This is a genomic window from Streptomyces sp. R818 (assembly GCF_056172735.1).
The window spans coordinates 225,939-282,836 of the sequence record NZ_JAOCNE010000016.1; the positions used below are offsets into that span (position 1 = coordinate 225,939).

49 protein-coding genes (2 of these 49 running past the window's edge) are annotated in these 56,898 nt (G+C 73.2%); 26 read left to right on the forward strand and 23 right to left on the reverse strand.

Annotation, left to right across the window (positions count from 1 at the left end; genetic code table 11):
• Nucleotides 1-325, forward strand: partial view of an acetylornithine transaminase gene (locus tag N5I75_RS39475; RefSeq protein ID WP_476685281.1) — the 3' end only. 872 nt of this gene lie to the left of the window's left edge; only the last 325 of its 1,197 coding nucleotides appear in the window; its start codon lies off the left edge, out of view; the stop codon is at nucleotides 323-325.
• A 230-nt stretch (nucleotides 326-555) separates the two neighbouring features.
• On the opposite strand, the gene N5I75_RS39480 is transcribed toward N5I75_RS39475, so the two are convergent.
• Nucleotides 556-1,563, reverse strand: a complete 1,008-nt coding sequence (locus N5I75_RS39480; protein ID WP_476685282.1) for a ParB N-terminal domain-containing protein — start codon at nucleotides 1,561-1,563, stop codon at nucleotides 556-558.
• Between the two features lie 181 nt (nucleotides 1,564-1,744).
• Complete coding sequence (locus tag N5I75_RS39485; RefSeq protein ID WP_476685283.1) at nucleotides 1,745-2,389, reverse strand: FMN-binding negative transcriptional regulator; 645 nt, start codon at nucleotides 2,387-2,389, stop codon at nucleotides 1,745-1,747.
• A gap of 277 nt (nucleotides 2,390-2,666) precedes the next feature.
• Here N5I75_RS39485 and N5I75_RS39490 point away from each other — a divergent pair, with 277 nt between their 5' ends.
• Both N5I75_RS39490 and argB read left to right on the forward strand, forming a co-directional pair.
• The gene (locus N5I75_RS39490; RefSeq protein ID WP_476685284.1) at nucleotides 2,667-4,043 is read left to right on the forward strand and encodes a lysine N(6)-hydroxylase/L-ornithine N(5)-oxygenase family protein; all 1,377 of its coding nucleotides are present in this window, start codon (nucleotides 2,667-2,669) and stop codon (nucleotides 4,041-4,043) included.
• Nucleotides 4,044-4,308: 265 nt separating this feature from the next.
• Entirely contained in the window at nucleotides 4,309-5,259 is a 951-nt protein-coding gene (argB, locus tag N5I75_RS39495; RefSeq protein ID WP_476685285.1) for an acetylglutamate kinase, read from the forward strand.
• Between the two features lie 35 nt (nucleotides 5,260-5,294).
• Here argB and N5I75_RS39500 read toward each other — a convergent pair whose 3' ends face one another.
• A complete protein-coding gene (locus N5I75_RS39500) occupies nucleotides 5,295-6,047 on the reverse strand; it encodes a thioesterase II family protein (RefSeq protein ID WP_476685286.1) in 753 nt (250 codons plus the stop codon).
• Between the two features lie 277 nt (nucleotides 6,048-6,324).
• Between N5I75_RS39500 and N5I75_RS39505 the strand changes: the two genes are divergently transcribed.
• Nucleotides 6,325-6,813, forward strand: coding sequence for a nuclear transport factor 2 family protein (locus tag N5I75_RS39505; protein WP_476685287.1), 489 nt, complete (start codon nucleotides 6,325-6,327; stop codon nucleotides 6,811-6,813).
• Between the two features lie 332 nt (nucleotides 6,814-7,145).
• Here the strand turns inward: N5I75_RS39505 and N5I75_RS39510 are convergent, their stop codons facing one another.
• Together N5I75_RS39510 and N5I75_RS39515 are read right to left on the reverse strand one after the other, a co-directional pair.
• Nucleotides 7,146-7,742, reverse strand: a complete 597-nt coding sequence (locus N5I75_RS39510) for a ScbR family autoregulator-binding transcription factor (protein ID WP_476685288.1) — start codon at nucleotides 7,740-7,742, stop codon at nucleotides 7,146-7,148.
• 179 nt (nucleotides 7,743-7,921) lie between these two features.
• Nucleotides 7,922-9,205: an aminotransferase class V-fold PLP-dependent enzyme gene (locus N5I75_RS39515; protein ID WP_476685289.1), complete on the reverse strand. Its 1,284-nt coding sequence runs from the start codon at nucleotides 9,203-9,205 to the stop codon at nucleotides 7,922-7,924.
• A 413-nt stretch (nucleotides 9,206-9,618) separates the two neighbouring features.
• Here N5I75_RS39515 and N5I75_RS39520 point away from each other — a divergent pair, with 413 nt between their 5' ends.
• The 6 genes from N5I75_RS39520 to N5I75_RS39545 all read left to right on the forward strand — a co-directional run bounded on the left by N5I75_RS39520 (nucleotide 9,619) and on the right by N5I75_RS39545 (nucleotide 22,046).
• The gene (locus N5I75_RS39520) at nucleotides 9,619-10,110 is read left to right on the forward strand and encodes a hypothetical protein (protein WP_476685290.1); all 492 of its coding nucleotides are present in this window, start codon (nucleotides 9,619-9,621) and stop codon (nucleotides 10,108-10,110) included.
• Nucleotides 10,111-11,206: 1,096 nt separating this feature from the next.
• Nucleotides 11,207-16,498 (forward strand): amino acid adenylation domain-containing protein, encoded by a 5,292-nt coding sequence (locus N5I75_RS39525; protein WP_476685292.1) that lies wholly within the window; start codon nucleotides 11,207-11,209, stop codon nucleotides 16,496-16,498.
• Nucleotides 16,495-17,571 (forward strand): TauD/TfdA family dioxygenase, encoded by a 1,077-nt coding sequence (locus N5I75_RS39530; RefSeq protein WP_476685294.1) that lies wholly within the window; start codon nucleotides 16,495-16,497, stop codon nucleotides 17,569-17,571. The genes N5I75_RS39525 and N5I75_RS39530 overlap by 4 nt, the downstream gene beginning before the upstream one ends.
• 52 nt (nucleotides 17,572-17,623) lie before the next feature.
• On the forward strand, nucleotides 17,624-18,922 hold the full coding sequence (locus N5I75_RS39535; protein ID WP_476685296.1) for an ATP-grasp domain-containing protein: 1,299 nt from the start codon (nucleotides 17,624-17,626) through the stop codon (nucleotides 18,920-18,922).
• On the forward strand, nucleotides 18,919-20,766 hold the full coding sequence (locus tag N5I75_RS39540) for a hypothetical protein (RefSeq protein WP_476685298.1): 1,848 nt from the start codon (nucleotides 18,919-18,921) through the stop codon (nucleotides 20,764-20,766). Before N5I75_RS39535 ends, N5I75_RS39540 begins: the two co-directional genes overlap by 4 nt.
• Entirely contained in the window at nucleotides 20,763-22,046 is a 1,284-nt protein-coding gene (locus N5I75_RS39545) for an MFS transporter (protein ID WP_476685299.1), read from the forward strand. Before N5I75_RS39540 ends, N5I75_RS39545 begins: the two co-directional genes overlap by 4 nt.
• A 61-nt stretch (nucleotides 22,047-22,107) precedes the next feature.
• Here the strand turns inward: N5I75_RS39545 and N5I75_RS39550 are convergent, their stop codons facing one another.
• The 13 genes from N5I75_RS39550 to N5I75_RS39610 form a co-directional block, all read right to left on the reverse strand.
• On the reverse strand, nucleotides 22,108-22,578 hold the full coding sequence (locus N5I75_RS39550) for a hypothetical protein (protein WP_476685300.1): 471 nt from the start codon (nucleotides 22,576-22,578) through the stop codon (nucleotides 22,108-22,110).
• Nucleotides 22,578-22,793 (reverse strand): hypothetical protein, encoded by a 216-nt coding sequence (locus N5I75_RS39555; RefSeq protein ID WP_476685301.1) that lies wholly within the window; start codon nucleotides 22,791-22,793, stop codon nucleotides 22,578-22,580. Before N5I75_RS39555 ends, N5I75_RS39550 begins: the two co-directional genes overlap by 1 nt.
• Before the next feature lie 14 nt (nucleotides 22,794-22,807).
• Nucleotides 22,808-24,073, reverse strand: coding sequence for a helix-turn-helix domain-containing protein (locus tag N5I75_RS39560; RefSeq protein WP_476685302.1), 1,266 nt, complete (start codon nucleotides 24,071-24,073; stop codon nucleotides 22,808-22,810).
• A gap of 413 nt (nucleotides 24,074-24,486) precedes the next feature.
• The gene (locus N5I75_RS39565; RefSeq protein ID WP_476685303.1) at nucleotides 24,487-25,308 is read right to left on the reverse strand and encodes an AfsR/SARP family transcriptional regulator; all 822 of its coding nucleotides are present in this window, start codon (nucleotides 25,306-25,308) and stop codon (nucleotides 24,487-24,489) included.
• A gap of 163 nt (nucleotides 25,309-25,471) precedes the next feature.
• Nucleotides 25,472-26,326 carry a 4'-phosphopantetheinyl transferase family protein gene (locus N5I75_RS39570; RefSeq protein WP_476685304.1) on the reverse strand — a complete coding sequence of 285 codons (855 nt, stop codon included), beginning with the start codon at nucleotides 26,324-26,326 and terminating at the stop codon, nucleotides 25,472-25,474.
• Nucleotides 26,323-28,023: a beta-ketoacyl synthase N-terminal-like domain-containing protein gene (locus tag N5I75_RS39575; protein ID WP_476685305.1), complete on the reverse strand. Its 1,701-nt coding sequence runs from the start codon at nucleotides 28,021-28,023 to the stop codon at nucleotides 26,323-26,325. The genes N5I75_RS39570 and N5I75_RS39575 overlap by 4 nt, the downstream gene beginning before the upstream one ends.
• Nucleotides 28,024-28,046: 23 nt before the next feature.
• Nucleotides 28,047-28,739: a phosphopantetheine-binding protein gene (locus tag N5I75_RS39580; protein WP_476685306.1), complete on the reverse strand. Its 693-nt coding sequence runs from the start codon at nucleotides 28,737-28,739 to the stop codon at nucleotides 28,047-28,049.
• Nucleotides 28,740-28,790: 51 nt separating this feature from the next.
• Nucleotides 28,791-28,985 (reverse strand): acyl-CoA carboxylase subunit epsilon, encoded by a 195-nt coding sequence (locus N5I75_RS39585; protein WP_476685308.1) that lies wholly within the window; start codon nucleotides 28,983-28,985, stop codon nucleotides 28,791-28,793.
• An 86-nt stretch (nucleotides 28,986-29,071) separates the two neighbouring features.
• Nucleotides 29,072-31,099 carry a condensation domain-containing protein gene (locus tag N5I75_RS39590; RefSeq protein ID WP_476685309.1) on the reverse strand — a complete coding sequence of 676 codons (2,028 nt, stop codon included), beginning with the start codon at nucleotides 31,097-31,099 and terminating at the stop codon, nucleotides 29,072-29,074.
• Nucleotides 31,096-31,902 (reverse strand): 4'-phosphopantetheinyl transferase family protein, encoded by an 807-nt coding sequence (locus N5I75_RS39595; protein WP_476685310.1) that lies wholly within the window; start codon nucleotides 31,900-31,902, stop codon nucleotides 31,096-31,098. Before N5I75_RS39595 ends, N5I75_RS39590 begins: the two co-directional genes overlap by 4 nt.
• A gap of 30 nt (nucleotides 31,903-31,932) precedes the next feature.
• Nucleotides 31,933-33,354, reverse strand: a complete 1,422-nt coding sequence (locus tag N5I75_RS39600; protein ID WP_476685312.1) for a hypothetical protein — start codon at nucleotides 33,352-33,354, stop codon at nucleotides 31,933-31,935.
• Entirely contained in the window at nucleotides 33,351-34,310 is a 960-nt protein-coding gene (locus N5I75_RS39605; RefSeq protein ID WP_476685313.1) for an SRPBCC family protein, read from the reverse strand. Before N5I75_RS39605 ends, N5I75_RS39600 begins: the two co-directional genes overlap by 4 nt.
• 101 nt (nucleotides 34,311-34,411) lie before the next feature.
• On the reverse strand, nucleotides 34,412-35,254 hold the full coding sequence (locus N5I75_RS39610) for an AfsR/SARP family transcriptional regulator (RefSeq protein WP_476685315.1): 843 nt from the start codon (nucleotides 35,252-35,254) through the stop codon (nucleotides 34,412-34,414).
• 385 nt (nucleotides 35,255-35,639) lie between these two features.
• Here N5I75_RS39610 and N5I75_RS39615 point away from each other — a divergent pair, with 385 nt between their 5' ends.
• Nucleotides 35,640-36,317, forward strand: coding sequence for a ScbR family autoregulator-binding transcription factor (locus N5I75_RS39615; protein WP_476685316.1), 678 nt, complete (start codon nucleotides 35,640-35,642; stop codon nucleotides 36,315-36,317).
• Nucleotides 36,318-36,537: 220 nt separating this feature from the next.
• Here N5I75_RS39615 and N5I75_RS39620 read toward each other — a convergent pair whose 3' ends face one another.
• Entirely contained in the window at nucleotides 36,538-37,173 is a 636-nt protein-coding gene (locus N5I75_RS39620; RefSeq protein ID WP_476685318.1) for an ATP-binding protein, read from the reverse strand.
• A 403-nt stretch (nucleotides 37,174-37,576) separates the two neighbouring features.
• Between N5I75_RS39620 and N5I75_RS39625 the strand changes: the two genes are divergently transcribed.
• The gene (locus tag N5I75_RS39625; RefSeq protein ID WP_476685320.1) at nucleotides 37,577-38,449 is read left to right on the forward strand and encodes a helix-turn-helix domain-containing protein; all 873 of its coding nucleotides are present in this window, start codon (nucleotides 37,577-37,579) and stop codon (nucleotides 38,447-38,449) included.
• Nucleotides 38,446-38,652 carry a DUF397 domain-containing protein gene (locus N5I75_RS39630; RefSeq protein WP_476685322.1) on the forward strand — a complete coding sequence of 69 codons (207 nt, stop codon included), beginning with the start codon at nucleotides 38,446-38,448 and terminating at the stop codon, nucleotides 38,650-38,652. The genes N5I75_RS39625 and N5I75_RS39630 overlap by 4 nt, the downstream gene beginning before the upstream one ends.
• Before the next feature lie 537 nt (nucleotides 38,653-39,189).
• On the opposite strand, the gene N5I75_RS39635 is transcribed toward N5I75_RS39630, so the two are convergent.
• Both N5I75_RS39635 and N5I75_RS39640 read right to left on the reverse strand, forming a co-directional pair.
• Entirely contained in the window at nucleotides 39,190-39,609 is a 420-nt protein-coding gene (locus tag N5I75_RS39635) for a hypothetical protein (protein ID WP_476685323.1), read from the reverse strand.
• Nucleotides 39,610-39,661: 52 nt separating this feature from the next.
• On the reverse strand, nucleotides 39,662-40,354 hold the full coding sequence (locus N5I75_RS39640) for a hypothetical protein (RefSeq protein WP_476685324.1): 693 nt from the start codon (nucleotides 40,352-40,354) through the stop codon (nucleotides 39,662-39,664).
• 903 nt (nucleotides 40,355-41,257) lie between these two features.
• Between N5I75_RS39640 and N5I75_RS39645 the strand changes: the two genes are divergently transcribed.
• From N5I75_RS39645 to N5I75_RS39695, 11 genes are all read left to right on the forward strand, one after another.
• Nucleotides 41,258-42,172 carry a LysR family transcriptional regulator gene (locus N5I75_RS39645; protein ID WP_476685326.1) on the forward strand — a complete coding sequence of 305 codons (915 nt, stop codon included), beginning with the start codon at nucleotides 41,258-41,260 and terminating at the stop codon, nucleotides 42,170-42,172.
• Between the two features lie 187 nt (nucleotides 42,173-42,359).
• Nucleotides 42,360-42,827: a cobalamin B12-binding domain-containing protein gene (locus N5I75_RS39650; protein ID WP_476685327.1), complete on the forward strand. Its 468-nt coding sequence runs from the start codon at nucleotides 42,360-42,362 to the stop codon at nucleotides 42,825-42,827.
• A complete protein-coding gene (locus N5I75_RS39655; RefSeq protein ID WP_476685328.1) occupies nucleotides 42,824-44,182 on the forward strand; it encodes a methylaspartate mutase in 1,359 nt (452 codons plus the stop codon). The genes N5I75_RS39650 and N5I75_RS39655 overlap by 4 nt, the downstream gene beginning before the upstream one ends.
• 97 nt (nucleotides 44,183-44,279) lie before the next feature.
• On the forward strand, nucleotides 44,280-45,221 hold the full coding sequence (locus tag N5I75_RS39660; RefSeq protein ID WP_476685330.1) for a transporter substrate-binding domain-containing protein: 942 nt from the start codon (nucleotides 44,280-44,282) through the stop codon (nucleotides 45,219-45,221).
• 62 nt (nucleotides 45,222-45,283) lie between these two features.
• Nucleotides 45,284-46,279, forward strand: coding sequence for a DMT family transporter (locus tag N5I75_RS39665; protein ID WP_476685331.1), 996 nt, complete (start codon nucleotides 45,284-45,286; stop codon nucleotides 46,277-46,279).
• Nucleotides 46,276-47,319: an aspartate-semialdehyde dehydrogenase gene (locus N5I75_RS39670; protein WP_476685333.1), complete on the forward strand. Its 1,044-nt coding sequence runs from the start codon at nucleotides 46,276-46,278 to the stop codon at nucleotides 47,317-47,319. The genes N5I75_RS39665 and N5I75_RS39670 overlap by 4 nt, the downstream gene beginning before the upstream one ends.
• Nucleotides 47,316-48,449: an amino acid kinase family protein gene (locus tag N5I75_RS39675; RefSeq protein ID WP_476685334.1), complete on the forward strand. Its 1,134-nt coding sequence runs from the start codon at nucleotides 47,316-47,318 to the stop codon at nucleotides 48,447-48,449. The genes N5I75_RS39670 and N5I75_RS39675 overlap by 4 nt, the downstream gene beginning before the upstream one ends.
• Nucleotides 48,450-48,451: 2 nt before the next feature.
• Entirely contained in the window at nucleotides 48,452-49,492 is a 1,041-nt protein-coding gene (locus N5I75_RS39680) for a TauD/TfdA family dioxygenase (protein ID WP_476685335.1), read from the forward strand.
• A 238-nt stretch (nucleotides 49,493-49,730) separates the two neighbouring features.
• Nucleotides 49,731-51,131, forward strand: a complete 1,401-nt coding sequence (leuC, locus tag N5I75_RS39685) for a 3-isopropylmalate dehydratase large subunit (protein ID WP_476685336.1) — start codon at nucleotides 49,731-49,733, stop codon at nucleotides 51,129-51,131.
• Nucleotides 51,132-51,170: 39 nt separating this feature from the next.
• Complete coding sequence (leuD, locus tag N5I75_RS39690) at nucleotides 51,171-51,806, forward strand: 3-isopropylmalate dehydratase small subunit (protein ID WP_476685337.1); 636 nt, start codon at nucleotides 51,171-51,173, stop codon at nucleotides 51,804-51,806.
• Nucleotides 51,803-52,702: a LysR family transcriptional regulator gene (locus N5I75_RS39695; protein WP_476685338.1), complete on the forward strand. Its 900-nt coding sequence runs from the start codon at nucleotides 51,803-51,805 to the stop codon at nucleotides 52,700-52,702. The genes leuD and N5I75_RS39695 overlap by 4 nt, the downstream gene beginning before the upstream one ends.
• A 16-nt stretch (nucleotides 52,703-52,718) precedes the next feature.
• On the opposite strand, the gene N5I75_RS39700 is transcribed toward N5I75_RS39695, so the two are convergent.
• Both N5I75_RS39700 and N5I75_RS39705 read right to left on the reverse strand, forming a co-directional pair.
• Complete coding sequence (locus N5I75_RS39700) at nucleotides 52,719-53,135, reverse strand: cupin domain-containing protein (RefSeq protein WP_476685339.1); 417 nt, start codon at nucleotides 53,133-53,135, stop codon at nucleotides 52,719-52,721.
• A gap of 42 nt (nucleotides 53,136-53,177) precedes the next feature.
• Complete coding sequence (locus tag N5I75_RS39705; RefSeq protein WP_476685340.1) at nucleotides 53,178-55,091, reverse strand: FAD/NAD(P)-binding protein; 1,914 nt, start codon at nucleotides 55,089-55,091, stop codon at nucleotides 53,178-53,180.
• A 153-nt stretch (nucleotides 55,092-55,244) separates the two neighbouring features.
• Between N5I75_RS39705 and N5I75_RS39710 the strand changes: the two genes are divergently transcribed.
• Both N5I75_RS39710 and N5I75_RS39715 read left to right on the forward strand, forming a co-directional pair.
• Entirely contained in the window at nucleotides 55,245-55,838 is a 594-nt protein-coding gene (locus N5I75_RS39710) for a cysteine hydrolase family protein (protein ID WP_476685341.1), read from the forward strand.
• Nucleotides 55,839-55,852: 14 nt separating this feature from the next.
• Nucleotides 55,853-56,898, forward strand: partial view of a pyridoxal phosphate-dependent aminotransferase gene (locus tag N5I75_RS39715; RefSeq protein WP_476685343.1) — the 5' portion only. Its footprint extends 133 nt past the window's final position; 1,046 of the gene's 1,179 nt are visible here — the first part of the coding sequence; the start codon lies at nucleotides 55,853-55,855; its stop codon lies beyond the right edge, outside the window.

Genomic DNA, 56,898 nt, shown 5'->3' on the forward strand with positions numbered 1-56,898 from the left:
CGTCCTGGACACCATCGAGCGCGAGGGCCTCCTCGCCCAGGTGGCCCGCATGGGGCAACGCCTGCGACGCGGCCTGGAGGCGCTGGACCACCCCCTGGCCGGCGAGGTCCGCGGCACGGGCCTGCTCCTCGCCCTGGTCCTGCGCGACGCCCTGGCACCCGAGGTCCGCCAGGCACTTCAGAACAGAGGCGTCCTGGTGAACGCGGTATCCCCCACGGTCCTCCGCTTCGCCCCACCCCTGACGGTCACGCCCCAAGAGGTGGACACCTGCCTGACGACCTTGCGAGCAGCATTGCCGGACACGCCCGTCAAAAGGGCCGCCTGACGAGTCCCTCAGGGGCGCGGGGAACTGCGCGCCCAGCCACGACGGCGGCGCACCCGCAGCACACACCAGCCAAGCAGCCCACCAAGCCCCCCGACCGAATCAACTCCCCAGGGGCGCGGGGAACTGCGCGCCCAGCCACGACGGTGGCGCACCCGAAGTACACACATGGGCGGCCTCGGCGCCAGAGGCCCGGCCGCCCCGCGCATACACCCGGGCCCACGGGCAACGCGTCAAACCCTGCGGGCCTCCAGCTCGTTGGCCAGCCGGAGCCAGTGATCGGCGCAGCGGCGGGCCGCCTGGGCGAGCAGATCCGCCCGGTGACCGGGCACGCTGCGGGCGAGGCGGAGCCATTTGGCCTCGTCGCCGATCGAGTGCGCGCTCAGCATCCGCAGCAGGGTGCGTCCGGCCTCGGTGCGCAGCGACGGGTCCTTGCAGACGCTCGGCAGGAGCAGGCTGATGGCGGCCGCGGAGACCCGGGCCGTGGCGCGGGGCGCGCCGGACGGCACCGGCGCGTCGGGCGCCGGCGCACCGGTACGGCCCGGCGTCCGGCCCGCGGGCAGCGGCCCCTCGCCCTGCCGCATCCGGTCCCGTACGTCCTTGGCGGTGGCCGTCGCTATCCCGGCGACCGCGGCGATCTCCCGCAGCGTCGCCGTGGGGTTCGCGGCGATCACCTGGCTCGCCCGGAGCCGCCCCTCGGTCGCGCGCAGCGGGCGCACCCGCCCGTCCCGGCCGATGCGCGCGTTCAACTGTTCGTCCTGAACGGTCGAACGGCGCCGGATGGCGGCGACGGTACCGGCGGAGAGACCGGCGTCGGCGGCGATCCGCCGGTCCGACCAGGAGGGCCGGGCGCGCAGCAGCCGCTCGGCGGCGGCGGCCCGGTCCGCCTGGGTCAGCGGCAGCCCGTGCGCGATGTTCAGTCGGGTCGCGAGGGCGAAGGCGTCGGTGTCGTCGCCGTCGTCGCTGTCGAAGAACTCCGCCTCGATGGTGGCGTCGCCGCGCAGCCGCGCCGCCTTGACCCGGTGCATGCCGTCGATGACGCGCAGCGTCGCGCGGTGCACCAGGATCGGCGGCAACGGCGCGTCCAGCTCGGCCAGTTGCCGCACCCGCGCGTCGTCCTCACCGTCGAGCCTCGGCGAGTCGGCGTCCCGCAGCGTGTGCAGCGCCAGAACGGCCCGCCGCCGGCCGGAGCCGTCCGGAGCCCGAGTGATGTGCGCCGTGACCGTCCGAACCCCCGTCAAGAGACCCTCCTCCGTCGTGGCGCCGGCGGATGCCGGCCCCCGCAGGCCGTCCAGGCGAGAAAAACATACCGGGCCACTGGTTTGCAAAAGATGCCGAGGCCCTCTCCAGCGCGGCTCGGGCGCCCGTGGAGCGGAAGCCGAGCGGCTGGGCTCGGGCGCCCGTGGAGCGGGAGCCGAGCGGCTACGGCAGCCGGCTCATCAGGCCTGCGGTCTCCCGCTTGTACGTGCAGCCGCTCTGGCCGAACGACTCGCGCACCCGCTCGCGCACCTCGCCGGGCTGCTCCTGGCTGAGTTTGAACATGCCCTCGGCGCCGGTCACCGTGAACCGGAACGCGCCCACGGCGGGCACGATCTTGCGGAAGTAGTCCAGCGAGCCGGTCATGTCCCAGCCCGCGCCGAAGTCCCCCTCGAAGGCGCGCACGGTGGACCGCACGACGTCCAGCGTCTCCTCGATCGTGGAGATCTTCTCCACCACGCCGCGTACGTGGACCGAGGTGAAGTTCCAGGTCGGCGCGGCCGGACTCTTCTCGTAGACGGTGGGCGACACGTAGGAGTGGGGGCCCGTGAACGTCAGCAGCAGGACGCCGCCCGTCCGCAGCGCGGCCCAGTGCGGGTTCGCCCGGTTCATGTGCCCGAGCAGGGTGATGCCCGGCAGGTCGCCGGTGACGTCCGAGGACGTCTCCGGGTCGAAGATGACCGGCAGGTGCGTGGCGAACGGGCCGTCCTCCGCGGCGCCGTTGGACACGGCGAGCGCCAGCGGATTCCCGCGTATCAGGTCCACCATCCACGAACTGTCCGGTTCGCGATAAAAGCTGGGAACGAACATCCGGATGCATCCTTTCGGCCGTGCGCTCACGGCACGGCTCTGCCACGGGAAATGACGGATCGCATTCTGTGCGGGCGCCTGTTCCACAGGCCGTGCCACGCGGGGGCCGGAAGGCCCGGGCCGACCATATCGCCGTCGCGCCCGGAAAGCGGTTATTCACCAGGGACTCCAGCGCCGCTCGACCAGCCCTGGATCAACTCTCCGGAATGTGTTGCCACGATCCTGGCAAGGTTTTGCCAAGCCAGTAATTCCACCAACACACATGGGGGAAAATTCCATGGACACACCGGGCAGCCTCAGCCAGGAGATCTACGACGTGGTCGGCATCGGGTTCGGCCCGTCCAACCTGTCGCTCGCGGTCGCCCTGGAGGAGCAGGGGGCGAGCTCCGCGCAGCATCCGGTCACCTCCCACTTCTTCGAGCGGCAGCCCAGGTTCGGCTGGCACCGGAACATGGTGCTGCCGTCGACGACCATGCAGATCTCGTTCCTCAAGGACCTCGCGACCTTCAGGAACCCGCAGTCCCGCTTCAGCTTCATCTCGTTCCTGCACGCCTCGAACAGGCTCGTGCAGTTCGTGAACAACCAGGACTTCTTCCCGACCCGGCAGGAGTTCCACCAGTATCTGGAGTGGGCCGCGGCCGGGCTCGACGACCGTGTCACCTACGGCGCCACGGTCACCGCGGTCCGTCCGGTCACGGAGCCCGGTGCCACCTCGGCCGGCCTCCTGGAGGTCGAGGCGCGCGGCGCCGACGGCACGGTCAGCGTCGTCACCGCCCGCAACGTGGCCATCTCCACCGGCCTCGTCCCGCGCCTGCCCGAGGGCGTCACCTCCGACGCCCACGTCTGGCACAGCTCGGAGTTCCTGAGCAGGTTCAACGCCCGCGACCCGAAGGAACTGCGCAGCGTGGCGGTGGTCGGCGCGGGCCAGAGCGCCGCCGAGATCACCCGCTTCCTGCACGACACGCTGCCGCACGCCCAGGTGAGCGCGATCGTCCCGTCGTACGGCTACACCGTCGCCGACGACACCCCCTTCGCCAACCAGGTGTTCGACCCCGCCGCGGTCGACGACTACTACTACGGCACCCAGACCGCCCAGGACGCCTTCTGGCGCTACCACCGCAACACCAACTACTCGGTGGTCGACTCCGACGTCATCCGCGCCCTCTACCAGCGCTCGTACGACGAGCAGGTCAGCGGCGTCCGTCGGCTGGAGTTCCGCAACCTCACCCGGGTCGCCGAGGTCCGGCGGGCCGGCGACGACACACGGGTGCTGCTGCGCTCGCTCCTGGACGACAGCACCGAGGAACTGGCCGTCGACGCCCTGGTCTTCGCCACCGGGTACGACGGCCTCGACCCCGCCCGCCTGCTGGGCGACTTCGACCGGTACTTCCTGCGCGACGCGGCGGGCCGGCACCGGGTGGAGCGCGACTACCGCCTCGTCAGCACGCCGGAGCTGAGCAGCGGCGTCTACCTCCAGGGCGGCACCGAGCACAGCCACGGCCTGTCCTCGTCCCTGCTGTCGAACATCGCCGTCCGCAGCGGGGAGATAGCCGACTCGATCGTGCTCCGTCGCACCGAGCGCGAACTCGACCGTCCGCTGGCCGGGGACATCACGCAGGACATCACTCAGGACATCACGCCCTCGGTCGTGTGAAAGCGCACGGCTCACCATCCGCTCCCACGCAGCTCGAACTCCGCTCGAACTCCGCTCAAGCCATTCCCTGTTCCTTTCCGAGCGCGTGCCGAGCGAAGGGCGAATTCCGTTCCTGTCGCCGTCCATCGCCGTCTCTCCCCTCCCTTCCCGTCCTTTCACGTACCGCCGGAATTCCCTTCCGCTCGCCCGCGGAAAAGCGCGATGATGCGGCACAGCCGAAGCCCCACACGTCAAAGTCGAACGTTTCGTTCTGAGCGAGGTCCTGATGTCCCTCAGCACACACCCGGCCCTGTTCAAAGCACAGTCCGTCGGCGACGCTTTACCGTGGCTGGCTCAGCACCAGGGGCGCACCGTCGTCGTCAAGCTCGGCGGGCACGCCATGGTCGACGAGGACCTCACGGCCGCCTTCGCCCGCGACATCGCCTTCCTTCGCTACGCCGGGCTGCGCCCCGTGGTGGTGCACGGAGGAGGACCGCAGATCGACGCCGAACTCGCGCGGCGGGGACTCAAGCGCGAGTTCAAGGGCGGCCTGCGGGTCACCACCGAGGCCGCGATGGACGTGGTGCGGATGGTCCTGGCCGGTCAGGTGCAGCGCGAACTGGTGGGCCTGATCAACCGTTCGGGCCCGCTCGCCGTCGGCATGACCGGCGAGGACGCCGACACCGTGCTCGCCGTGCGGCACCGGCCGTGGATCGACGGGGAGCCGGTGGACGTGGGCCGGGTCGGTGACATCACGTCCGTCAACACCGGCGCCCTGGACAGCCTCCTCGCGGACGGGCGGATCCCGGTGGTCTCCCCGCTGGCCCGCAGCGTCGAGGACGGCCGGGTCTACAACGTCAACGCCGACACCGTCGCGGCCGCCCTCGCGACCGCGCTCCGTGCCGAGCGGCTCGTCATGCTGACCGACGTCGCCGGCCTGTACGCGGGCTGGCCCCACAGCGAGGAGGTCATCGCGCGGCTGACCGCAAAGGAGCTGGAGAAGCTGCTGCCCGAGCTGCACGACGGCATGGTCCCCAAGATGACCGGCTGCCTGAACGCCGTGCGCGGCGGGGTGGGCGCGGCCCGGGTGATCGACGGGCGGGTCCCGCACTCCGTACTCCTGGAGATGTTCACGGACGACGGGGTCGGCACCGTGATCCTGCCGGACCCGGACGAGACCCCCGCGGCCGCGGCCGACGAACGCTGGCTGCAGCCTCAGGTCGCCGGCGCGGCATAGGACCTGACGAGGCCGGGCGGTGGCGGTGTGCCGGGTCAGCGCACCGCCGCCGCGGAGCCGGTGAGCGCCTCCGCCCGGAGCACGTCCCGCTGGATGCGGGCGGCCACCTCCGCGAGGCGGTCCTGGAAGTAGAAGTGGCCGCCGTCGAAGAGGTGCCGGCCGAGGAAGTGCTCGCAGACGTCCGCCCAGCCGTCGAGGCGGTGCGGCGGCGCCACCTTGTCGCGGGTGCCGCCGAAGACCGACAGCGGCACCGGCAGCGGCGCGGCGAGCGGCGGGGTGCGCCAGGTCTCACTGATGCGCAGGTCCGCGCGGATGGTCGGGGCGAACAGGTCCCACAGCTCCTGGTGGTCGAGGACCACGGAAGGGGTGCCGCCCATCGCCGCCAGCTCCGCGCGCAGCTCGTCGTCGGAGAGCAGGTGCCTGCGGTGGGCGTCGCCGTCCGGGTGCAGGGTGCCGCGCGCGGACACCCCGAGCCAGACCGGCGGGGTCCGGCCCGCGTCGAGGAGGCGGCGCGTCAGCTCGTAGGCGACCATCCCGCCCATGCTGTGCCCGAAGAACGCGAAACGGCCGGTCAGTTCACCGTCCAGCTCGCGCAGGTGGTGGTCGAGCAGGGCGTCGGTGCTCGACAGCGCGGGGCTCCCGTCGCGCGGCCCGCGGCCCGGCGCGTCGGGGCAGCGCACCTCCCAGCCGGCCGGGAAGTGAGCGGGCCAGTCCCGGTACGCCAGATGCGATCCACCGGAGTGGTGGAACACGAACAGACGCAGCTCCGGCTCTTCCGCCCTGTGCATGGCGACTCCCTGGCTGAGGCACTTCGGTGATGTCCCACGGCCTCGGCCGCGACGTTCGGACGATAGCCGGGCGTACGGGTGCCGGGCGCCCGGCACCAGCGAACCTCGACCGGTTCTCGTCGCGTTCTCTCCGCGGCCTCATCGCTCCTCGTCGCGGTGCGCGGGGCCGGGCGCGCTCAAGGAGGACTGGACGGGGGCGCGATGCCGGTCCCGGATGCTGTGCGGACCCAGTCCGGTCGCCCGGAGCGCTCCGGACGGACTCCTTCTGGCAGTTCCGGTGACGGACGAGAGCGAGGGCCGGACCATGACCGTCGAGTTGGCGAGCGCCGCCCGACGCACGCTCGGCGGCGGGGAGTTCGCCGCCCTGTACGCGCAGGCGCAGGACTTCTACTCGGAGCAGATGCGGATCCTGGACGCGCACGACACCGGGGCCTGGGCCGAGATCTTCACGGACGACGCGCTCCTGGAGCTGCCGTTCCTGCCCGGACCGATGCCGGTCCGCACCGGACTCGCCCTCTGGACGCGCGAGCAGGCGGCGGCGCGACGGTCGGCCGGCGACCGGCTCGCCCATTGGATCGGCATGCTGGACGTGCGCCCCCAGGCCGACGCGACGTTGCGGACGCGCTGTTCGGCACTGGCGTACGCGGTGCCGCCCGGCGCGGACTCCAGAGTCCTGCACGTGTGCGTGCTCGAGGACCTCCTCAGGCGCGAAGGCGACACGTGGCGCATCGCACACCGCCGGGTGACCCGCGACGACCTGGCCTGAGAGCCGGGCCGAGAGACCGAGGAGAACTGTCATGGCACACCCCGCGCCCTCGCCCTCCCCCTCGCCGTCATCCGCGCCGTCATCCGCGCCGTCGCCCGCGCCTTCGTGCGGTGAGGCGCCTCTCCCCCTCGGCGCGCTGGTCGCCGCCGCTCTGGAGACACATCGCGCGCTGTCGCGCGGCTTCGGTACGCACGTGCCGCTCACCGCCCTCGAACCGGCCTGCGGCAGCCGGCAGTTCGCCGCGTTCGTGACGGTGTACGCCGCGCAGCCCAGACAGCCCGCAGCGGAAACCGACCGGTCGCGCTGCATTGCGGTCGCGCCTGGTCCCGAGGTCACCCGCGAGTCGGGACCCCGCTCGTCAGCCGGGGCAGCAGCAGCTCCCAGAAACGGTCGATCTTCCGGCGCGTGAGCCAGGCCGGGTCCCGGCAGCCGAGAACCTCGAAGCCCACGGTCACCGCGGTGACGATCGGCGCGATCTGCGCGCAGGACATGCCCTCGGGGAGGCGCCCCTCACGCTCGGCGCGCTGCAGCGTGCGCTCGATCCACCGCTGCCACCGCTGTCGCAGATCCACCTCGCCCCGGGCGCGCGCCGGATCACCGGAGAGCCCGAAGCCGGCGCGCATGACGACATTGTCCGCGATCCCGCCCAGCAGGCCGTGCACCCCCTCGACCAGGGCTCTCAACGGGTCGGCGATCTCGTCGGCCCTGCGGGTCGCCCGGTCCATCGCCGCGGCCGCCTCGTCGAGGACGGCGTCCGCCAGCGCCCGCTTGCTGGGGAAGTGGAAGTGCAGGGCGCCGGTGCTCACCCCGGCGGACCGGCTGATCGTGGTGAGCGAGGCGAGCGCGAACCCGTCCCGCGCGAAGACCTCGGCCGCGGCGCGGACCAGCAATTGCCGCGTCCGGACCGCCCGCTCCTGCTTGACCATCATGCTCCTCCTGGCTGCGGGGCGGTCCCGGCAGGTCGCCTGCCCGGCACCGCCGCGCTCCGCCGCTCGCTGCGCTCTCTCCGAGGCGGGTCGCCGCTTCTCACGTCGCGGCAGGTCGGCGTACGGACCCACGCCTGGAACAATAACAAACCGCGCGTACGGTTTCTAGGCGCCCCGGGCCGTTACGCACCTCCGACCAGCGTCAGGGCGGGACGGACGGGCTGGACGGGCTCGACGGGCTCGACGGGCCGGACGGGCGGGAAGGTCCCGACGGGTTGGACGGGCCGGACGGGCGGGAAGGTCCCGACGGGCGGGAAGGTCCCGACGGGTTGGACGGGACGGACGGGCGCCGCGTCGTGGTGCGTACGGGTGCGCGGGTGCGGCACCTCCTGCGCCAGGATCTCGTGCAGCGCCGCGCCGAAGCGCTCGATGTCCTTCGGTGAGCTGTCCCGGTGGACGGAGGCGCGCACGGCGGTGCTGAACCCGGGGCCGGGCCGGAACAGGGGGGACTCCCCGGCGACCGTCTTGCGCACGTCGACCCCGCGGGCCGCGAGGCGGCGCCGGATGTGCGCCGCGGGCATCCGCTCGTGCCGGAAGGCGAGGATGCCGGACTGCAGGCGCCCCGGGACGATCAGTTCGGTGCCCGGTGCCTCCTCCACGGCGGTGCGCAGCGCGGCCGCCAGCGCCTCGTCCGGCGCCTCGTCCCGGTGTGCGGCGAGGGCCGCGCTCAGCGCGACGACGGCCGCTCCGTGCGGGGGCACCAGCGGCACGATGCCGGGCGGTACGAGCGCCTCGCGCAGTCTGCGGGAGACGTGGGCGAACCCGATGAACCGCGGCCCCCGCAGGAACCGCCAGCCGTCGCCGGTCAGCAGATCGCATCCGGTGCGCCCCACGTCGACCGGCAACTGCCCCACGGCGTAGGAGGCGTCGACGGCGTACAGGCAGCGGTGGGGCGCGAGGATGCGGCCGATCGCCTCGACGGGGTTGACGATGCCGCATCCCGCAGGCACCTGCGTCACCGAGACGAACGCGACGTCGTCGTCGATGTGCGCGGCCATCCACTCCAGGTCGAGGTCGCCGTCGGGGCGCAGCGGAACGACGTCGAGACCGCACCGGGTGCGGTCGCGTGCCGCGTGCAGGGCGGTCAGGTTGGCGACACCCTCGTAGGGGGTCGTCCAGATCCGGTCGTGCGGGCCGAGCGGCAGGCGCGACACCACGGTGGCGAAGGCGTCGGCCGAGCCGGTGAACAGCACGGTGTCGTCGGCCGGTGCCCGCAGGAGGGCGGTCAGGCGCGCGCGGAGCTCGTCGTGCACGACGTCGTCCAGGTACTCCTCCAACTCGTAGGGACCGTAGCGGTCTTCGTGACGTGTCCACTCGATGAGGGCAGCGCGAGCGGCGGTGGGCATGAGGCCCTGTCCGGCCGCGTCCAGGTGGACCCTGGGATCGCCGTGGGCCGTCGCAGTCATGTCCGGGGCCTCCCCCCGTTCCATGAGGCAATTGTTTGCCAGTGAGTTGGCACTACGTTGCCAACTCCCTTTGACTGTTGGCAACATGCTCTCCGGTGACGCTCTAGTGGAACGGTCGAAACGGACAATCCGGCTCGACGTCGCCGGCTCCCCGGTTCGGGCCGGATCCGTTCTCCAGTGGTTGCCCAGCTTTGCCAAGGCGTTTCCGGAGCCGCCGCCGAGTTGTCGCTGTGCTGGCCAGGCGGCCCTCACCAGCGCTTTTGGCCCTGTCTCACCTGTACGTGAAGCATCCCTGGTGCCCAACTCCGGTCATATTTGACCGATTTGCGAGTGATTCCCGAGAACTCCTTGCCAATCTTCTTGGCAGAAGGTTGCCAAACGGGAACCGCAGAGTTGTCACCGAGGAGTCAGCCATGAACCGCATCGCCCGGATCGCCGTCACCGCCGCCGCCGTCGCCGCGACCGCCTTCACCGGCGTCGGAATCAGCGCCACGACAGCGTCGGCGCTCAGCGCCCCCACGACGCTCACGTCGATCCCGGGCGACGACTGGCCGGTGGCCCCGGCGTCGGTCCCGGGGGATGACTGGCCCGTCGCCCCCGCGTCGGTCCCGGGGGATGACTGGCCCGTCGCCCCCGCCTCGGTCCCGGGGGATGACTGGCCCGTCGCCCCGGCCTCGATCCCGGGTGACGACTGGCCGGTGGCCCCCGCCGTTGCCCCCGGCGACGACTGGCCGATCGCTCCCGCCTCGGTCCCGGGGGATGACTGGCCCGTCGCCCCGGCCTCGATCCCGGGCGACGACTGGCCGGTGGCCCCCGCCGTTGCCCCCGGCGACGACTGGCCCATCGCCCCCGCCTCGGTCCCCGGCGACGACTGGCCGATCGCCCCCGCCACCGCCACTGTCTGATCCACCCGCCCGTTCACGACGGGCGCGCGCCATCGAGAACCCCCGCCGGCCGTAGGCCGCCGCGGGGGTTTCGGCTGTTCGCCGGGCGACGACCGCCCCGCAGCGCGGACCGCGCCGCCGAACGCCCCTGTTGAGCGGCAGTCCCCCGTCACCTCGGAACGGCGACCGACCGGTTGCCCCGGCCGCTGGGACGCTGCGTCTCTGGGAGCGCTGGCCCGCTGGGCGTTGGGCGCTGGGGCGTCGGGCTGCTGGACCGCTGCGCCGCCGGGCCGCTGAGGCGCTGGGGCGCTGGGGCGTCGGGCCACTGCCCCGCCGGGTCGCTGGGCCGCTGGGGCACTGGGATGCTAAACCGCCGGGCCGCTGCGCCGCCGGGCCGCCAGGCCGCTGAGGCGCCGGGGCGCCGGGGCGTCGGGCCGCCGGGCCGCTGCCCCGCCGGGCCGCTGCCCCGCCGGGCCGCTGAGGCGCTGGGGCGTCGGGCCGCTGCCCCGCCGGGTCGCTGGGGCACTGGGGCGCTGAACCGCCGGGCCGCCGGGCCGTCGGGTCGTCGGGTCGTCGGGCCGCCGGGCAGTCGCCCGACTTGCCCCCGTCGGCCCCGCCAGGTCGCCCCCGCCCGGCGACAACCCCGTCAGGGCGCCCCGCCCGGCGACAACCCCGTCAGAACGCCCCGCCCGGCGACAACCCCGCCGGCACATCGCCGCCCGGAGCCGCTACGGCGCTCAGCCCCGCCCACCCGGACACCGGCCTCGGCAGCTGGCCCCCGGCATCCGGCCCCGGCCCCCGGCAGCTGGCCCCCGACATCCGGCATCCGGCCCCCGGGCCCCCGGGCCCCCGGCCCCCGGCCCCCGGCCCCTGGCCCCCGGCCCCCGGCCCCTGGCAAGCGCCTAGCCCGTCACCCGTGCCCGCGCCCGGCGACCCCGCCACCCACCTCGCCCCCCCCCCCGGGCAAGCCCCCCGCGCCCGGCCAACCCCCCGCCGCCCCCATGACCAGCCACTCCACCATCGCTCAAGCACTCCGAGACCCGGCCTCCAAGCTGTGTTGCCACCATTCTGGCAAGAAATTGCCAAGCCCAGAGCGCCCGTCGTTAGGAGCCAAGTGATGTCGGTCCTGTCGGTCTCCGACCTCGTCGAGCAGCACGTCCACCTGCGGCCCGACGCGACCGCGGTCACCTACCCGGGTGTCGCCGGCGACGCGTCCCTCACGTACGCCGAACTGAGCCTGGCCGCCAACCGCCTGGCCGCGCACCTGCGGGCCAGGGGCGTGGGCCGCGGGGACCGGGTGGTCACCTCGATCGCCCCGGGCCCCGCCATGGTGACCGCGTTCCTCGCCGTCGTACGGACCGGCGCGGCCTACGTCCCGGTCGACCCGGCCAACCCCGCGGAGCGCCGCCGCCTGATCGTGCGGGACAGCACCGCGCGGGCCGTGCTGACGCAGGGCGCGGCCCCCGAGGAGTACCGGGGCCTGGACACGGTGGTCGTCGACCTCGACGCCGAGGCCGACGCGATCGCCGCCCGCCCCGCCGACCTGCCGGAGCGGGTCGCGGGCCCGGACGACGCCGCCTACGTCTGCTACACCTCGGGAACGACCGGCACCCCCAAGGGCGTCGTCGTCCCGCACCGCGCCGTCGTCGACTTCGTCCGGAGCTACGACTACCTGCGGCTGGACCCGACGGACGTCGTCGCCCAGGCCGCCAACCCCGCCTTCGACGCCGTGACGTTCGAGATCTGGACGACGCTCGCCGCCGGTGCCCGTCTGGTGGGTCTCGCCAAGGAGTCCGTCGTCGACCCGGGCCGCTTCCAGGAGGCGGTCACCGCCCACGGCATCACCACGATCTTCCTGACCACGGCCCTGTTCAACCTCATCGCCCGGGAGCGCCCGGCGGCCTTCGCCCCGCTGCGCACCGTCCTCTTCGGCGGCGAGGCCTGCGACCCGCGCCGGGTGCGCGCGGTGTTCGCGGCGGGCGCGCCCGAGCGGCTGCTGCACGTGTACGGGCCCACCGAGACGACCACGTTCGCCACCTGGCACGAGGTCGAGGAGCCCGCCGAGGACGCGCGGACCATCCCGATCGGCCGGGCCCTCGGCGCCACCGTCGCCGTCGTCGTCTCCCCCGACGGGACCCAGGCCGCGCCCGGTGCCACCGGTGAGCTGCTGCTCGGCGGCCCCGGCCTGGCCACCGGCTACCTCGACCGCCCCGAGCTGACCGCGCAGCGCTTCGTCGAGGACACCTTCACCGGCAGCGGCGCCACGCTCTACCGCACCGGCGACGTGGTGCTGCTGCGCACGGACGGCGCCCTGGAGTTCGTGGGCCGCGTCGACAACCAGATCAAGCTGCGCGGCTTCCGGATCGAACTCGGCGAGATCGAGGCCCAGTTGACCGCCCACCCGGGGGTCTCCGCGGCGGCCGTGTCGCTGCACGAGACGCCGGACGGCGACAAGCGCCTGGTCGCCCATGTGGTGCCCGCCGCACCGGCCGCTGCCGCCGCCGAGCCCGAGGCCCAGGTCACCGAGTGGAAGGAGATCTACGAGACGCTGTACGACGACGCCGGATCCGCCGAGCTCGGCACCGACTTCGCCGGCTGGAACAGCAGCTACGACGCGCGCCCGATCCCCCTGGAGCAGATGCGGGAGTGGCAGGGCGCCACCCTGGAGCGCATCAGGGAGCTGCCCCGCCGCCGCGTCCTGGAGATCGGTGTCGGCACCGGCCTGCTCATGGGCCACCTGGCCAGGGACCCGGAGTGCGAGGAGTACTGGGGCACCGACTTCTCCGAGCGGGTCATCTCGGCGCTCACCGCCCAGACGCAGGCCGACCCCGAGCTGGCCGCGAAAGTCCGGCTCAACCGCCGCGGCGCCGAGGACACCAGCGGCCTGCCCACCGGCCACTTCGACACGGTCGTCATCAACTCGGTGATCCAGTACTTCCCCGGCCTGGACTACCTGCGGACCGTGATCGAGGGCGTCCTGCCGCTGCTCGCACCGGGCGGCGCGCTGCTCCTCGGCGATCTGCGCAACCTCGACCTCGCCCGCACCTTCCAGACCGGTGTGGAGCTGGCCTCCCCCGGCGGCGCCGACAAGACCCGGGACGCCCTGCTTCGCTCCGTCGACGAGCGGGTGGAGCTGGAGACCGAACTCCTCCTCGCCCCGGCCCTGTTCGACGCGCTGGCCCGCGAACTGCCGGCGGTGCGCGCCGTCGACGTACGCGTCAAGCGGGGCGTGCACCACAACGAACTGTCCCGCTACCGCTACGAGGCCGTGCTCTCGACCGCCGCGCCGGTCGCCGACCTCGCGACGGCGCCCGTCCTGCGCTGGGGCCGGGACATCGCCTCGGCGGCGCAGGTCACCGACCGCCTGGAGGCCGGGCGGCCCGCGACGCTGCGCCTCGCCGCCGTGCCCAACCTCCGGGTGCACGAGGAGGCGACGGCGCTCGCGGAGCTGGCGGCGGCGGCGGACCTGCCCGCCGTCGCGCCGGATCCCGAGGAGCTGTGCGCGGCCGGTGAACGCCTGGGCTACCTGGCGCTGCCGACCTGGTCGGGGGAGGACGCCACGCTGCTCGACATCGTCTTCGTCGACCCGGACCGGGTGCCGGCCGGCGCGCTGACCGGTGTGCACACGCCTCCGGTGGTCGCCGCCCAGGACTGCGCGAACACGCCGAACGCCTTCGACCGCACCGTCGGCCTCGACGTCGCCCTCAACGCCCACCTCCAGGAGCGGCTGCCGGACTACATGATCCCGTCGGCCCTGCTGCTCCTCGACGCGCTGCCGCTGAACGCCAACGGCAAGGTCGACCGCAAGGCGCTGCCCGCACCGTCGTTCACCACCGAGCGGACCGGCTCCCTGCCGGGCACCCCGCTCCAGGAGATCGTGCGCGACCTGTTCGCCGAGGTGCTCGGTGTGGAGCGCGGCCAGGTCCACGCCGACTCCGACTTCTTCCGGATCGGCGGGCACTCGCTCGCCGCGGCCCGCCTGCTCTCCAAGGCCCGTACGGTGCTGGGCGCCGACCCGGGCAGCAGGGCGGTGTACGAGGCGCCGACCCCGGCCGCGTTCGCCGCGCTGCTCGGCGACGTCCCCGCCGCGTTCACCGGCCCCGGCGGCGCGGAGGGCGCCGTCACCCTGGCGCTGCGGCTGCACGGGGCGCTGAACGAGCGGGCCCTGGACGCGGCCCTCGCCGACCTGGGCAACCGGCACGAGGCGCTGCGCCACTCGCGGATCGGCGCGGCCGGGACCCGTCTGCACGCCCTGTCCGCCGACGAGCACCTGCTCGAACTGTCCCTGCCCGCCGACGCGGTCGACCTGTGGTCGCACCTGCCCCTCGCGGCCGAACTCGCCCGCGCCTACGGTGCCCGCGCCACCGGCGACACCCCGCACCGCTCCCCCGCCGCCCGCGCGTCGGCGCCCCGCGCGCACCACGGCGACCTCGCGCCCACCGCCCTGCCGGACGCTCCCACGGCCGCGTCGGCGGACCCCGGGCACGCGACGCTGGAGACCGAACTCGACGCGGACCTGCACACCCGGCTCACGGCGTTCGCCGCCGAGCACGGAGCCACCGCGTTCATGGTGGCGCACGCGGCGCTCGTCGCCCTGCTGACCCAGCTCGGCGCGGGCCCGCGCGGCGGGATCACCGTCGCCGCCCCGGTCCCGGCCCGCGACAGCGAGGCCCTGCGCGACGCGGTCGGCCCCTACGGACGCACTCTCGCCCTCACCGTCGACGCGCGGGCGGACACGAGCTTCGCCGAACTGCTGCGCCTGGTGCGCGAGACGGACCTCGCCGCCTACCGCGACGCCGCGAGCCCGCTCGCCCTGCCGGGCGGTGTCGCCCTCGCGGTCCTCCAGGAGACGGATGCGCGCTTCGAGGCGGCCGGCCTCGCCGTGCGCCCCGAGCCGCGGCGCCCGGTGCTGCCCGGCGCCGACCTGGGTCTGACCCTGACCGAGCGGCAGACCGCGGCGGGCGGCAGCGCCGGGATCCGCCTCACCACCGCCTACCTGGCCGCGTCGGTCGACGAGGCCACCGCCGCCGCCCTCACCGACCGCTTCGTCGCCGTCCTCGCGGCCGCGCTCGCCGACCCGGCGCTCGCCCTCGGCAAGCTGCGTCCGGCGCCCGGCCACTCCGACGCGGACGGGGCCTGGGCGGGCGCGGGCACCGCACTGCCCCCGGGCGACGCCGCCGCGCTGATCGCCGCCCAGGTGGCCCACGCCCCCGGGGCGCAGGTCATGGCCGGGCTCACGTACGGCGAACTGGGCGCCCGCGCCGACCTGTTGGCGCACGCGCTGCTCGAACACCGGGCGGGCCCCGGCACCTCGGTCCTCACCGCCCTGTCCTCCCCGGCCGCCTTCGCGGTGGCCGCCCTCGCCGTCGCCAGGACGGGAGCGGCGCTGCTGCCGGTGCACCCCTCGCACCCGGTCCCCGAACTCCCCGCCGGGCTGCGGCCCGTGGTGCTGCTCCTCGACGGGCCCGCCGACCTGCTGCTCGCGGAGGTGCCGGGCGCGGCGCGCCTGGTGCGCGACGAGGCCGCCGAGCCGACGGCGGCCGGGAACTGGCCGTTCACCGACGCCGACCGGCTGCGCCCCGCGACCTCCGACGACCCGCTGCTGCTGGTGCCCACCGACGACGGCACGGTCGTGGTCGGCTCCGCCGCCGTCGCCGCCGCGACCCTCGCCCGCCCGGCGGAGGCCGCCTGGCTGGTGCACGGCTACCCGGACGGGGACGCCGCGCTCGGTCTGCTCGGCGCCCTCGCCTCGGGCGCCCGGGTGCACCTGCCGGAGGCTTCGCTGACCCGGTCGTCCGTGCCGCACGAGGTGCTCGGCTGGCTGCGCGCGACGGGCGCCCGCACCGTCCTCGGCGGCGCCGACGAGACGCTGTGCGCGCTCCTCGCCCTGGCCCGCGCCGAAGGCACCGAACTCGCCGTCAGCGGCGGCTGGGTGGAAGGCCGCCTGGTCGTCGAGCAGACCGGGCACGGACCCGCCCGGCCCGCCCCCGGCTACCGCGCCCACATCCTGGACGCCGCGCTGCGCCCGGTCGGCCCCGGCGAGACGGGCGCCCTCTACATCGCGGGCGCGGGCGTGGCCCAGGGGTACGCCGGGACGCCCACGACGACCGGGGAGCGGTTCCTGCCCGACCCGTTCGCGGCGCCCGGCACGACGGCCCGCATGTGGCGCACCGGCCAGGCCGCCCGCATCGAGGCCGACGGCAGCCTGAGCGTCCTGGACGGGCCCGCCGAGGACGACCCGTACACCGACGAGTTCGCCACCTTCGTCGTCCTCTGCGACCCCCGGGGCCACCACGCCCTGTGGCCGGCCGCGGTCGCCGCCCCCGAGGGCTGGCACGAGACCCACGCCGAGGACCTCTACGAACTCTGCCTCGACCACCTCGGCAGCCGGCCGGGTGAGCCCCGGTGACCGCCGCCCCCGCCCCCGCGTCCGCCACCCCCATCGATCTGCTTCCGGAGAACGCCATGACGATCACTGCCCCGGCCCCCGCCCCGATCGCCGACGACACCATCGCCGCGACGCACCACCACGCGCTGGACCTGACGCCGCGCGAGGCCCGCGCCGCGCACGCCCTGGCGGCGGCCTGCCTGCGGACGTACAAGGCGGCCGACGACCCGCGCTTCCTCGACGAGGCACCGGTCCTCGCCCACGAACTGCCGCTCGCGGTACGCCGCCACCTGAACAGCGCGCGGCGCGACGAGGCCACGCACGCCACCCTCATCCGCGGCAACCTCGTCGACCAGGAGGCGCTCGGCGCGACCCCGCGCCACTGGAGCGAGGCGGACACGGAGGCGAGCCAGGTCTACGGCTGCCTGCTGGTGCTGTACGCGGCGCTCCTCGGCGACGTCACCGGCTGGGCCACCCAGCAGGCGGGCCGCCTCGTCACCGACATCCTGCCGAGCAAGGGGTACGAGAACAGCCTGATCTCCGCGTCCAGCGCCCTGGAACTGGCCTGGCACACCGAGGATGCCTTCTCCCCCTACCGCGCCGACTGGGTGGGCCTGCTCGCGCTGCGCAACACGGCCGGGATCGCCACGACCCTCGCCCACGTCGACCCGTGGCGGCTGCCCGAGCGCGTCCGCCGGGTCCTCTCCGAGCCCCGCTTCATCGCCCTGCCCGACTCCGCGCACGAGTTCGCCGACGGCGCCTTCGTGCCCGTCCCGGTGCCGATCCTCGAAGGCCACGCCGACCTGCCGGTGCTCCGCATCGACCGGGACTTCTTCCGCGCCCAGGACGGCGACGCCGAGGCCGCGGAGGCGCTGGCCCACGTCGTCGCCCACCTCGACGGGAACCTCACCGACGTCGTCGTGGACACCGGCACCGTCTGCTTCGTCGACAACCGCAACGTGGTGCATGGCCGGCGCGCCTTCCGCGCCGGGTTCGACGGCGGGGACCGCTGGCTCAAGCGGGTCAACCTGGTGCGCGATCTGCGCCGCACCCGCCCCGGGCGCCTGGACGGCGCCACCCGCGTCATCGGCTGACCGCCCCGCTCCCGCCCTCGCCCCCGCCCGCACCGGACTCTGGAGTACGACCATGAACGCCACCCTCACCCTCGTCCCCGCTCCCGCCCCCGCCGCTCCCGTCGCCCCGGTCGCGGTGCCCACCGTCCTGTTCGTGGAGAGCCGGCGGGCCACCTTCACCGACCACGTCCTCGGCCGCGACGACGTCGACGTCGTTCTGCTGCGCTTCGACTCCGTGCCGCTGAGCGACGAGTACGTCGAGCGGACCGCGCACGTGCCGACGTTCACCCTGAACACCTCGGCTCCCCTGGAGGACGAGGCAGCCCGCTACCTGCGCTGGGTGAAGGGCACCCCGGGGCTGCCGCGGCCCCGCTTCTTCTGCAACCCCAACGAGGCGCTGCAGGCCGACGCCCAGCGCTTCGCGGAGCTCGTGGACCTGCCGCACCTGAGCCAGGAGCAGGTCGGCTGGGTCCGCGACAAGACGACGATGAAGGACCGCTACGCCGAACTCGGCATCCCGCACGCCCGCTACCGCCCGGTCGCCACCAAGCAGGACGTGGCCGACTTCGGCGAGGCGTCCGGCTGGCCGGTGATCCTCAAGCCCGTCGACGCCGACTCCTGCATCGGCACCTACCGCCTCGACACCCCGGCCGACCTGGACGCCGTACCCGACCTCGACCCGGCCCTGGACTGGATGGCGGAGGAGTACATCAAGGGGCAGGAGTTCCAGCTCTGCGCGGTGATCGCGCGCGGTGTGGTCCTGGACGCGTACCTGTCGAAGAACCCGGTGCCGATCCTGGAGGTCCTCGACGGCAAGATCAACGCCAACATCACGTACGCGCCGAGCGAGGAGATCCCCGTCGACGCGCGGGAGCTGGCGCAGCGGCTCACCGACGGGCTCGCCATCCCGCACGGCTATCTGCACGGCGAGTTCTTCCTCAAGGAGGACGGCTCGTTCGTGATGAGCGAGGTCGCGGCGCGGCTCAGCGGCTGCGAGGTGCCGATGAACCACGGCCTCGCCTACGGCTTCGACTTCCTGCACACCATCCTCGACACCTACCTGGACCGGGTGCCGCACCCGCGCTACACCCGCGACCGGGCCGTCGGCGACCTGCTGCTTCCCACCCGGCCGGGCCGCGTGACGCACATCAGCACCGAGAAGGAGCTGCTGCGGCTGCCGGGCGTCATCGGCGCGCACCTGACGGCCGCCGTCGGCGACGTCCTCGACCCGCCGCGCGCCTCGCACGCCTCCACCGGCTACGTCCACGTGGAGGGCGCCACCGCCGCCGAGGTGGAGAAGCGGATGCACGCGGTGCTGCGCCACTTCGAGCTGACCGTGGCCGACGAGGCGGGCGAGGGGTCCGCGTCATGAGCGTCTTCACCGCGCACACCGCACTCGACGCCTATACCGAGGCCGTGCGGGCGTACGAGCGGGGCGGACCGCTGCCGGTGTGGACCGGGGACCGCGCCGACCTCCTCGACGGCATGGCGCTGGCCGAGCAGGTCTACACCGGCCGCCGCTCCCCCGCCCCGGCCGACACCGGCCTGATCCTGGACCCGGCGCTGCCCGAGGCGCTCCTCGCACTCGCCCGGCCGCTGGCCCGCACCTGGGTACGGGACGCGCGGGAGCTGCCCGGCGAGGGTTCGGTGCTGCTCCTCGGGACGTACGCGCGGCTGCGCGGCGACGAGATCCAGCCCCTGCTCGACGCCGCGCACACCACGGGCCGTGCGGTGTTCCAGCTGACGGGCCGTGACGTGCACAGCCTGAGCTGGGTGGTGGCCAAGCAGTACGCGCAGGTGACGGCGGACGCCGAGGTCGGTGTCGTCTCCGAGCTGGACACGGCCGCCCCCGCGGCGGGCGCGGACGTGTGGCTGGGCGCCGAGGACGTGCGGCGCCTGGACGTGAAGGACCTGGCCCTGAACCGGGTGTGGCGCCGCGTCCTCTTCCACGGCAACGGCAAGGACGACCAGCTGAACCTGGGCCAGTTCACGCTGTGCGGCGCGAGCCCGGTCGCGGCCGCCGCCGGGGCGCCAGGACCCAAGTGCGCCTACGGCCTGGGCTGCACCAAGCCCATGGACAAGCTGATCCCCGCCCGCTCGATCCGGGCCGCCGAGCTGGTGCTCGCCAACTGCTTCAGCGGGGCGACGGCCGGGCACGCCATGTACGACCCCAAGTACCTGATCCTCCTCAACGCCCTGGACGGGCCGGCCCAGACCGTCCTCGCCACCCTCACGGCCTGCGACGGGCAGCGCCCGGAGAATCTGGTGTGGCTGGACGGCGCGCGCGGCGCGGGCAACACGGCGTCGGCCGTCAACGCGGCGCTGCGCGACATCAATCCGTACCCGGCGTTCACCCAGGTCGGCCTGGAGTCCTCGGGCGCGCCCGCCGCACACCCGCCCACCGGGGAGCAGAGCCCCGGCGACGGCCCCGACGTGCACACGCTCGGCGCCCGCCTCACCGGGCTCCTCGACAGCGGACTGCTCGAAGCCGACCATCCGCTGCGGCCCCGGCTGCGCTCCCTCGCGGACACGCTGCTGCACGACGTGGTGCGCACCGTGGCGCTCGCCGCGCCCGAGGCGGCCGAGTCCGCGGCGGCGATCGCCCGGGAGACCACCTCCCTCGACCTGGCGCTCGCCCACCGCTTCGCCAAGCACCACGACGACCCGGTCCTGCGCTTCCCCACCTACTTCGGCGAACGCAGCGTCGCCGGCGCCCCGTACGACCTGGACGCGCCCTGCGCCTGCGGGCGTCCGCTGCGGGCCTACCGCAGGCGCGGCCGGGTGCCCGCGATCACGGACACGGTGCAGGTGGTGTGCGCCCGCTGCGGCGACGTCGCCAACTCCCACGACGGGGCGCACCTGCTGGAGGTGGACACCGCCGACACCGTCGTCGCGGGCGAGGTCCTCGACGTCACCGTGGAGACCGTGGCGCGGCGGGCCGGGACGATCAACCTCGGCGTCGTGCTGCCGGTCTACCTGGACGCGAAGGCGGGCCCGGTGCTGCGCCGGGTCGCGGCGAGCGCGCCCGGCGAGCGGGTACGGACCACGTTCACCCTCGCGGTCTCCCCCGACGCGACCCCGCAGGCCTACTACTTCTGCCCCTACGCGGTCCAGGACCTGGGCATCTCGGTCTCACGGGTGCACTTCGCCGTCGCCCCGGCGGCCGGTGCACAGGCGACGGCCCCGGCGGCCGGAACGGAGCTCGCGCGCACATGAACGGCACCACGGACACCACGGGCTCCTGGGCCCCCCTGCGGCACCGCTCGTTCCGCAACCTGGCGGCGGGCCGCATGCTGGTGTACTTCGCCAACGCGATGGCACCGGTCGCCCTGGCCTTCGCCGTCCTCGACACCACGGGCCGGGCCACCGACCTCGGCATCGTCGTCGGGGCGCGGTCGCTGGCCAACGTGGCGCTGCTGCTCGTCGGCGGAGTGGTGGCGGACCGCGTGCGGCGCACCCTCGTGCTGCAGGGCTCGGCGCTGGGCGCGGCGGGTGTGCAGGCGGCCATCGCGGTGAGCGTGCTGCTCGACGCGACGTCCATCTCCCTGCTCGTGGTGCTCAGCGTCCTGAACGGCGCGCTCGCGGCGCTGTCGCTGCCCGCCTCCGCCTCGCTCACGCCGCAGACCGTGCCGCCCGGAGTGCTCCGCCCGGCCAACGCGGTGATGCGCATGGCCACCAACATCGGCGCGATCGCCGGGTCGTCGCTCGCGGGCATCGTCGCCGCCGTCTTCGGCCCCGGCTGGGGGCTGCTCGGCAACGCGGTGGCGTTCCTCGGGGCCGCGGCCTTCTTCACCGGGGTGAAGGTCGCCGACGAGCGGCCCACCGCGCCCGCCGAGCGGGTCCGGCCACTGCGCGAACTGGCGGAGGGCTGGCGGGAGTTCACCGCGCGCCGCTGGGTGTGGATCGTGGTCGTGCAGTTCATGGTCGTCAACGCGGTGGTCGCGGGCGGCATCCAGGTGCTCGGCCCGGTGGTCGCCGACGACACGTTCGGGCGCGGGGTGTGGGGCGCGGTCCTCGCCGCCCAGATGCTGGGCGCGGTGGCCGGCGGCGTGCTGGCGGCCCGGTCCCGGATACGGCACGCCCTGCTCGTCGGGGTCGCGCTGGTGGCGGTCGAGTCGCTGCCGCTCGTGGTGCTCGCGGAGGCGCCCGGGGCGCTGCTGCTCAGCGTCGCGATGTTCGCGAACGGCGCGGCACTTGAGCAGTTCGGGGTGGCCTGGGACGTGTCGTTGCAGGAGAACATCCCGGCGGACCGGCTGGCGCGCGTCTACTCCTACGACGCGCTCGGCTCGTTCGTCGCGCTGCCGCTCGGCGAGATGGCCGCGGGCCCGGTCGCCTCCCATTTCGGGGTGCGGGCCACGCTCCTCGCGGGCGCCGCCCTGGTGGTGGGCGTGACGGCGGCGGCGCTCTGCAGCCGCCAGGTGCGGACCCTGACGTCGGGCCGCTCCGCCGGCCGGACCGCGGACCAGGAGCCCGTACCGGAACCGGCGGCGCCGTGACCGTCCCTGTCCATGGCGGACCCGGGACGGTCACGGCGCGGCGGCGGTCGGGGGCGGGCTCTCAGCCGCTGTGGGCGAAGTGGGCGTCGACCTCGTCCGCGGTGGCGGCCGGGTCGGCGACCAGGGCGGCCCGCTCGTCGTCGGTGCGGAAACGCGTGGCCACGGCGGGGCAGCGGCGGCAGGCCGCGAGACCCTCCTGGCCCCACCACTTGCAGTCCGCCCGCAGATGGCACCGGGGAAGGCTGTGGACCTCCTGCTCGGGGAACCCCTCGACGACCCGCTCGATCAGGGTGCAGTCGTCGCCGCGCCGGTTGGCGCACGAGGCGACGCAGTGCGAGGCGAACCGGAGGATCCGGCGGGGCTCGATGTCCGGCGGCACCATGCCGAGCGCGGTGGCGGCCGGCACGGGTTCGGCCAGGTAGGCCACCTGTCCGTCCGGTCCCGAGCGCACTCCGAGGAGCACGGACTCCGGCGCGTCGGCGACGCCGCTCGGACACCACGCGGGGCCCGCGCCCACCTCGGTGCCGGTCATCACATCCGGCCGTTGGTCAGGGGCGCCAGCTCACCCGGCTCCGTGGACCGCTCAAGGGCGACGGCCTGCTGAAGGCTCTGCTCCAGCTGCGCCGGGGAGGAGATGCACAGCGGCGCGGCGGTGGCCGTCTCCCCGCCCGCGAGGACGAGGCCGGCGGCGAGCGCGGCGGCCGCGGCGACGCCCGCGGTCGTACGCGCCGTACGGGAGTGCTTCATGGAGGTCCCTCCGTCTACGTGGATGCTGCTCGGCCGTTCAGCGTGGCCGTCGGCGCTGCAGAGGAGGTCGAACCGTGCTGGAGCCCGGAGAGCGTCTTGGCGAGGATGCGCCATATCTCGGCGGCGAGGTCGATCATCGCGTCGGCCTGGGCCTGCTCGGCCAGCGTGCGCAGTCCGTCCACGCCGGTCATGTCGCCCGCTGCCAGGCGGAGTTGGTGACGCAGGACGTCGAGCCTGACCTGGTCGACGTAGGTCATGCGCAGGGGCTTGCCCTCCAGCTCGGTGAGCAGGGCGCGGGCCTCGTCGTACCGTTCGGTGCGGAAGGCGATGTCCGCCTTGAGGGCGGTCAGCTGCTGGCGCAGTCCGTCGGTGCCGACGAAGGCGAGGGCCTGTCCGGCGGCGGCGGCGCAGCGTTCGGCGGCCTCGGGGTCGGCGGGTGTCTTCAGCAGGTACAGCCGTCCCGCGCTGAGCCGCAGCCGCAGCCACAGCACGAGGTCCTCGCCGCTGGGGAACCGGTCGAGGGCCTGTTCCAGGTGGTCCTGTGCGCCCTGGTGGTCGCCCTGGCGGATGCGCACGGAGGCCGCGGTCCAGACGGCCTCCGCCCACAGGGTGTCCGTGCGGCCCTCGACGAGGGCGGTGAGTTCGTCGGCGTGCGCGCGGGCGTCCGGCAGGCGGCCCGCCTCCGCCTCGACCGACACGAGCGCGAGGAGCACCCCGGCCCGGTCCTCCACGCCGAGGGCGTTCTCCCGGGCGAGGCGGTGGGCGGTGCCCGCGGCGTCGAGGGCCGCGGGGATCTCGCCGAGCGTGCGCAGGCAGCGCGCGAGCCGGTTCAGGCCGCGCACGCGCAGGGCGGGGAGGTCGACCTCGTCGCCGAGGCGGACCAGGTCGTCCAGGTACGCCCGCTCCGCGGCGTGGTCGCCCTGGAGCCTGCGGTGCTGGGCGAGTTGCCACAGGGTCTGCCAGCGCAGCACCGGTGATTCGTGCGCCTCGGCGGCGAGGGCGTCGCGGAGGGTGTCCATGGCGTCGTCGGCGCCGGAGGAGGCGGCGAGCGTGAGCGCGTTGGCGAGGGAGCCGCCGGCGGGCTCCTCGAAGTCCTCGGGCTGCACGCCGAGCCGGGCGGCGAGGTGGGCGACGGCCCGTGCGGTGGGCTGGCGGGCGCCCGACTCCAGGCGGGAGAGGTAGCCGGTGGACATGCCGTCGCCGGCCAGGGCGGTCTGGGAGAGTCCCTGCGCTTGGCGCATCTTCCTCAAACGCCGGCCGAACGCGGGCTGTCGGAGCATAAGCGGCTTCCCTCCGGGAACACGGGCACAGCGGCGGGCTGTGACCGCGTCGAGCCTAGAGCGGCGGGCAACACCCGGGCAAACGTTTGCCAATTCCGTGCCCCGGCCCTCGGGCCGCGTTCACGTGTTTCTCCAGCGGAGGTCGAGCGGATGTCCAGCGGATCAGGGCAGGATCTCGAGGACCGTTGGCCGGCGTATGCGTCCGTGCCTCGTCCAGTCTTCCGGGGGTCGCCCATGACGTACTCGATTCCTGTGCACCGCGACGTGCTCCGGGGCGGTGGCACCTCCCGCGGCGCGCGGCGGTACACGGTGTCCGACGACGACTGGCCGTGACACGCCGGGCCATGACACGCCGAACCCCCGGCCGGGACGGGCCGGGGGTTCGGTGGGTTCGCGGCGGGGAGGGGGCGTGCTCAGGCCGCGAACAGGTCGAACGTCGAGCTGTTGCGCGGGCCCGCGAGGACGTCCAGCATCGGGTCGACGGCGAGCATGGCCTGGTGCATGCGCTGCAGTTGCGGGGACGGCTCCACGCCGAGCTCCTCGACCAGGGCGCGCTGCAGTCTGCGGTAGGCGGCGAGGGCGGAGGCCTGCCGTCCCGAGCGGTACAGGGCCAGCATGGACTGCGAGTGCAGCCCCTCGTGGTGCGGGTGACGCACCGTCAGGTCGGTCAGTTCGGCGATCAGCTCCGCGTGCCGTCCCAGACGCAGGTCGGCGTCGATGCGGCGCTCCACGGTGACCAGGCGGCTCTCGCGCAGCCTCCTGACCTCGATGTCCAGGACCGGTCCCGCCTTGACGTCCACGAGGGGGGCGCCGGACCACAGGTCGAGCGCGGAGCGGAAGCGGGCGGCGGCCACCTCGTTGTCCCCGGTGGCGAAGGCGGCCTGGCCCTCCCGCGCCAGCTTCTCGTAACGGTAGGCGTCGACGCTGTCCTCGGGGATCTGCAGCAGGTAGCCGCCGTGGCGGGTGGCGAGGACGTCCCGGACGCCGGCCGGGCCGCCGGGGCCCATCGCCGTGCCGAGCTTGCGGCGCAGCTGCAGGATGTAGGTCTGCAGCGTCGTGAGCGCGCTCGCCGGCAGCGCGGTGTCCCACAGCTCCTCCATGAGCGTGGGCACGGGCATGACGCGGCCCGGGTACAGGGCCATGAGCGACAGGATCTGCCGGGGCTTTCCGGCCGTCGGGACGATCGAGACGCCGTCCACCTCGGCGCTCAACGGACCGAGAATCTTGATCTGCACGGCGTCCTCCACCCTCATCGCGTTCCTGGTCCGAGTTCCTTCCGGCGTCCGAAAACCGCGCCGTCGAGCACGCTAGCGGGGCCGTGTCGCCCGGCGCGTTTTCCTCTAGCCGCCTTCTAGCCGAAGTGCACGCGCCTTGGTGGCCGTTGTCCCCCGGGCGCGGTCAGCGGGCGGGTCCGCCGAGCGGTTCGGGCAGGTCGACGAGGTGCGGGGCGGCACGGGACCAGGGGAAGCCGTGGTGCAGCTGGAGGGCGGCCGGTTCGTCGTCGCCGCCGGTGTCGGCGGGGACGGCGATCGCGACCAGCACGTCGGGGACCGGCTCCAGTTCCAGGAACCGCCAGCGGTCGAACGGGTCGCCGTGCGGCGGGCGGAAGCCGCGCACACCGCTGTCGTCGGCGAGGGTGAAGGCGAACTCGTCGAAGGGCAGCCCGAGTCCGAGGCCCCGCGCCTTGGAGTAGGCCTCCTTGAGGGTCCAGAGGCGCAGCACGCGGCGGTCCCGGTCGCGGCCCGGCGCGGCGCGGGCGACCCACTCCCGCTCCTCGGCCGCGAAGGTGGACGCGACGGTGTCGAGGGCCTGCGCGTCCCGGCCGAGGAGTTCGACGTCCACGCCGACCCGGTGCCTGCGCACGATGCCGAGCAGGTTGTAGCCGTTCGCGTGCGACAGGTTGAAGTCCAGGTGGCCGCCGCCGCGCGGCAGCCCGCCGGGCAGCGGCCGCAGGAACGGGCGCCCGCGCGGGGAGCGCCAGATCACCAGCTCCGCCTCAGCGAGCCCGGCCTCCAGGGCGAGCGCCCGCCGGACCAGGGTGTGGGCGACGAGGTACTGCCGCCGGTCACGCTCGAAGAGGAACTGCCCCGCGGTCCGCTGCTCCTCCTCGTCGAGCCAGTTCTTCGCCAGCACGCTCGCCAGCTCGGGCGCGAGGTCCTCGTTCGGGCACAGCCAGATCTTCACGGGCGCGGTCGCCTGGGCGGCGGGCGCGGGTGAGGCAGTGTGCGGCTGTTCGGCCGCGGTCAGGGTCATCGGGCAGAACCGCCGCTCGTCGCGGGGGCGCCGCTCGTCGCGGGGGCGTCGCACGTCGCGGGGGCGTCGCACGGCAGGCCCGGCAGCAGCGCCGAGCCGGGCAAGGGCACGACGGGGTGGCCGGTGGTGTCCTCGCCGCGCGTCACGTCGACCCCGGCGAGCCAGAGGCGGGCCAGCGCCGCCAGGTGGCCGCCGCGGCGCAGGGCCGCGAGGTAGTCCGCGGTCTCGGGCAGCTCCGCGTCGAGGAGCCCGCCCGATGCGCGGCCGCGCAGGTCGGCGCTGTGCGCACTGTCGGGCCGGGCGGTCAACTCCGTCAGCCGGCTTGCGAGTTCGTCCGGCGTACGGATGATCAGGGCAAGTCGGCAGGGCAGGGCGGCGCGGCCGATGCGCAGCTCCGTCGCCAGGTCGGCGAGGGCGGGAACGGGGTCGTCGGGCGCGTTCAGCCGGTCGGCGAGCCGCTGTGCGGTGGCCGCCAGGTGCCGGGGCGTGGGCGCCGACAGCAGGATCAGCTCGGGCCGCCCGGACGGGGCAGGGGTGTCGCGCGCCCGGAGGCGGGGCTCGGGCGGCTCCTCCAGGATCAGGTGGGCGGCGGTGCCGTGCTCCCCGCGTACGGCGACGGAGGCGCGGCGCGGCAGCGGATGTCCTTGCGGGTCCCGGGGGCGCGGCCAGGAAGCCGCTGCCGTCCGGCCGGGCGCGGGCAGCAGCGTGCCGTGGCCGAGCTGGAGGACGGCACGGGCGAGGGCCGCGAATCCGGTGGCGGCTCCCGCGTCCCCGGCCTCGTCCCGCGTCTCGCACACGGCGATGTCCGCGGTGAAGTCGGCAGTGTCGAGGCCCGCCGCCGCTCTGGCCCGCCGGGCAAGCGTCGCGCCGGTGTCGGCGGGCGTGGCGCGTCCGGCGTGCGCGACGGCGCCGCCGCGCACGACCGCGTGCACCGTGTCCCCCGCCGCCAGCGCCGCGTCGAGCGGCCGTACGAGCACGGCGCCCGCGCAGGCGACGGGGCCCGCGTCGACGGCGGCGACCAGCGCCGCCGCGCAGTCGCCGGTGCGCAGCGCCGCCGTCGCGGAGTGCAGGGCGGTGAGGAAGGACGCCGCGCCGCTGTCGACGCAGTGGCTCGGTCCGCGCAGGTCGAGGAGGGTGGAGAGGCGGCCGGGCAGGGCCCCGCCGCAGTCCGCGCCTGCGGTGTCGCCGAGGGGGCCGTGGGCGAGGAACACGCCGACGGCCCGGGGTTCGCCGTCCGGCGCGGTGAGGGCGGAGAGGCGGGCGCCGAGCTGCCCGGCGCCCTCCAGCGTCTGCCAGACCGTCCGCAGCAACACTCCTTCCTGTGCGCCGAGTTGGTGCGCGGTGTCCGCGTCGATCCCGAAGAAGGCGGCGTCGAACCGGTCGGCGTCCGGCAGGGCGGCGGCCCGCCGCGCGCCGTCGCCGTCCACGGCGGAGCGCCAGTAGGCGTCGAGACCGTCCGCGTGCGGGAACCACCCGTGCACGGCGGTGAGCGCGTACGCGTCCGGCGCCGTGGCCTCGCGGGTGCCGTGCGCGGGGGCGAGGGCAGGGGCGGGGGTGGCGTCCGGTCGCGGCGCCGGGGCCTCGGCGGGTGCGTTCCCGGCCGGGGCGGCGCCGGGCGGCGCGGTCAGCAGGGTCACCGCCTGTTCCCTGGCCAGCGTGCCGCTCTTGAACCGGGTGAGTATCTCCCTGGTGTCCATGGAGGTCCTTGTCCGGGCGGGGGTCAGGCGGGCCGGGACGCCAGCAGGGCGGTGGCCTCGTCGACGGTGAGCATGTCGGCGCGCACCGCGTCGAGCAGCGCGGTCACCTCGTCCGGGGTGAGGGCCGACGGGGAGGGCGGGGCCGCGGCCGAGGGCCCGGGGGCGGCCGGGGCGGCTGCGGCCGGGGCGCCCGCGATGTGGGCGGCCATCGCCGCGAGGTCGCGGTGCTCGTAGAGCGTGGCGGGCCGCTCGGAGAGGCCGAAGGCGGCGTTGACGCGGGCCACGAACTCCCCGGCCAGCAGGGAGTCGAGGCCGAGCTGGGGGAAGGGGACGGCCGGGTCGATGTCGCGCGGGTCGCAGCGCAGGATGTCCGCGAGCTGCGCGCGCAGCGCGGCGCGGACCTCGGGCTCCGTGGCGGCGGGGCGCCGCGCCGGGTCCGGGAGCTGGGCCAGGACGTGGTGGGCCAGGGCGTCGGGGGTCGGGTGGTCGTAGAGCGCGGCGGCCATGACGCAGATGCCGTAGCGGGCGTTGACGGCCGCCACCAGTTCGGCGGTGCGGATGGAGTCCAGGCCGAACGCCTGGAAGCGCCGGTGCGGGTCGATCCGGTCCGCGTCGACGCGCAGGACGGCGGCGAGTTCGCCCACCACTGCGGCGCGTACGCCGGCCGCGGCCCCCTCGGGCGCCTCCTGCCACGGGGTGCGGGGCTCGCTGGTCATGCTGGACGCCTCCTGGATCGGTCTCGTTCTGCTGCGTACGGACGGGGCCGCTCAGCGCCAGCTGTGCGGGGCCCGGTAGTCGTCCATCCGCACCTGCCGGCTGCGGCGGGCGCTGGAGCGCCGCTCGGTCCGCCCAGCCCGCGCGCGCAGGGCCAGCAGGACGACCGTGAGCGCGGCGAGCTCCTCGTCGCTGGCGCGGCCCCGCTCGACGCGGATGCCGGCCCTGTCGTGGTGCGCGTCGCTCATGGCCCCTCCCCTGGCGTTGGGGCCAGCGTCCACCGCGCGGCTCGACGTCCGCTCTCGTACCGCTGGAGCCGGTCGCGCGCGCCGGGTCAGCCGTCGCGCGCGCGGCGCAGGTGCAGGGCGCGGGCGAGCGCGTCCGCGCTGCTCGTGGCGGACCCGACACCCGTCATGACCACGGTCGTGGCGGCGGCGGCCGAGGCCCTGGCGCGGCCGATCGCGTACGCGGCGCACGCGGCGGGTCCGCTGCCGCAGACCACCAGGCGGCCGTGCGGGCCGAGGAGCCGTGTCACGGCCGCGGGCAGCGCGTCGGCCGGGTCCCCCGGGCGCACCGCCACGATGTGCTCCGGTCCGTCGTAGGCGCGCATCAGTGCCTCGTCGGCGCCGGGCGCGACGCCGGGCACCGTGATGAGGCAGATGACGTCCGCCCGGGGTCCGCCGCGGCGCAGCACCCGCGTCTCGGCGCCCGCCGCCACGGGTGCGTGCCGGGCCGCGCGCGGTACCTCGGAGCTGTCGAGGAGGGCGAGGACGTCGCCGACGGTTCCGGCGGGCCGCGCCCGCTCGGACAGGCTGCGCAGCAGGTGCACGCATTGCGACAGGGTCTGCGCGGCGTCGGCGTCGGAGAGTTCGGCGCGGTCGTGCGTCGCTGTGAGGAGCAGGCCGCCAGAGGCGTCGTGCCGGGCGACGAGCGTCACCGGCAGGTCGGTGCCCGCGCCCACTTCGTGGGGGACGTCCACCTCGATGTCGCGGGCGGCGAGTGCGGACAGCAGCGCGGGCGGCAGCTCGGTCCTGCTGTCGAACCGTACGAGGGTGTCGGTCAGCCGGGGATCGTCCGCCCGCCCGCTCCACCGGCGGACGTGGTCGCCGCAGACCCAGGCGTAGGCGCTCAGGTCGAGGGCGGCGTCCCTGACCTGCCACAGCAGTTCCTCCACGGGGGTGGCCGGGTCGACGGTCACGGTCATCGGGAGGGCGCTGCCGAGGAGGCCCGGCACGGCCGCGGCGTCCCGCATGGCGAGGTCGCGGCCGGAGAAGTGCACGTCGAAGGTGACGGGTGCGGGGCTCCGGGTGCCTGCCGCGCGGTACAGCAGCAGCGCCCAGACCACGTGCAGCACGCTGCTCTCCCCCGCGCCCTGGAGTGCGGCCCAGGCGCGCAGCCGTGCCGTGTGGTGGGGCCGCAGCCTGCGCTGGACGCGGCCGGTGCCGCCCTGGCGGGTGGCGCCGCCGGGCCGCCCGGGGCTCACCGCCGTGTGGCGCGGCGGCCCGGCCTTCGTCCAGAACTGCCGTGCGCCGTCGTGGCCCCGGCCCGCGACCCAGGCGGCGTGGTCGCGGATGTCGGGCCGCCGTTCGCCGCCGGGGACCGAGCCGTCCGCGAGGTAGGCGCGGTAGAACTCCCGTACAAGGAGATGGGCGCCGCGTTCGTCGAGCAGGGCGCGGTGGTAGCTCATGAGGACGCGGGTCGTCGCGCGCGCCGAGGGCGGCCCTTCGAGCAGGGAGAGGCGCAGCAGCCCCGGCCGGTGCGGCGCGAACTCCCGCTCCCGGTCCGTGCGCAGCAGTTCGCTCCAGCCGACGGTGGCCGCGGCGTACCGCGCGATCTCCAGGGTCGCGCGCTCGTGGACGACGAGGCGGGGCGCCGCGGTCCAGTCGAAGGAGGCGCGCAGCACGGCCTCCCGGTCGGTGACCGACTGCCAGGCCGCCGTGAACAGCGGCACGTCCAGGGGCCCGGCCCAGGTCCAGCAGAGCTGTTCGACGTGGCGGCCCGCGCCGCCGGGGCCGGTGAGGGCGGCGGTGAGGAGGTCGCGCTGATGGCCCGTCACCGGGATCGACTCGGCGCCCGGCGGCTGCAGCAGGTCCGCCAGGAGCTCCTCGACGGCCGAGGTCCGGGCGGGCCGGGGTGCGGTGGCGTCCGGGGTGAGGCGCAGCAGGTGGCGGCCGGTGCCGTCGTCGTCGAGGGAGACCGTGCAGCCGCGGTGGCGCAGCGCGAGGCGGGCGGCGACGGCTTCGGCGTCCGCCGCGTCGAGCGGTGCGCACAGCTCGAACAGGACCGGCGCCGTGGGTGCCGTGGAGCCGGGTTCGTGGAGCACGACGGGCACCGTGTCCGCGTGCGGCTGGTGGCCGCTCATGCGCGGGCCGGCGGGGCGGGCGGTGCCACCAGTTCGCTGAGGGTGCGCGGCGCGCCGGGCTGTGCCGGCCGGGCGCGGTGGGCCTCGCTCACCAGATAGCGGCCGCCGACCAGATGGGTGGCGAAGGACCAGTCGCGCGCCGTGGCGGGGTCCCCGGCGAGCGCGGCCCGCCCCTCGTCGTCCCAGGTGAACCCGACGGCGCTGAACCGGCGCCGCATCCCCTGTCCGAGCGCCTTCGTGTACGCCTCCTTGAGGGTCCACAGGCGCAGGAAGCGGGCCCGGCGCTCGTCCTCGTCCAGCGCGTCGAGCCGGGCGGCCTCCTGCGGGGTGCACACCTGGTCCCGCAACAGCGCGTAGGAGGCGTGCCGTTCGACGGATTCGGTGTCGACGCCGACGGGTCCGCCCGTGCTGACGGCGACGACGACGAGCTCCTCCGTGTGGGCGAGGCTCAGGTGCAGCTCCTCGCCGTAGCCGCGCAGGCCGGGGCGGCCGCCCGGCTGGTAGGCGAGGTCGAGGTCGGCGGGGGCTGCCTCCAGGACGGCGGCGGCCGTGTACTTGATGACCATGCGGGACACGGCGAAGGTGTACCGGTCGGCGGCGGTGGGGCTCTGCCGGTAGCGCGGCCAGTCATGGCCGAGGAGCCCCCGCAGGTCCGGGTCGAGGAGGGCGGCGTACAGCCACTCGCCCCAGGTGGTGTGCACCACGGCCCGCCCGGTGGCGCGGGCGCGTTCGCGCACGTCCTCCCAGGGGGCGTCGGGGCCCGGCAGGTGCACGGGCGGCGCCACGGACCGGTGCGTGGTCATGTCAGTCTCCCGGTTCACTCGTGTCACCTGTCACCACAGCAGCTTCGTGGCGCGGACGTCGCAGTCGACGCCGCGCCGGGTCCGCCCGGCCAGTTCGGCCCACACCCGGGTGCGCGGCGCCGCCTGGTGTCCGGGCAGGGGCGTGCCCAGGCGGTGCGCGAGGCGTTCCAGCGCGAGCAGGATCCAGTCGGGGCCGCCGAGGAAGGGGTCGCGGGCCCGCGCGGCGGCCCGCGCGACCCCGAGGGCGGCGCCCGCGAGAAGCACGGTGGCACACCGGTCGGCCAGGGCACGGGCCGCCGGGTGGGCCGGTCCCCCCGCCCGGTCCTCCGCACAGGCGCGCAGTACGGCGCGCTGCTCGATGGCGAGGCGCCGCACGGTACGCGCGAGCGCGGCCTCGGCCGGTTCGGGCTCCTCGGTCCGCGCGGCCTCGGCCGAGTCGGGCTCCCCGGTCCGCGCGGCCTCGTCCGGGTCCGGCTTCCCTGTCCGCGCGGGGCGGGCCGGTTCGGGCAGAACCGCCAGGAGGGCCCGGCCCCAGAGGCCGTCCTCCGTCTGTGCCTTGGGCTCCGACGCGTCGGGTTCCGGTGCGGGACGGTCCAGTCGGAACAGTTCCAGGTACGGGTACGGGTACGGGAACGGGTACGGGTACGGAACTTGGTCCGCCGTGCCGACGGTGGCGAGGCCGGGCAGCAGCCCCGCGAGGCGGATCCGGTGGGCCGACGCGGCGTTGGTGTCGACGCCCGCCGTGGCCCGTCCCGCCCGCACCGCCGACAAGGCGAGACGCTCGGTGCTGTCGGGGCCGAACCCCGTCTCGTTGAGGACGAGTTCGAGGTCGGCGAGGAGTTCGCCGACGAACTGGGGGACGAGGGCGCCGACGACCGCGGCGGGCAGGGCGTCCGCCGCGTCGCGAGGGCGAGGCGCGCGCAGGGCGGCCACGGTCAGGCACTCGCAGGCGAGGAGGTCGGCGAAGACGGCGGCGAGGGCCGGCTGCCACTGCCGCACGGCGGGCTCGCGGGGAGCGCGGACGTCCACGTGGCGCGCGGTGCTGTACAGCACGCCGCCCGTCGCCGCGATCAGCGCCGCGGGCCCCAGCAGGGCGCCGACGCCGTCGCCCGGGCGGGACGGGTCGGCGGCGAGGAGCCGGGCCGCCCAGGCGTGGCCGAGCGCCAGGTCGCGGCGGAGCAGGGGGCGCAGGACGCGGACGAGCCGGTCGGCGTCGGCGCGCGGGCCCCCGCTCCAGGACACCGCCCCGGCAAGGACGTCGTCCGGGGCCGAGGGGCCGTGCGCGGAGGCGAGCGCGGCGCGGCCGTAGGGGTTGGCGGGGTCGTCGGGGTCGCCGAGCAGCGCTTCCAGGCGCGGCGCGGGCGGCGCCTCGTCCAGAGGCCGCGGTCCGGCGGTCCGGGGCGACGGCGTGCGGACCATCGTCGGCCTCCCCTCGTCCTCGGTGGTTGTCATCGCAGTCGGCGTACGGGGCTTTCCGCGTGCCACTTGATCAGGTCGAGCGTTTCCCGGTCGGTGGCGGTGAGCCACTCGCGCACGCGCAGGCGGGCCCGCGCGCCGTCGGGCGGCGGGCCGGGCGCCAGGGCCCCGGGCCGCAGCAGCACGTGGTGCGTGCTGGTCACGGTGGACCCGGAGGCGTCCGGCACGAGGGACCACTCACCGCTGTACGCGTCGATCAGGTCGTGCTCGACGTGGTCCGTGTGGACGATGCGGCCGGCGTGGGGGAAGCACAGCCGCACGGAGGTGACGGTGACCGGTCCGCCGGTCGGCGAGGCGCCGAGGCCGAGCGTGACGCGCTGGACCCCGGGCCGGTCCTCCCGCACGGTGACCACGTCGACGTGCGGCAGGAGTTCGGGCCAGTCGCCGATCCGGTGGAGGAGGTCGTAGGCCAGCTCGGGGGAGCCGTCGACGCGGACGCTGTTGGACAGCGAAAGCAGCGACTCGTCGAGCGTGGCCCAGCGTTCGGCCGCGTCCTTGATCTGTCCGAGCCGGCCGCGCACTTCCCGCGCCAGGTACTGCGCCGTCTCGACCGGGTCGGGGTCCGGCCGCTCGTAGCGCAGCGTCAGGAGACAGCGCCCCTCGCCCGCGGAGTTCCCGGCCTCGACGCTCCAGGTGCCGGACGCCCGCAGACCGGGTCCGGACGCGGAGTCGGCGGCGTACTCCTCGAAGTCGACGGCGCGCTCGGCCGGGTGGAGGGTGCGCCGCATCAGCGCGCCGCTCACCTGCTCGTCCGTGCGGGTCCACACGAGGAGTTCGTCCGTGCGGGCGTCCGCGTCCAGGCGTTCGGCGTGGACGCACGAGTCCAGGAACAGCGGCCAGCGCGGCGCGTCGGCGAGCAGCCCGTAGACGACCGACGCGGGAGCGCCGACGGACACGGTGTGCCGGGCGGAGCGCCCGCACCGTCGTGACATGGGGCCCCTCCTCCGATGTGCATGGGTGCGGTCATGCTGGGCGGCTCGCCTGGAGCGTCCGTCGAGTCCCGGCGGAAGCGCGTCCCACGGCGCGGAGCCGCTCAGCCCGCCCGGGTGAGTCCGGCGGCGCTCTGATCGCGCTCGGCGAGGGTCAGCGGCGCGGCGGCGGTGTCCGGGCCCGAGACGAGGATGGCGCGCTGCAGCTTCACGAGCGGCGCCGACGGTTCGAGGCCGAGCGTGCGCACCAGGGTCGTGCGCAGCCGCTGGTAGGCGCTGAGCGCCTCGCCGCGGCGCCCGGAGCGGTGCAGGGCCAGCATGTACTGGCCGCACAGGTTCTCGTGCGTGGGGTAGCGGCTGACGAGCACGGTCAGTTCGGCCAGCAGCCCGCGGTGCCTGCCGAGCCGCAGATCGGCCTCGATGCGCTGGTCGAGCGCGCACAGGCGGCTCTCCTCCAGGCGCTTGATCTGGGGCTCCAGGTGGACGCCTGCCTGGATGTCGGCCAGCGCGGACCCGGTCCACAGGGCGAGGGCCTCGCGCAGGCGCCGGGCGGCGTCCTGGTAGTCCTCGGCGTCCATGGCCCGGTACCCGGCGCCCGCGAGCCGCTCGAACTCCTTGACGTCGCTGGTGCCTTCCTCGCTCCGCAGGAGGTAGCCGCCGGGGACGGTCATCAGGACGTCCTTGGCGCACCGCAGTTCGTCCCCGCCGGACCGGGCGAGGGCCGCGCCGATGAGTTCGCGCAGCTGAAGGACGTAGGTCTGCAGGGTGGGACGCGCGCTGCGCGGGGGCTGCACCCCCCACAGCTCCTCGGTCAGCACGCTGACCGGCACCACCTGATTGACGTTGAGCGCGAGCAGAGCGAGCACCTGACGGGGTTTGGGCGCGCTCGGGGTGACCGAGACGCCATGCTCCCGTACGGCGAGTGTGCCGAGTACGTCGATGTCCACGAGGTCTCCCCGTTCGCCTGCCGCTCCGCGCTGGAGCGCTCCTCTGTGTCGTCGTCAGTAAAAAACAGGCCGGGCGGTTTGTCAACGCGTCAGGCGCGCACTAGGAGGGGTTCAGAGGCGCGACAGGCCCCTTGAAGCGCCGTAAACCCGACATTTTCGCGATCCATGCACCGTAAAATCAAACCAGACGGCCTGGTTTGTTTCCGTCCGCCTCTCCGGGCGCCCGCACGGATGGCGAAAGCGCACGTCATTGCCTTGACGACGAGATCGCGGAGACTTCATCAGCCCCTGCCCTGATGAGGTACCGGGGGAGCCGCTAAGATACGAACTTGACGGTTTTTTTCGACGGTATGCCTCGGCACACGATCTGGAGGTGGTGGATCCCATGGCCAAGCAGGACCGTGCCATCCGCACACGACGGCACATCCTCGCCGCCGCCGCGAGTGTGTTCGAGGAGCGCGGCTACCAGGCCGCGACGATCACCGACATCCTGCGCACGGCGGGCGTGACCAAGGGCGCCCTCTACTTCCACTTCCAGTCGAAGGCGGAACTCGCGTACGGCGTGATGAACGCTCAGGGACGCCGCATGGGTACCGTCCCCGAGCGCGCCTGCAAGATGCAGCAACTCGCCGACACCGTCCTGCTGCAGACCTACCGGCTTCAGCACGACGCGCTGGTGCGGGCAGGTGTCCGGCTCACCATGGACCAGCAGGCGGCCGAGCTCAACCGCGGCGAGTTCTTCTCGGACTGGAGCAAGGGCACCACCGATCTGCTCGAAGTGGCCAAGTCACAGGGCGAGCTGCTGCCGCACGTCGTGCCGAGCGATTCGGCCGAACTCCTGGTGGGCGCCTACGCGGGCGTGCACTCGATGTCGCAGGCCGTCAGCAACTACGCGGACCTCGACCAGCGGACGTCGGTGCTCCTGCGCCACTTCCTGCCCAGCATCGTGCTCTCGTCCGTGCTCGCCACGATCGACCTCTCCGGTGAGCGCGGCGCGGAGGTGTTCGCGGAGGTGGAGGCCTCCATCACCGACGCCTACGACACCCCGAGCCTGACGGCCTGATCCCCGGGCGACTCCGGGCCTGGCCTTCGGCGTGCGCAGCAGTTGCCGACTAGAGGTACGCGGGTAGTTGAGCCGATCGGCCTCCAAGGGCGTTGCCTCGGCCGCGCGGCACTCGCGGCCCCTTGGGCCAGCACCATCAGCGCCCCACCCCGTGACGCGCGCCGTGACGGCGGCGCCCCGAAAGACAACCGACTTCCGGGGCGCCGGTACCGGCTGGCAGTCACACCCCCAGCTCACCGCCGCGCACTTCCAGCAGCCTGCTCGCGAGAAGCCGCTCAAGCCGAGCCAGAACCGGAGCATCCACGACCGTCCGGAGCTGTGCCCCCGCTGCGGTCCTGACCCGCCTCGCCAACGACCCCGGCACCGCTTCCGCAGCCGCCACCGACGGTGACCCGGACTCCGGATTCTGTGCCGCCCGTGCAACCGACGGCCTGACGACGGCCAGTTGCGCGGAGACAACCTTGCCGCCGCACGGGTCAAGGCAGGCGTGCCAGCGCTGGCTGAGCGCGGCGACGACCAGCGGCAGCCCACGCCCGCTCTCGGCGTCGGCCTCCGGCATCCCCGGCTTGGGCAGGACCGTGCTGGTGTCCCAGACCTCAACCAGCACCACCGGCCCCGACACGCGCACCCGCACAGCGACCAGCGGCAGCGTCTCGCGCATCAACGCCGACGGGGCCGGATCCTGCGTTCCCGTCGCCTTCATGGAGTTGGTCAGCAACTCCGAGGCGATCACCTCGGCGTCCTCGCGCAGGTGGCCGAGGCCAAAGTCATCCATGCAGCGGGCCACGAACTGTCGCCCCCGCGTGACCGCCAACGGCTCAGCCGAGTGCCGGAACCAATAAGTCGTCACATCCACGGCGCACTCGCCTCCCGGCAACGCCGACAGGCCGGGTGTCTGCGGCTACCGGTGCCGGGCAGCAGACGATCAAGGACATATTTCACGAGGGTCAAGGGTCAGTCCTCCCAGTCGTTCAGTGCCACGCCCAAGAGCGCGCGGTCCGCGTGCTAAGACAAGCCGCGGCGGAAGCGCTGACCCAGACGGTGCCGCCCCGCCAGCCTCGCCAGTAAGGCGCAACTCACGGTGTCGGTCCCGTCACGTTGGGCTCCACGCTGCGCCCCAGCATGGCCCTGATGGGCAATCGACTGCAAGCCATTCAAATGAAGTCCCTTCATTTGCGAATCGGCTTGGCGATCAGATCCCTCATGAGCGACACTCGGCCGTGACCGCTCATGACAGGGACGAAGGGATGTGAGCGTGCGTGTCCGCAAGGCCGCCGACGGTGCGCCTCCGCCGCCTCGCGTCGGAACTCAAACGGGCACGGAAGGCAGCCGGGCTCAGCCAGGACGACGTGACAGCACAGACGCGGATCAGTCCGGCAACGCTCTATCGCATCGAAAAGCCGGAAGGCCGGCCACAGTTGCGCACGCTGCTGACGCTGCTTGACGTCTACGACGTCAGCGACGACGTACGTACGCGGATCACGGCGCTGCACGAGGGGGCTGACACACAGGGCTGGCTGCGCCCGTACCACGGCGCGTTGCGCGATGAGTACAACGCCTACATCCAGTTCGAAGCCGAGGCACGGGCCATCAGCAACTGGGAGGCCCTTTACATCCCCGGCCTCCTCCAGACCGAGCCGTACGCCCACGCGGTCATCAAGGGACATCTGCCCAACGCCACAGCCGAAGACCTCGAACAGCGCGTCCAGGCGCGCATCGACCGTCAAGAAGTCCTCACCAAGAAGAACCCGCTCGACCTCACAGTGATCATCGACGAGGCTGCGCTGCACCGGCAGGTCGGCGGCCCACACGTCATGGCCGAACAACTGCGGCACCTCGAAGCGACGGCGGACCTCCCGAACGTCCGCCTACACGTCATCCCCTGGGGTGTCGGTGCGCATCCGGGGATGCCCGGCTCGTTCGTCGTGCTGTCCTTCGACGATCCCGACGACGGCCAGATCGTCTACATCGACTCCATGGCCAACGACAGCTTTCTGGAAACACCGGCCGACGTCGACCGCTACACGGGGATCTTCACCGACCTCCAGGGACGCGCCCTGAGCCCCGCCGATTCACTTGCTCTGATCGCCAAGACGAGGCATGAGCGCACTCATCAATGGGAGACAGCATGAACACGCCCGACAGCCTCGCCGACATCCGCTGGATCAAGAGCAGCTACAGCAGCGGCGAAGGCCAATGCGTCGAGGTCGCCACCCTGCCCGGCTCGATCGCGACCCGCGACAGCAAGAACCCCACCGGCCCCGTTCTCGTGTTCGGGCCGGAAGGATGGGCCGGGTTCATACACGGCGTCAACGCCGACGAGTTCCGCCCCTGATCACACAGGCCGAAACCCTCCGCTCCGCCATGACGCCGAGGCCACTACCGGCGTGATCTTCCTCCACAACACAACGGACTGCTCGGATACGCCCGTGCTGGTCACCCCCGCCGCGCCCGAGAGAACCGCGTGAAAGCGTGGCCCTCTCGGGCGCGGCCATGTGCGAAGCACGGCGGCGCGGCGCGGACGCGGCAACTCGCGCGACGTTCTTGCGTCGCGACGGTGCCGCACGCGGAGCCTGCTCAGCCACCGACCGAGTACGGACCGGACTGGCAGCGGACGGATGACGAAGAACAGCTCTCAGCTCTGCAAAACCTGATGTCGGTGGCGGCCGACATTCAGGCTCTGAAAGTTGCGTTTATCCGCAAGTCCGCTTCAGCAAAGTTGCGTTCATCCGCAAGGTGGCGGTGGTCGGTGAGCGCGATGGTCTCCCTGCCGTGCGCGGCTCGGCGTACGAGAGCACCGAGTTCGAAACGCGCCTTGCTGACAGCTACCTCAGTCATGCCCTCAAACTGTCACGCTTCGCATCTGTTGCCTTTAGGCGACCTGGAGGCCGGACGCCTTCCCCTCGGTGGGCGGGGCCACGGAGTAGCGGGGCAGGTTCAGGTTCGGCAAGGTGCCGGCCTTGATGTCGGCCAGGGCTTGCCGGAACTCCCGCTCCAGGTCCTCATGACTTCGGTATTTGGCGGCCAGAGGGTGAAGGCGGTAGCTGTTGCCCTTGCGCTCACCGCTCTCGGGGCGCAGCACAAGGCCCAGTTCGCACAGCGGGGCCATGAGGGCGCTGATGGCCTGCGGGGTCTTGCCGTGGTATTCGCGGGCCATGTCGACCTGCCGCACGGGGAGATGACCGCCGAAGTCGCTACGGGCAATCAGGTACTGCAGGAACTTGACGGCGCTGCCCGACAGGGGCAGGGCCCAGATGCGATCGGCGACGATCGGGGACAGTACCTCGGCCATCAGCGCTCTCCTTCCCGGGCACAGTGCGGTGCCGTCCAGTATCGGTGGCGCGTCACCCGGCCTGCTCCCGTCCTCGCCGCGCGTCGCTGTCCTGGCCGAAATCCATGGCGAGTTGTTCCTGCCCGGTCGGAGGGCCGACGAAGTTGCCGAAGGACTGCGGGGTGTCGCCGTGGTCCTGCTCAATGTCCGCAAGGACGGTCTGCTGGGCGGTGCTGTTCCCGTTGAACCACAGCTTGACGTTCATGCGAAGTCGGCCGTTGGCATAGCGTTCAAGCCAGCCGTACTCACACAGCGCCCCGACCGCTCGGGTGACGGTGGAGCGGCTGATCCGAGGGGCTCCTTCTACCCGGCGGGCCTCGCGGTTGAGTCCGTCGGTGATCTCTCGCTGGGTGTACTGCGTCAGTCCGGTACCCCGCATCTGGCCACCGGCCACGTAGAGGAAAACGCACATCTCGGACTTGGAAACTCGCTTGGCGACCGCGAGTTGGGCCAGGAACTGCACGAACCAGTTGCTGGTGATGCTGTAGCCGGCGTCACCCGCCATGTCGTGCACGGCCCGGGGGTCGGTGTCGTATTCGAAGGAGACGCCCTTGAGCTTGCGGCGGCGGTCCGTCTGCCGCTCTTCGACGGTGTCGCCGAGCTGCTGTCCGAGCACGGACAGTATGTCGTCGAAGTCGAGGTCAGCGGCCTGTGCTGGGACGGCGCACGGACGGTGGTGGTCCGCGTCCGGCGGATCTGGGGTCACGGAGGCTTCCTCTTCTGCTCGGGCGGGCCGACGCTAGCGCAGAAAAACGCAAGCGTGACTTGCGTTTTGGTGTCCCGTCACGCCTACGGGGCGTCGAAATGCCGACGTGCAGCCATCGCGCCGCAAAACTCCAACGTAGCTTGACTTTCTGTTCGAAGATTCGCCAGAACGCAAGCAGTATTTGTGTTTTGGTGTCACAGAGGGCACATTTCGGGCTCAGCCCAGGCCTCTCGCAGTACCCCCAGGGCGTCTGTCGCACCTCTGTGACCTGCGACAACGCGGGCCGGAAGGGCGCCGGAGGAAGTCAAGCAGGGCTTGTCTTTTGGGACCGAATGTGTCCTGGGCGACACATTTCAGGTAGCCAAATGTGTCGCCCAGGACACATTTGCATTCGCATCGCCGCAGGTGAGAGCGTGTTTTCGGGCGTGCGCCTCTTGTAGTTAAGAGCGCCGTTGTCGGGTCGTCGTCCTGCGGTGCTCACCTGCGTCCAAGCTGCGACGCCGCGTCGATACCCAGCGAGTTGACGGCAGCCCACATCTCGCGGCCCCCTACATCAGCCGCCGAAAGCCCGCCACGACGGGCCGGTACCGGACCGATCACCCGCCACGTATGGCGCCGCAACCAGCCACCGGCCCCGGCCACGCCATCCGTTTGTCCACCACAGCCCGCCGCAAGCCGCCGTGAGTCCCCGCGGGGCACCGCCGGAGGCACCGGAGGCCCCCAGGGCCGGAGGTGAAACCGGCCCGGGCGTACAAGAGCGCCCGCGACCGCCGCAGCCCGGCACATACGTGACGTGGGCAGTGTGTGCCATCCGTCGGTCCTTTCGCCGGGGCGGGGCCGCTCGGCAGGCTCGGTGTGTCGTCCACCGTGGGGCAACTCCACGTAGCGCACCGGGAGAGAGCAATGGACATCCGCCAACTTCGCACGTTCCACCGCGTCGCCGTGCTGGGGAGTTTCACGCGCGCCGCCGCCGAGCTGAACTACGCGCAATCCAGCGTGACCGCCCAGATCAAGAACCTGGAGGTGTCGCTGGGCAGTGATCTGTTCGAGCGGGTCGGCGGGAAGGTGAAGCTGACGCCCGCCGGTACGCGGCTGCTGCCCTACGCGGGGCAGATGCTCTCGCTGGCCGACGAGGCGCGCGGAGCGGCATCGCCCGACGCCCAGCCGGAGGGCGTGCTGACGATCGGGACGATGGAGAGCATCACCTCGTACCGGATGCCGGCGGTGCTCGAGTACTTCCACCACCGCTACCCGCGGCTGCAGATCGCGCTGCGGCCGAGCCTGTGCGCCGAGACCCTGCACTCCCTGCGCCAGGGCGTGTTCGACGCCGGCTTCCTCATGGAGGCCGAGACGCAGCACTCCGGGGTGCACAGTGAGGTGCTCGGCGCCGAGGAGATGGTCGTGGTGGCCGCGCCGGGGCACCGCCTCGCCCACGAGGCGAAGGTGGCCACCGACGACCTGCGGCTCGAATCCGTTCTCGCGCCGGAGGCCGGGTGCGCCTACCGGGAGCTCCTGGAGGCGGAGCTGAACGACGGCACCGGGGAGCCCGTGCCGTTCCTGGAGTTCGGCAACATCGAGGCGATCAAGCGCGGCGTCGGCGCCGGGCTCGGGGTCAGTCTCCTGCCCCGTATGACCGTCCTCGACGAGCTGTCCTCGGGCGTGCTCGTACCGCTGGCCTGGGAGGTCCCCTTCGTGCTCTACACGCAGCTGGCGTGGCGCAAGGGCGCGCAACTCTCCCGGGAGCGGCAGGTGTTCGCGGAGAAGGTCATCGACTTCCTCAGCCGGGAGTACCAGGAGAACCAGCACCGGGATTCCTGACCCCGCCCGGTCCCGATCCACCCGTTCCCGATGCATGAGGCTTTTTCATGCTGCGCATGAATGGATTAGCTTCATCGATCGGTTCAGGCGATGAAAGCCATCTGTTTCGCCGAAGCGGAATCCTGGATTTTCTGTCGGGCGCCGCAGAGACTTTTAGAGTCCCAGTTACACACCAGAGGGAATCAACATGTCCCAGGTCATGCTTCCGTCCAAGCGCTTTGTCGTGTCGAGCGTGTCCTCCGACGCCCACATGTGGAATCTCGTTTTCCTGCAGCTGCTGCTCGAGGAACAGGGAGCCCACGTCACGAATCTGGGGGCCTGCGTCCCCGACGATCTCATCATCGAGGAGTGCCTGCGTTCGGCGCCGGATGTGCTGGTCATCAGCACGGTCAACGGGCACGGGCACCTCGACGGGCTGCGGCTGATCCGCCGGATAAGGAACCACCCCGAACTGTCCGGCCTGCGCGTGGTCATCGGAGGAAAACTCGGTGTGCGCGGCGCCGACAACATTGTGTTCGCCGAAGAACTCTCCCTCAGCGGATATGACGCGGTGTTCGAGGCGGACGGCGGTATCGAGGGTTTCCAGGAATTCCTCGACACGCTCGACTCCACCTCTTCCCGCCCCGCTCTCCTTTCCTCGGAGGCGGCGGCATGAGCGAGTTGACGCAGGCGTCCGCGTCCCACTTAGGGGCCGTCGCGGGCCCGCAGGAAAACGGCGGACGCTTTTCCCGCTACGTGCACGCCATGCACGCGCAGGGCCGGCTCGTCGTCCAGCCGCGCATGGGCTTCGCCGATCTGGCCACGATGCGCGAGGGGCTGCTCGGTGTCCGGCGCGCCGACGCCTCGGCCATCGGCACGATCACCCTGGACAGCTACACGCGCGTCAATGATCACGACTCCGCGCGCCAGGCGCTGCGTACGGGCGCCGAGCTCAACGGGTTCCCGCTGGTCGCCCACGGCGCCGACACGACCCGGGCGCTGCTCGACTCCGTCTCCGGGCCTGAGTTCCCCGTTCAGGTCCGCCACGGTTCGGCGCTGCCGTATCCGCTGTTCCAGGCCATGGTCGAGGCGGGTGTGGATGCCACCGAGGGCGGCCCGGTGTCGTACTGCCTGCCCTACAGCCGCGCCCCGATCAGCCGGGCGGTCGAGGCATGGGCCCGGTGCTGCGAGCTGATCGCCGAGCAGGACGAGCCGATGCACCTGGAGAGCTTCGGCGGCTGCATGCTGGGGCAGTTGTGCCCGCCGAGCCTGCTGGTCGCGCTGAGCGTGCTCGAAGCGCTGTTCTTCCGGGAGCACGGGCTCAGTGACATCTCGCTGAGTTACGCCCAGCAGACGCATCCCGGGCAGGACCTGGAGGCCATCGCGGCGCTGCGCCGGTTCGCCGGCGAACGTCTCGGCGCGGCGCCCTGGCACGTCGTGCTCTACACCTTCATGGGCGTCTTCCCCCGGACGCCCACCGGCTCCTACCGGATCCTCGAGGAAAGTGTGCGGCTCGCCGTCCGCAGCGGCAGCGAGCGACTGATCGTCAAGACGCCCGCGGAGGCGCACCGCATCCCGACGATCGCGGAGAACGTCGACGCCCTGGAGTTCGCGGAGTCCATCGCCCGCGACGAGGCGGGGCGTGCGGGGCAGGCCGTCGTGGCGACCGACTCGGGCATCTACGAGGAGGCGCGGCTGCTCATCGACAGCACGCTCGAACTGGCGCCGACGGTGGGCGAGGCGCTGGTCAAGGCGTTCGAGCGGGGCATGCTCGACGTCCCGTACTGCCTGCACCAGGACAACGCCAACAAGTCGCGGGCCTACGTCGACCCGGGCGGCATGCTCCAGTGGGCGGAGCCGGGCCGGATGCCGCTGGACGTGGCGCGCGGCTCCGCGCGGCCGGTCAGCGCCAAGGGGCTGCTGACCATGCTCGGCTTCAACGAGCGGCGCTTCGACGGTGAGCAGCTCACCCACGGCCATCTGCGCAGCGTGCAGTACGCGGCCCGGCCGCACCCCCGGGAGCTGGCATGACGGTGCCCGCCCTGGCCCGGCGCCGGGTCCGGGCGCTGCGGCTGCGGGCCCGCGACCACCTCTTCCCCTCCGTACGTCCCTATCCGAGGAGCCTGTCGTGAGTACACGTACACCCACCCTCGACGCGGTACGCCGTCGCGGCGCGCTGCGTGCGGTGGTCAGCCGTGGCATCCGCGGCCTGTCGCAGCGCGGCGAGGACGGCCGCTGGTCGGGGCTCGACGCCGACGTGGCGCGGGCGGTCGCCGCGGCGGCTGCCGGTGACCCGGACGCCGTCGAATGGGTTGCCTCCGATCCGGCGGACCGGCTCTCCCACCTGGCGGACGGCGACGCCGAGCTGACCGTGGCCAACGTCAGCTGGACCCTGGGCCGTGAAGCGTCGCTGCCGGTGCTCTTCGCCGGGGTGACCTGCTACGACGGCGAGGGGTTCCTGGTCCGCGCCGACAGCGGCATCACCCACCCCGCGGAGCTGAACGGGCGCAAGGTCGCGGTCCAGGCGGGCACGACCAGCGCCGCCAACCTGGCCTCCTGGTACGGCGGCCGGGGCCTCGCGGTGGAGCCGGTCGCCCATCCCACCCCGGCGGCGACGCTGGCCGGCTACGCGAGCGGCGACTGCGCGGCCTACGTCCTGGACCGGGTGGCGCTCGCCGGGGAACGGGCGGCGCTCCCCGACCCGTCGGCGCACCTCATCCTCGACACCGCGATCTCCCGCGAGCCGATGGCCGCCGCGGTCCGCGACGACGACGCGGCCTGGTTCCGGCTGTGCCGCTGGGTGCTCCAGCTCCTCGTCTCCGCCGAGTTCCACGTCGACGAGACAGGCGAGCGCGAGAAGGCCCTCGCGCAGGCGGCCGAGGCGGCGGGCGCGCACGGCCCCGCGATCGGCCTCGACGAGGACTGGGCGGCGCGCGTCCTCGACGCGGTCGGCACCTACGCGGACGTCTACGAGCGCAACCTCGGCGCGGCCTCCGGGCTCGCCGTGCCGCGCGGCCTCAACGAGCTGTACACGCGCGGCGGCCTGCAGTACGCCGTGCCCCTCCACTGACCCCGACCGCCGATTCCCCCCTCTCCCCGATCCCCCGATTCCGTCCTGCGAAAGGCATCCTCATGAGTACCGACACCCGGGCCCCGGGCACGGAGAAGAAGGGAGCGACCGAGCTGACCCTCGCCATGGTGCTCTCGGGCACCCTCGGCGTCTTCGTCATCGAATCGGGCGCGTCCCCCTTCAACGTCGTCTTCTTCCGCTGCCTGTTCGGCACCGCCGCGCTCGGCCTGTACTGCCTGGTGCGCGGCTTCTTCAAGAACCACAACTTCACGCCGAAGAAGCTGGGTCTCGCCGCGCTCGGCGGCGTCTTCATCGTCTTCAACTGGGCGTTCCTCTTCGAGAGTTACGAGGGCACGTCCATCTCGGTGGCGACGGTCGTCTACCACACGCAGCCGTTCTACGTGGTGCTGCTCGGCGCGCTGCTCTTCCGCGACAAGCTCACGGCGACCAAGTTCGGCTGGCTCGGCGTCGCGTTCGTCGGCCTGATCCTGGTCGCGGGCGTCTCCGCCTCCGACCTGACCGGCAGCGGTGACAGCTCCTACCTCGCCGGTCTCGGCTACGCGCTGCTCGCCGCCGTCTTCTACGCCGTCTCCACGGTCATCACCAAGCGGGTCACGGGCGTGCGCCCGCACCTCGTCGCCCTGGTCCAGCTCGTGCTCGGCATCTTCCTGCTGCTGCCCTTCACCTCGCTCGGCGAGACGTCGAGCCTCGGCGCCGACTGGGGCTGGCTGGTCGGCCTCGGCCTCATCCACACCTGCGTGATGTACGTGCTCATGTACTCGGCGTACCAGAAGCTGCCCACGCCGAAGATCGCCGTGCTCGCCTTCGTCTACCCGGCCGTCGCGATGCTCATGGACTGGGCGGTGTACGGGCACAGCGTGAGCCTGCTCCAGGCGCTCGGCATCCCGCTGATCGTCGCCGCGAGCCTGGGCATCAACCTGGGCTGGTCCCTCAAGCGAAAGGCGAAGGCCCCGCTGGCGGAGGCCCCCGCCACCACGTCCACCACCGCCACGACCCCCGACAACCAGGTCACGATCACTTCCGGAGGCACCCGATGACGCTCGTCACCGATTCCAGCGCCCCGCGCATCGCCATCGTCGGAGCCACCGGAGCCGTCGGCAACACGCTCATCGACCTGATCGAGCAGCGCGGTCTTCGCTACCGCTCGGTCCAGCTGGTCGCCTCGGCCCGCTCGGCCGGCACCGAACTCACCGTCGACGGTGTCGCGTACCCGGTGCAGGCGGTGGACGAGTTCGACTTCTCCACCGTCGACCTGGCGTTCTTCTCGGCCGGTACGGAGGCCAGCCAGCAGTGGGTGCCGAAGGCGACCGCGGCCGGCGCCGTCGTCATCGACAACACCATCGCCTACCGCATGGACCCCGACACCCCGCTCGTCGTCCCGCAGGTCAACGCGCACGAGCTGGACCAGCGGCCGAAGTCCGGCGTCATCGCCAACCCGAACTGCTCGACGATCCCCCTCGTCCGGCTCCTGAAGGGCATCGAGCAGCGCTGGGGCGTGCGGCAGGCCGTCGTCAGCACCTACCAGGCCGCGTCGGGCCTCGGCCACCCGGGCGTGGACGAGCTGAAGGACGCGAGCCGCGCCGCGCTCGAACAGCCCGACGAGCCCTACCCCAGCAAGGAGTTCACCCCCTCCCTCGCCTTCAACGTCATCCCGAAGATCGACCGTTTCCTGGACACCGGCTTCACCCTGGAGGAGCAGAAGATGCTCCAGGAGTCCCGGAAGATCCTCGGCATCCCGCACCTGGACGTCACCACCACCTGTGTCCGGGTCCCCGTCGTCACGGGCCACTCGGAGGCCGTCTGGATCGAGGCACAGGGCGTCGTGGACCGCGCCGAGCTGGTCGAGGTCCTCGCGTCGCTGCCCGAGGTCACCGTGCACGACCTCGACGAGGTGCGGCAGTTCCCGACGCCGACGACGATCGACGACCCGAACCGGGTCCACGTCGGCCGGGTCCGGGTCAACCCGAACAACCCGCGCGCCTTCTGGCTCTGGCTGGTCGCCGACAACCTCACCATCGGCGCGGCCCTGAACGCGATCCAGATCGCGGAGGAGCTCATAGCCCGGGGGACGGTGTGACGGCCTCCGCGCCACCGGCGCACGTCAAGCCGCCCGTCGTGGTGAAGTTCGGCGGCTCCAGCTTCCGTACGCTCGCCGCGTACGGGCAGCTCGCCGAGGCGCTGTCGCGCAGGGTGGAGCAGGAGAACACCCGCCTGGTGGTCGTGGTGAGCGGCCAGCCGGGCGAGACCGAGCAGTTCCGCGAGCGGCTCAGCCAGGTCAACGCGCACCCCGAGGACGAGACGGTCGCCGGTCTGCTGACGCTCGCCGACACCGTCGGCGCACAGCTCCTCGCGACCGCGCTGCACCGTACGGGCCGCAGCGCGACCGTGCTCGCGGGCCACCAGCTGGGCCTGACCACCGACTCGGCGTTCATGTGGGCCCGCCTGGAGCACACGGACCCCGAACCGCTGCGCGCCGCGCTGAGCGAGAACGAGGTCGTGGTGGTGCCCGGCGGCCAGGCCGCGGACAAGGAGGGCCGGCCGACCTGGCTCGGCAAGAACAGCTCCGACCTGTCGGCGGTGGCGGTCGCGGCGGCGGTCGGCGCGGCGCGCTGCGAGGTCCACTCCGACGTCGACGGCATCTATAGCAGCGACCCGCACCTGATCACCGGCGCGCAGCTGCTCGGCCAGGTCTCGTACAACACGGCGGCGCTGATGTCCCTGTACGGCGCGAAGGTGCTGCACCGCAGGTCGGTGCGGCTCGCCCAGCGCCACGGCATCGAGATCGTGTGCCGCTACAACCGGGACCCGTTCACCATCGGGACCGTCATCGGCTCCGCCGGTTCCACGGTCGCCGCCGTCGTCCTGAACCAGCGCTCCGCCGCGCTGCGCTACGCCACCGACGAGTTCGCCGACCAGGCGTACGCGGCCTTCCACGGCGCCAACATCGACGTGGTCCGCCTGACGTCGGGCCCGCTCGTGGCGGTCACCGGCGGCTTCGTGGACCTCCCCGAGTTCCAGCGGCGCAACGGCATCACCCCCGGCGAGTACGCGGGTGTGCCGGTCTCCGCGATCCGCGGCAGCGAGGTGGTGACCCAGCTGGCGCGGGACGAGGAGGACGCCCTGCACCTGTCCCAACGACTGCACGACCACGTGAACCGCCCGAGCGCGGACCCCCACGCACCCCTGCTCGAGATGCAAGGAGTCTGACCATGACCGCGACCACCGACCACGGCGTCCCGGCCACCGCCCCGCACGCCGGACCGACCTTCGCCGAGATCGCCCTCCCCGACGCCGTCCGCGACGCCCTCCACGAACAGCTCGCGGCGCTCCCTGATCCGAACATCGACATCGACCGGTCGACGGCCAGGCTGCTGCAGATCTTCGCGACGCTGCCGACCGAACTCCTGCAGCAGGTGATGGACTTCGGGCGGCACGTCGACACCCCGGGCGTCGCCCTCGTCAGCAACCTGCCCGTGGACGCCGTCCTGCCCGGGACGCCCTCGGACGGCGGCCCCAGCACCGAGAAGACCTCGTTCGTCGCCGAGGGCGTGCTGCTCGGCCTGAGCGGTCTGCTCGGCGAGCCCATGGGCGTGCTGACGGAGAAGGCGGGCCAGCTCATCCACGACGTGGTGCCGGTGCCGGGCGGCTCGAAGACCCAGACCAACCAGGGGTCGGAGGTCTTCCTGAACTTCCACAGCGACATCATGCACGACGTGATCGGCCGCTACGACGTCGCCAACCCGGACTTCCTCGTGCTGAGCTGCCTGCGCGCGGACCACGACGGGATCGCCGGCACCTTCTACGCCGACGCCCGCGACATCTCCGCCGCGCTGCCCGCCACGGTCCTGGAGACGCTGCGCTCCCCGCTGTTCCGGCTCAACGCGCCGGGCAGCTACGTGCGGGACGTCGCCGACGGCCAGGAGGTCCTCTCCGACCCGGTGCCGATGATCAGCGGCCACACCTCGTACCCGGAGATCGCGATCTCCGCCAACGGCGTGCACCCGCTCACCAGCGGCGCCCGCGAGGCCCTCGACATCCTCCAGGAGGTGTGCGGGGAGGTCGCGCACAGCGTCCGGCTGCGGCCCGGCCAGGCCCTGCTGATCAACAACCGCAAGGGTGTGCACGCCCGCTCCACGTTCACCGCCCGCTACGACGGCCAGGACCGCTGGCTGCAGCGCACCTACGTACGGCGCAGCCTGTGGAACGTGCGCTACCGCGTCACGGACGACAACCGGCGGGTGCACTACTGATCCCCCGCTGTCCCTCCCCCACGCGGCCGCCCCGTGCCGGGCCCAGGTGAACACCCTGGCCCGGTGCGGGGCCTTCGTGTGTACGAGCTCTCGTGTGTACGGGCCTTCGTGTGTGCGGCCCCGCCGTGGCCTCGACCGGTCACGCCCCTGAGGGCCAGGGCAAAGCCCGTCCGCCGGCCCCTCCGCCGACCCATGATCTACGTACCCGCAGGCACACGGGAGCGACGTGAGGGAGACCATGGGCGAGACATTGGCGCACAAGACGTGGGACGCCCATGTGGTGCGCGGCGGGGGCGGCGGCGACGATCTGCTCTACGTGGATCTGCAGCTGCTCCACGAGGTGAACACCCCGCAGGCGTTCGACCGGCTGCGCGCGGCCGGCCGTACGGTGCGCCGCCCCGACCTGACCGTCGGCACCGAGGACCACAACACGCCGACGCTCGCCCTGGACCGCGTCATCAAGGACCGCGAGGGGCGCCGGCAGGCCGAGCTGATGCGGGCCAACTGCGAGCAGTTCGGGATCCCGCTGCACCGGTTCGGCGACCCGGGCCAGGGCATCGTCCACGTCATCGCGCCCGAACTCGGCCTCGTACGGCCGGGCATGACCATCGTGTGCTGCGACTCGCACACCACGACGCTCGGCGCGTTCGGCGCGCTCGCGTTCGGCATCGGCGCCAGCCAGGTCGAGCACGTCCTGGCCACGCAGACGCTGCCCATGCGGCCGCTGAGAACCATGGCGGTGAATGTGCGCGGCACGCTGCCCGAGGGCGTCGGCGCCAAGGACCTCGTCCTCGCGCTGATCGCGCAGGTCGGGACGGCGGGCGGGCAGGGCCACATCATCGAGTACCGCGGCGAGGGCGTCCGGGCGCTGTCGATGGAGGCCCGCATGACGCTCTGCAACATGTCCGTGGAGGCCGGGTCCCGCGCCGGGATGATCGCCCCGGACGAGACGACGTTCGCATACCTGGCGAACTGCCCCGGTATGCCGCAGGGCGCCGCGTGGGACGCCGAGGTCGCGTACTGGCGCTCCTTGGCCACCGACGCCGACGCCCGCTTCGACAAGGAGGTCTTCCTCGACGCGTCCTCCTTGAGCCCGTACGTGTCCTGGGGCACCAACCCGGCGCAGAGCATCCCCCTGGACGCGTCCGTGCCCGCCGCCGCGGACTTCGCGACGGACGCGGAGCGCGCCGCCGCCGAACGGGCCCTGGACTACATGGACCTGAAGCCGGGCACCGCGATGCGTGACATCACCGTCGACACGGTGTTCCTCGGCTCGTGCACCAACAGCCGCATCGAGGACCTGCGGGCCGCCGCCGACGTGCTGCGCGGCCGGAAGGTCGCCGACGGGCTGCACATGATGATCGTGCCGGGCTCGGCGCAGGTCCGGCTGCGCGCGGTCGAGGAGGGCCTGGACCGGGTGTTCGCCGAGGCGGGCGCCGACTTCCGCGTCGGCGCGGGCTGCTCGATGTGCGCGGCGCTCAACGAGGACCGGCTCCTGCCCGGCCAGCGCGCCGCGTCCACCAACAACCGCAACTTCGAGGGCCGGCAGGGCCGCGGCTCGCGCACCCACATCGTGTCGCCCGCCGTGGCCGCCGCGACGGCGGTCACCGGACGCCTGTCCTCGCCCGCCGATCTGTGAGACATCCGCGAGACATCTGTGAGACGGAGCCCTGACGCCATGGAGAAGTTCATCCGGCACACCGGCCGGGCGGTGCCGCTGCGCCGCACCGACGTCGACACCGACCAGATCATCCCGGTCCGGTTCTGCGCGAGCACCACCCGCGACGGGCACGCCGACGCGCTGTTCGCCGACTGGCGCGCCGCCGACCCGGACTTCGTCCTCAACCGGCCCGAGCGGCAGGGCGCGGACATTCTCATCGCGGGCACCGACTTCGGCACCGGATCCTCGCGCGAGTACGCGGTCTGGGCGCTCCAGGACTACGGGTTCCGGGTGGTGATCGCGCCCCGGTTCGGCGACATCTTCCGGGGCAACTCGCTGATGAACGGGCTGCTCACCGTCGTCGTACCGCTCGCGGTGGTGGAGCGGTTGTGGCGCCTCACGGAGGACGACCCGGCGGTTGAGGTCACCGTCGACCTGGAGGAGCAGCAGGTGCGGTGCGGCTACCTCGTGCAGCCGTTCACCCTCGACGAGGACGTGCGGCGCCGCCTCCTCGGCGGCCTGGACGCCATCGACGACACCCTGCGCTTCGCGGCGGACATCGCCCGCTACGAGGCCGGGAGGCGCCCGGCGCTGCCGGTGACGCGGACGCCGGTGCCGGTGCCGGTGTCAGGGCCCGTGCTGGTGGACCGATGAAGCTGTCCCAGTGCGCCGCGTTCGTCGCCATCGCCGACACCGGCTCCTTCACCAACGCGGCCCGCTCCCTGGAGATCAGCCAGTCCGCGATCAGCCACGCGATCGCCGGTCTGGAGGCCGAGCTGGGCGTCACCCTCATGGAGCGGGACCGGTCCGGGGTCCGGCTCACCGACGCCGGGCAGCGCGCCCTGGAACCGGCGCGCCTGATGGTGGTGCAGGCCGAGCGGGTGCGGCGGGCCGTCCGCGCCGCCGGGGCCGGGCCCGAGGGGCCGCTGCGGATCGGCACCAGCCAGAGCTTCGCGGCCCGCCTGCTGCCCGCGGTCATGTCCGAACTGTCGTTGCGCTGCCCCCGATTGGAGATCGAGCTGCGCGAGGGCAGCGACACCCAGATCACCCAGTGGCTGCGCGGCAACGGCGTCGACGTCGGCATCGTCACCCTGCCCAAGCGGGGCATGACCACGGTCCCGCTGCTCCAGGACGAACTGGTCGCGGTGGTGCCGCCCGGCCACCCAGAGGCGGAGCGGCCCGAACTGCGCATCGACCAGCTCGCGAAGGACCCCTTCCTGATGCCGGTCGGCGCGGTCGAGACGCTGGTGCGGGCCGCGTTCCGCACCGTGGGCCTGGAGCCCGAGGTCGGCCACCATCTGCGGGACATCAACGCGCTGCTCGCCATGGTCGGCGCCGGACTCGGGGTGACGGTCCTGCCGCGCCTCGCCCTGCCGCTGGTCCTGCCCGACGTGCGTCTGGTGCCGCTGTCGCCCGCCGTCGTACGGCACCTGGGGCTCGGGACGCGGCTCGGCTCGCACGGCTCCCCGGCGGTCGAGGCGTTCGTCGACGCGGCCCGGCCGCTGGCGCTCAGCAGTGACCAGGGGAGGCGGCCCGTTGCGGTGCACTGAGACGCCCTGCGCCCGCTCAGGCCACCGGGCGCGTCGGGGCGTGCCGTATGCCGAGCACGGTGCAGCCCGTCTCGGTGCTGACCTGGTGGACGCTGCCGGGCTCCTCGATGACCAGGTCGCCGGGCCGGTAGCGGTCGCCGTTGCTGTTGAGCAGTTCCCCGTCCAGGACGACGATCAGTTCGTGCCCGAGGTGTTCGTGCAGGTCGCCGTGGGCGCCCGGCGCCATCCTGGTGATCATCGCCGCGCCGCTGGCCGCGTCGTCGGTGGTGTAGAGGCGGTGCACGTCGACCCCGGCCCGTCCTGGCTCGGCCCAGCTCTCCCAGGACAGCGCGTCGAGTCCGAGGGGGTCGAAGATGTCGCGGACGACGGTGACGGGCCGGGGCTGGACATCGGCGGCGGCGTCGGGAACGGCCGGGGCGGTGACGAGGGACATGGCGGGGCTCGCTTTCTCGGCGGTCGGGCGGGGCGTGGGCGCTCAGCGGGTGAGGGTGTCGGCCGGGACGGGGGCGGCCTGGCGGGTGAGGGCGTCGGCCGGCACCGGGGCCGGGGCCTGCAACGGCGTGACGAGGTCGGCCGCGATGGCGTCGGCGTTCTGCACGAAGTCCGTCCAGAACCCCGGGCGGCTGCTGCCGCCCTGCATGAACCACCGGGTGTGCTCGGTGGGGATGCCCAGGACGTACAGGCCCTGGTCGGCCCGGCCTTCCCCGTCGAGCGGGTGGAAGGGCGCCTCGGTGACGGCGACGCCGCCGGTGTCGAACCGGTCGCCGTCCGCGCCCCGGTTGACGTACGAGGTCCAGATCCCCTGCGCGACGAGGTTCCGGGTGAGCGGGTGCGGGTCGGTGCGCACGTCGGGCGTGGGGACGCGGGCGTCGAGAACGGTGTCGACGAGCACCTTGGACCCGGCCACGTACGGCGAGTGCACGGCGAACCGGCCGGAGCCGGGATCGGGCAGGAACCGGGTGTCGGGCCCGGCGATCCGCAGCAGACCGCACTTGAGGAGCGCCATGACCTGGCGCAGCCGCACCCGGGGCGGGCCCGCCGCGAGGAAGGAGCTGCGGGGCACGTACCAGCCGAGGAAGTCCTCGCGGTGCGAGGTCGGGGTGAGCCCGGCGAAGTCGACGAGCGAGCGGATGACGGCGCGGGAGTCGCGGATGACGTCGAGGGCGGCCTTGAGCGGGTCGTCGACGTTGCCGGTCTCGGCGTGCGCGAGGTCGTCGGCGAGCGCCCGGGTCAGGGCGGCGGCGAACTCCTCCGGGCCGTCGAAGTGGCGCCCGGCGAACGGGCGGGCCTGCTCGTCGAGGTCGATGCGGGGGACGTCGGCGAGCCCGTACCCGGCGGCGATCGCGACGACGTCGGGCACCCCGTCCTCGGCGGCGGCGACCACCTCGGCCGTGAACGCCGCCGACCTGCCCGGCCCGTGGCGCGCGTCCAACGTCGTCGAGTAGTAGACGAGTTCGACCTCGGCGAGCAGCCACGGCACCGCGTCCTCGGCGAAGGACAGCTCGCCGTGGGCGCGCCGGGCGAGGATCCGCTCGGTGGTGAACAGCATGTGGTCGTAGCGGTGGTCGTGGTGCTTCTGGTTGCGGCCGCGGGCCGGCAGCGGCATGGCGCTGCGCGAACCGGCGACGAGGGCGGGTTCGCTGCCGCTGGGCCGGTAGACGAGACCGCCCCGGCCGTCCTCCTCGTACGTGCCGCCGCGCCCCTCGGTGAGGGCGGCCATGACGTCGTAGAAGGAGAGGCCGAGGCCGAGCACGCCGACGGGACTGCCGGCCGGGATGGCGTCCAGCGGCATGTCGGCGGCCGAGTCACCGGCGATGTAGCGCAGGGCGGGGTGCTCGGCGGCGTACTCGGCGAGGCGGCGCTGGTTGCCCGTGGGCTCGGGGACGGTGTGGCCCGTGGTGAGGACGACGCGGTCCACGGGGAGGTGCGCGCTTTCCCGGAACGTGAGCCGATAACTGCCGTCGACGCGTTCGAGCCGATCGACGGTCGCTTTTACCGGAATCAGCCTGACATTGTCCGGGAGGCTTTCCTCGATTGTTCCGAGGATGAATTGCATGTAGCGTCCGTGCAGGGCGCGCGGCGCGTAACTGTTCGGTCCCGGATATTCCGGGTCGACGGACTCCCACCACTGGGCGAGGGACGGTCCCGCGCCGGGTCTCGCGGGCCCGCCGTCCGGCTGCCCCGAGAAGGCGGACACCTCGTCCGCCACCGTGTTCATCAGGAACCATTTCGGCTGGTCAGTGCGCCATATGCGGCCACTGCCGACCTGGTGCGCGTCGATGAGGTAGATGTCGGTGGCCTCGACGGGAGGCCGCTCCGCGATGCGGGCCGCCATGCGCTCCAGGACCGAGAGTCCCCGCGGGCCGCTACCGACTATGGCCACCTTCATGTCCGACACCTTTCGACAGAAACGGTATGAGCGGGCTGTAGGCAAAAAGATAGGAGCCACTGTACCTACTGTTCAAGACGGCTTTATTGATGCTTCGCATGAGAGTTGTTCATAGATTTCCGCCGCATTGTCGGCGGAGCGGAAGGCGGAGAAATGAGCAGGGCGCTCCTCGTACTCGACCTCATCAACGAGATCGTGCATCCGGACGGCAAGTACGCGGCCGAGGGCTACCACCGGCAGGCGGTCGAGCGGCGCGTCATCGAGCACGCGGCGGACGCGATCGCGCGGGCCCGCGCGGCGGGCATACCGGTGATCTACGTCGTCGTCGGCTTCACGGAGGGCTATCCGGAGTGGCCCGCGGGGTCACCGGTGTTCACGAAGGCCAAGCCCGACGAGCGGCTGCTGCTCGGCAGTTGGGCCACCCAGGTGCACGACGCGCTCGCGCCGCTGCCCGGCGAGCCGGTGATCGCCAAGCACCGCATCAGCCCCTTCCACGGCACGAACCTGGAGGTGCTGCTGCGCACGCAGGGCATCGACACCCTGCTGCTCACGGGCGTCTCCACAGAGCTGGTCGTCCTGACGACCGCGCAGGCGGCGCACGACCGGGACTACCGGGTCGAGGTCCTGGAGGACGCGACGCTCGCCGGTGACGGCGAGGTGCACGAGGCGGCGCTGAAGGTGCTGTCCCACATCTCCACCGTGACGACGGTCGCCGACGCCCTGCCCGCGCCGGCCGCGGCCCTCTGACGGGGGGCGGCGACATGGGCAACAGGGCGGCGGCCCGCTTCGGCGGCGTCGGCAAGTCGGCGACGTACGCGGTGTTCGACCTGGTGGCGCAGTTGCGCGCGCAGGGCGTCGAGGTCCTCGACCTGGGCGGTGGCGAGCCGGACTTCGACACTCCGGCGCACGTCGTCGACGAGGCGGTCGGGGCGCTGCGGGAGGGCTTCACGCACTACACACCCAGCCGCGGACTGCCGGAACTCCTCGACGCGATCGCCGGGAAACTGGCCAAGGACAACGGCATCACGGTCAATGCGTCCACGGACGTCCTCGTCACCCCGTCGGCCAAGCACGCGCTGTTCGCGGCGCTGCTGACGGTGCTCGACCCCGGCGACGAACTCCTCGTACCGACCCCGAGCTGGGTCAGCTACACGGCGATGGCCCGGCTGATCGGGGCGCACCCGGTGCAGGTCGGCCTGGACCCGGCGAACGGCTTCCGGATCACGCGGGAGCTGCTTGAGGCGCATGTGTCACCGCGCACGAAGGCGCTCCTGGTCAACTCGCCGAACAACCCGACGGGCCACTGCCTGACCCACGAGGAGGCGCGCGCGATCAGCCAGTTCGCGACCGAGCACGACGTCCTCCTCATCGCGGACGAGATCTACGAGAAGATCCTCTATGACGGCCGTGAACACGTCAGCCTGGGCGCCCTGCCGTGCTGCGCCGACCGCACCCTCACCGTCAACGGCTTCTCCAAGGGCTACGCGATGACGGGCTGGCGCCTCGGTTACGCGGCCGGGCCGACGGACCTGATGGAGCAGATGCTCAAGGTGGCCCAGCACACCGTGGGCTGCACCGGTTCGTTCGTCCAGCGGGGCGGGATCGCCGCCCTGACGGGGCCGCAGGAACCGGTGCGGGAGATGCGCGAGCAGTACGCGCACCGCCGCGAGCTGACGGTCCGCGGACTCAACGCCCTGCCGGGCGTGGCCTGTCGGGCGCCGGACGGAGCGTTCTACGCGTTCGCCGACATCCGCTCCACGGGCTTCGCCGACGCGGCGTCCTTCGCGCAGTGGGTCCTGGAGCGGGC

Coding starts and splice junctions, on each gene's coding strand:
- N5I75_RS39485 (WP_476685283.1), bottom strand. CDS start 2,389: ATGTTCGTTCCCAGCTTTTATCGCGAACCGGACAGTTCGTGGATGGTG.
- N5I75_RS39490 (WP_476685284.1), top strand. CDS start 2,667: ATGGACACACCGGGCAGCCTCAGCCAGGAGATCTACGACGTGGTCGGC.
- argB (WP_476685285.1), top strand. CDS start 4,309: ATGTCCCTCAGCACACACCCGGCCCTGTTCAAAGCACAGTCCGTCGGC.
- N5I75_RS39500 (WP_476685286.1), bottom strand. CDS start 6,047: ATGCACAGGGCGGAAGAGCCGGAGCTGCGTCTGTTCGTGTTCCACCAC.
- N5I75_RS39510 (WP_476685288.1), bottom strand. CDS start 7,742: ATGATGGTCAAGCAGGAGCGGGCGGTCCGGACGCGGCAATTGCTGGTC.
- N5I75_RS39515 (WP_476685289.1), bottom strand. CDS start 9,205: ATGACTGCGACGGCCCACGGCGATCCCAGGGTCCACCTGGACGCGGCC.
- N5I75_RS39520 (WP_476685290.1), top strand. CDS start 9,619: ATGAACCGCATCGCCCGGATCGCCGTCACCGCCGCCGCCGTCGCCGCG.
- N5I75_RS39525 (WP_476685292.1), top strand. CDS start 11,207: ATGTCGGTCCTGTCGGTCTCCGACCTCGTCGAGCAGCACGTCCACCTG.
- N5I75_RS39535 (WP_476685296.1), top strand. CDS start 17,624: ATGAACGCCACCCTCACCCTCGTCCCCGCTCCCGCCCCCGCCGCTCCC.
- N5I75_RS39540 (WP_476685298.1), top strand. CDS start 18,919: ATGAGCGTCTTCACCGCGCACACCGCACTCGACGCCTATACCGAGGCC.
- N5I75_RS39545 (WP_476685299.1), top strand. CDS start 20,763: ATGAACGGCACCACGGACACCACGGGCTCCTGGGCCCCCCTGCGGCAC.
- N5I75_RS39550 (WP_476685300.1), bottom strand. CDS start 22,578: ATGACCGGCACCGAGGTGGGCGCGGGCCCCGCGTGGTGTCCGAGCGGC.
- N5I75_RS39555 (WP_476685301.1), bottom strand. CDS start 22,793: ATGAAGCACTCCCGTACGGCGCGTACGACCGCGGGCGTCGCCGCGGCC.
- N5I75_RS39560 (WP_476685302.1), bottom strand. CDS start 24,073: ATGCTCCGACAGCCCGCGTTCGGCCGGCGTTTGAGGAAGATGCGCCAA.
- N5I75_RS39570 (WP_476685304.1), bottom strand. CDS start 26,326: ATGACCCTGACCGCGGCCGAACAGCCGCACACTGCCTCACCCGCGCCC.
- N5I75_RS39575 (WP_476685305.1), bottom strand. CDS start 28,023: ATGGACACCAGGGAGATACTCACCCGGTTCAAGAGCGGCACGCTGGCC.
- N5I75_RS39580 (WP_476685306.1), bottom strand. CDS start 28,739: ATGACCAGCGAGCCCCGCACCCCGTGGCAGGAGGCGCCCGAGGGGGCC.
- N5I75_RS39585 (WP_476685308.1), bottom strand. CDS start 28,985: ATGAGCGACGCGCACCACGACAGGGCCGGCATCCGCGTCGAGCGGGGC.
- N5I75_RS39590 (WP_476685309.1), bottom strand. CDS start 31,099: ATGAGCGGCCACCAGCCGCACGCGGACACGGTGCCCGTCGTGCTCCAC.
- N5I75_RS39595 (WP_476685310.1), bottom strand. CDS start 31,902: ATGACCACGCACCGGTCCGTGGCGCCGCCCGTGCACCTGCCGGGCCCC.
- N5I75_RS39600 (WP_476685312.1), bottom strand. CDS start 33,354: ATGACAACCACCGAGGACGAGGGGAGGCCGACGATGGTCCGCACGCCG.
- N5I75_RS39605 (WP_476685313.1), bottom strand. CDS start 34,310: ATGTCACGACGGTGCGGGCGCTCCGCCCGGCACACCGTGTCCGTCGGC.
- N5I75_RS39615 (WP_476685316.1), top strand. CDS start 35,640: ATGGCCAAGCAGGACCGTGCCATCCGCACACGACGGCACATCCTCGCC.
- N5I75_RS39630 (WP_476685322.1), top strand. CDS start 38,446: ATGAACACGCCCGACAGCCTCGCCGACATCCGCTGGATCAAGAGCAGC.
- N5I75_RS39635 (WP_476685323.1), bottom strand. CDS start 39,609: ATGGCCGAGGTACTGTCCCCGATCGTCGCCGATCGCATCTGGGCCCTG.
- N5I75_RS39645 (WP_476685326.1), top strand. CDS start 41,258: ATGGACATCCGCCAACTTCGCACGTTCCACCGCGTCGCCGTGCTGGGG.
- N5I75_RS39650 (WP_476685327.1), top strand. CDS start 42,360: ATGTCCCAGGTCATGCTTCCGTCCAAGCGCTTTGTCGTGTCGAGCGTG.
- N5I75_RS39655 (WP_476685328.1), top strand. CDS start 42,824: ATGAGCGAGTTGACGCAGGCGTCCGCGTCCCACTTAGGGGCCGTCGCG.
- N5I75_RS39665 (WP_476685331.1), top strand. CDS start 45,284: ATGAGTACCGACACCCGGGCCCCGGGCACGGAGAAGAAGGGAGCGACC.
- N5I75_RS39670 (WP_476685333.1), top strand. CDS start 46,276: ATGACGCTCGTCACCGATTCCAGCGCCCCGCGCATCGCCATCGTCGGA.
- N5I75_RS39680 (WP_476685335.1), top strand. CDS start 48,452: ATGACCGCGACCACCGACCACGGCGTCCCGGCCACCGCCCCGCACGCC.
- leuC (WP_476685336.1), top strand. CDS start 49,731: ATGGGCGAGACATTGGCGCACAAGACGTGGGACGCCCATGTGGTGCGC.
- leuD (WP_476685337.1), top strand. CDS start 51,171: ATGGAGAAGTTCATCCGGCACACCGGCCGGGCGGTGCCGCTGCGCCGC.
- N5I75_RS39695 (WP_476685338.1), top strand. CDS start 51,803: ATGAAGCTGTCCCAGTGCGCCGCGTTCGTCGCCATCGCCGACACCGGC.
- N5I75_RS39700 (WP_476685339.1), bottom strand. CDS start 53,135: ATGTCCCTCGTCACCGCCCCGGCCGTTCCCGACGCCGCCGCCGATGTC.
- N5I75_RS39705 (WP_476685340.1), bottom strand. CDS start 55,091: ATGAAGGTGGCCATAGTCGGTAGCGGCCCGCGGGGACTCTCGGTCCTG.
- N5I75_RS39710 (WP_476685341.1), top strand. CDS start 55,245: ATGAGCAGGGCGCTCCTCGTACTCGACCTCATCAACGAGATCGTGCAT.